The organism is Nocardiopsis sp. TRM 82005 (assembly GCF_056312425.1).
In genome coordinates this window covers 1-56,983 of record NZ_JBWDTQ010000024.1, presented here as the reverse complement: position 1 = coordinate 56,983, position 56,983 = coordinate 1, and the positions used below count along the sequence as shown (strand labels likewise).

Below are 56,983 nucleotides of genomic sequence, written 5' to 3'. Positions count from 1 at the left end.
GACACCCCGGGCACGGACGCGGCGGTGAGCGAGCCGAGTTCGGTCCGATGCCGCCCGAGCCCCCGACGCCACCCGGGGTCCCACCGTGGGCGGGAGGGCACTTCGGGCCAGGCCAGCCGTTCGGCGGATTCGGCCCGGGCGGGGGCCCCGGCCCCCGTGGCGGGCGCGGCGGCGGCCGGCGCGGCGGACACCGAGCCAAGCGGGGCGACGTGCGCACCGGCATCCTGCTGCTGCTCGCCGAGGAGCCGCGCAGCGGGTACGAGATCATCCGCGAGGGCCGTGACCGCAGCGGTGGCATGTGGCGGCCCAGCCCCGGTTCCGTCTATCCCATGCTCCAGCAGCTGGAGGACGAGGGTCTGGTCGCCCAGCAGGAGGGCGAGGGGCGGCGGCGTCCCTACAAGCTCACCGAGGAGGGCATCGCCCATCTGGAGGAGAAGGGCGCCGGCCTCACCCCGCCCTGGGAGGCGGGCGCCGACGCCTACGCCGACAGCCGGTCCCGGTACGAGGAGGTCGGCACACTGGCCTACCAGCTCACCGCCGCCGCGGCGCAGGTTGCCCAGGCGGGTAGCACCGAGCAGATCGAACGGGCCAAGCGGCTCCTCTCCGAGACCAGGCGGGGCCTGTACCTGATCCTCGCCGAGGAGGGCGAGGGCCCCGCGGCCGAGGACGGCACAGGGCTCTGACCCGGGCCGGCGGCGCCCGCGGACGTACCGTCCGCGGGCGCCGTGCGTTCTCCACCGGGTGTTCCCGCTCCACACCCCGTGCGCGGGAGCCAGCCGTCGCGGACGCCGGTGCGCGTCAGGAGGTGTGCAGCACCTCGGCGTGCCGCATCTCGTGCACAGTGGTGATCCGGCCGAAGAAGCCGGCGGCGGCCGGGTCCGAGGGCATCTCCTTCGCGGCCCGCTCGGCCGCCTCGCGCGAGTCCCACAGGATGACGTCGCCGACGCTGTCGTCATCGAAGCGCACCAGCTGGGCGCTGACGAACGCGGAGCCGTAGCGCTCCCTCAGCCGCCGGACGAGAGTGTCGCGGCTCGCGGCCAGGGCCTCGGGGTCATCAGTCTCGAAACGAACGTACTCCAGTGTCATGGCGGACCTTCCCATCCTCGCGACCGTTCATGTCACGGACTTGTCTACCCAAATCCGTGACAGGAAGGTATCACGGATTCAGGTATAAAAATCCGGTAGCTTGGGGGTATGACGCTGCGCGAGTTCGACGACATGCCGTGGATCGGCCACGAACACCCCGTCCTGGACCTGACCAACACCGTCGTCGTGGGCGCCGGTCCGGGACGGGACGACGTCGACTTCTTCGCCGACCCCGGGCTCACCGCGGCCTGGCGCACGCGCGTCGGTGCCCGCGCGCTGGCAGGGGAGCCGACCGAGGCCCTGCGATCCCTGCGGAGGCTGGTCCGCGCCGCGGTGGACGCCCGGGCGGAGGGGAAGCCGGTACCGGAGCGGGTCAGGGAGGACCTCAACGCCCTGGCCGCCCACGCTCCGGTGACCCTGCGCATGGACGCCGAGGGCCGGCTCGGCCAGGAGGAGGCGGGGCGGGACGCCAGGGCCGCGCTCGCACGGCGCGCACTCGAACTCCTTGCGAGGGAGGGCGGCGAGGGCCTACGCCGCTGCGACGCGCCCAGCTGCGGCATGTACTTCCTGCGCACCCGCCGTGACCAGGCCTGGTGCTCGGTCGGATGCGGAAACCGGGCACGCGCCACCCGGCGCCGCCCGGCCCCCTGAGCACGCGTGCCGGCGGCCGGACGCGGCGGGCTACTCGCCGGTGGTGCCGTCGGCGAGTTCGCGCAGCACGTCCAGGTGGCCGTTGTGGCGGGCGGTCTCCTCGATCATGTGCACCAGCACCCAGCGCAGCGTGGCGGGCTCCTCTCCCCGGCGCGGGCGTGTCGCCACGGCGTCCAGCTCGAGCTTGGCGGTGATCTCACGTGAGCGGGCGCACTGGGCGTCGTACTCGTCGAGCAGCCGGTCCAGGGGGACCTCCCCGCCCCGGCGCCACTCGGCGTCCGGGTCCCGCGAGGTGGCGTAGCCCTGCTCGGGCAGTCCCATCAGGATCATCTCGAACCAGGCGTGTTCCACCCAACGCAGATGGGACACCACGGCACCCACGCTCATCAGCGGAGACGTCGGCAGGGGGGTCGCGGCGGCGTGCTCCGGGGACAGCCCGGCACACTTGGCGTGGACCGTGGCCCGGTGCCACTCCAGCCACGTGGTGAGCATCATGCGCTCGTCGGCCGACATGGGCGGGTCCACACGTCCGGGCACGCGTGGGGATGCGTTCTCATCACTCATCCAGACATTCTTCCGGTCATCGGGTCTGGCATCCACCTGTTTGCGAATTCCCGTTGTCCGTCCGAAGGCGGCGAAACCGCCGTCCGCGGCACCCGCGTCGTGCGGTGCGGGCTATCCGCCGGTCACTCCGTCGGCGAGTTCGCGCAGGACGTCGAGGTGGCCGTTGTGGCGGGCGGTCTCCTCGATCATGTGCACCAGCACCCAGCGCAGGGTCGGATGGGGGCGGGTGCGCCGTGCGCCCGAGCCCAGTTCCAGTTTGGCGGTGATCTCACGTGAGCGGGCGCACTGGGCGTCGTACTCGTCGAGCAGCCGGTCCAGGGGGACCTCCCCGCCCCGGCGCCACTCGGCGTCCGGATCTTCCTCGCTGTAGGGAGCCAGGTCCGGTTGGTTGAGCATCACGGTCTCGAACCAGAACGCCTCCACCCAGCGCAGATGGCACACCACACCGCCCACCGTCATCAGCGGGGAGGTCGGCAGCGGTGCCGCCGCCGACAGGTCCGGGGACAGCGACAGCCCGTCGCACTTGGCGTGGACCGTGGCCCGGTGCCAGTCCAACCAGCTGGTGAGCATGGTGCGCTCGTCGGCGGCCATGGGCGGATCGACACGTTGGGGTACGGGGACGGCCAGAGGGCTGTTCTTGTCGCTCATGCCGGTATTCTCCGTTCCGGCTATACCCCGTATCCACTGGTTTTCCGCGAGCCGGGACGGGGTGGAGAGAGTGGGGGAGATGGCTGACCAGAACCGGTCGGACACGTCGGCGTGGGCGCCTCAGCTGGCCGCGGGGGCGTGTGTCCTCGGAGCTCTGCTCCTGCTGGGCGCCCTGCTGGGCCCCCTGTGGTGGCAGATCGCGCCCCGTGCGGAGGGCACCGCCCTGGGCGGAGGCGAGGTCTTCACCGGCACCACCGAGGCCGTGTTCGCGGGGGAGGGCTACTTCGCCCTCATGACCGCGCTGACCGGGCTGGTCACCGGCTACACCGCCTACATGGTCCAGTTCCCCCTGGCCCGACGCCGCTTCCGGGACTTGCGCATGGTCTGCCTGGTCGCGGGTTGCCTGGGCTCCCTGGGCGGGGCGCTGCTCACATGGCGCATCGGCGTGGCCCTGGACGGTCCGGCGCGCGCCGCCGTCGCCGCCGCCGAATCCGGGGCCACCGTCCAGATCGGCCTCCAGCTTGAGGCGACCGCCTTCCTGCTGATCTGGCCGCTGGTGTTCGTCCTCCAGTACGGGCTGCTCGACGCGATCAGCTTCGCGCGCCGCGACCAGCCCGGCGTGCCCGCCCGTGTGCCCAGGGCGGACGCGGCGGCCACGCCCGCTTCGTCGATCCCGGCCGACGACCGGGCGTGGCCGGAGGAACCTCCCCGCTGATCCCCGGCCACCGCCTCACAGCGTCTGGACGGTGTTCTCGTACATGCCGTCGAGCAGGTCCCGGTACTTGTTCTCGATCGCCCGGCGCCGCATCTTGAGGCTGGGCGTGATCTCGCCCTCCTCCACCGTCAGGTCGTTGGGCAGGATCGCGAACCTCTTGACGGTCTCGTGCCGGGGCAGGCCCCTGTTGAGCTCGTCGACGGCCTCCTGCACCATCTCTTCTACCTTCGGCTCGCGTGTCAGGCTCGTGTAGTCAAGGCCGCCCAGGCCGTTGTCCGCGGCCCACACGCCGATGGCCTCAGGGTCCAGGGTCACCAGCGCAACGCAGTAGGGGCGCTGGTCGCCGTGCACCACCAGGTTGCTCACATAGGGGCACAGCGCCTTGAACCGGCTCTCGATGCTCTGCGGAGCCACGTACTTGCCGCCGGAGGTCTTGATCAGCTCCTTCTTGCGGTCGGTGATGCGCAGGCGCCCGCCCTCCAGGACCCCGATGTCGCCGGTGGCGAACCAGCCGTCCTCGGTGAGCACGTCCTCGGTGGCGCCGGACAGGTTGTGGTAGCCGCGCATCACGCCACCGCCGCGGATGAGGACCTCGCCGTCCTCGGCGATCCTGACCTCGGTGCCCGGCATGGGCAACCCGACCGTGCCGAACCTGACGTCGCCGGGCCGGTTGACGAATGTTCCGGCGCTGGTCTCGGTGAGCCCGTAGCCTTCCAGGATGATGATCCCGGCACCGTAGAAGAACCGTCCGATGTCGGGGGACAGCGGCGCGCTGCCGGAGATGAAGAACTTCAACCGCTCGCCGAAGCGTGCCCGCAGCTTGGCGAACACGAGCCTGTCGGCGACCTTGTACTGAGCGGCCAGCAGACCGGTGGGCTCCTTGGCGTCCTCCTTCAGGCGCGCGACCCGGTCGCCCACGCCCACGGCCCACCGGAAGACCCGGTACTTGGCCGCTCCCCCCTCCTTGGCCTGCATGACCACCCGGTTGTAGACCTTCTCGAAGATGCGCGGGGCGGCGGCCATGAAGGTGGGACGCACGATGGCCAGGTTGTCCACGATCTTGTCGACACGGCCGTCCACGGCGGTCTTGAAACCGATCCGCAGCTGACTGACCTGCATGACCTTGCCGAAGACGTGCGCCAGCGGCAGCCACAGGTACTGCACGTCGTCGATGTTCATCAGATCCCAGCCCTGTGGGCGCAGCTCGGTGTCCAGGTCCTCCATGGCCTGGGCCTCATAGAGCCAGTTCGCGTGGTCCAGGCGCACGCCCTTGGGCTTTCCGGTGGTGCCCGAGGTGTAGATCAGCGTGGCCAGGTGGTCGGGGCGCACGCCCGACACCAGTTCCTCGAACAGGTCGGGTTTCTCGGCGTGCAGCGCGGCGCCCGCGTCCGCCAACTCGTCGAGGGCCATCACCCAGTCGTCGTCACCGCCCGCGGTGCCCTCGAATGCGATCACCCTGGACAGCCCGGGCGTCTGAGCGCGCTGGTCGACCAGTTTGGCGACCTGCTCGTCGTTCTCGGCGAAGGCCACCATGCTGCCGGAGTCGGAGACGATGTAGGCGCAGTCGGGCGGGGTGGAGGACGGGTAGATGGTCGTGGAGGCGCCGCCCGCGCACAACACGGCCAGGTCGGCGAGGATCCACTCGATCCGGGTGCCGGAGGCGATCGCGCACCGGGCCTGGGGGGTCACCCCCAAGGAGTGCAGGCCCAGTGCGAGGTCGCGCACGCGGTCACGGGTCTGGGACCAGGTGAGGGTCTCCCACTTTTCGGGAGCGCCGCTCGGGTCGGGGATGGGGTAACTGAACGCCTCGGCGTCGCCGGACTCGGCGACGCGGGAGAGGAACATTCCGGGAACCGACTGAAAGGGGGACGAAGTGTTGCCCATGTCACAAAACTACTCTTGGGTAGATGGACCGGCAACAACCTGTGTGCGGCTTCGCCGGGGCTTCCACCGCCCCGGCCCGATACCTCCCGTGTCCACCGCCCCGGTCAGGAGGAGCCGATCGACGCGGTGACCGCCTCGGTCAGCTTGATCAGGTCCTGCGGCTTCAGTTCCATCTGTAGCCCCCGCCGTCCGGCCGAGACGTAGACCGTGGGCAGAGCGGTCACCGAGGTGTCGATCACGGTGCGCAGCCGCTTGCGCTGGCCCAGCGGGCTGATCCCGCCGCGTACGTATCCGGTGGCCTTCTCCGCCTTGGCGGGGTCGGCCATGACGGCCTTCTTGCCGCCGACCGCCGCGGCCAGCGCCTTGAGGTCGAGCGTGGCGCTGACGGGGACGACCCCCACGGTGAGCTGGCCGTCCACCTCGGCGATCAGGGTCTTGAAGACGGCTCCCTGGGGGACGCCGAGCGCGTCGGCGGCGTCGGCGCCGTAGGAGCGTCCGTCCGAGGCGTCGTCGGCCTCGTAGGGGTGCAGTGTGTACGTGGTCTTGGTCCGTCCCGCGGCCACGGTCGCGGGTGTGGCTTTTCCACTCATCGAGTACCTGGTTCCTCTCCTGCGCGTGAACGCGCTGGTGCGTGCGTCACGAACACGCCCGGGTCTCGGAGCCCGGGCGTGCAGCACCGGTCCGCACAGCAGGCTAGGCGACCTGGGCCGCGAGTGTGTGAGGGGGCGTGCGGGGAGGACGGTGTTTCAGACGCCTGGTGTCGGCATCGGGACTTTTGCCCCAGGCCTTCAGTTGAACGATACGCCGTTGTCGAGGAAGGGGCCCGCGGGCAGGTTGGGCAGTGTGGGAGCGGCCACGATGCGGTTCTCCCGGCGCAGGAACCGAGCGGTCACGGCCAGGCGTGTCGCCGCGTCCTCCGCCTCCAGCAACCGCTGTTTCTCCGCCTGGTCCAGGACCGTGGAAGCGGCCACGGTGTAGGACAGCGCGATGGGGTCCTTGGGCAGCTCCGGTGAGGCGTCCGGAGACATCCCGATCGAGGCCAGCCGCTGGGAGTAGGTGGCGAACAGGTCCCGCACCCGCTCGGCGTGCTCCTCGACGTCCGGGCCCAGCGGCTCGGGCAGGAACGCCACCGAGGCGGTCGAGTACTCCTCCGGGGACGAGACGTCCACCTGGGCCAGATCGGTGACGGAGAACCGCGCGCCGCCCTCCACGACCAGGTCGTAGCGGCCGTCATCGTAGGTGCGCACGTCGCGGACCAGCGCAGTGCATCCGGTCGCGCTCACCCGGGGCAGCGAGGTTCCGGGGCCGCTGGTGGTGGGCACCCCGGTGTCCGCGTCGCCCGCGCTCTGGCCGGACTCGGCGGCCACCTCGTGGCCCAGTTCTATCCACACCACCCCGAACCGGCGCGGCCCCCGCTCGGCCCCGGACAGCTCGCCCTGGGCGAGGGTGGGTCCGAGCAGTTCCGAGACCAGCTTGCGGTACCGCCGCTCGAAGACGTGCAGGGGAACAGTCATGCCGGGGAACAGCACGGTGTTCAACGGGAAGATCGGCAGGGCCATGGGCATAGTCCCAGTATGCCTCCCATGCCGGGAACGCGGACGTCGACGGCGCGCTCCGGCATGGATTTACCGCGGAGGCGGGCGGTGACCCGCACAGGAGGCGGCCCGGAACCCGGCGCCTGCGTTCCCCCCTCTTGGAACGGGCGCCCGGATCCCGGGCCGCGGGAGCGGCCGCCCGGAGGCGGCTCGTGGCTGACGCTCAGGAGACGGAGGGGCCGGCGGTGTCGGGCGCGCCCTGGCCGCCGTTGCCCTCGCTGGGCATGTCGCGGGCGACGAAGGTCTCCACGTCGAACAGGTTGCCGTTGGCGCGGTCCACCACGTTGAGGAGAGTCGACATCTTGGCCACTTCCTCGGTCTGCTCCTGGATGAACCACTGAAGGAACTGCTCGCCGGTGTAGTCGTCCTCGTCGCGGGCGACCTTGGCCAGGCGGTGGAACTGGTCGGTCACCTCGCGCTCCTGGCGCAGGGCCAGGGCGACCAGGTCGCGGGCAGCGGAGAAATAGGTCTCGATCTCGTCCACGCCCGGAAGGGCGAAGGAGACGTCGTTGTCCAGGAGGAACCGCACGATCATCATCGCGTGGTCGCGCTCCTCCAGCGACTGCTCGTAGAAAACCCGCGCGAGCTGGGGCAGGTCCTGGTCGTCGAACCAGGAGGCGATGGCCACGTACTGGTGGGAGGCCGTGAACTCGTGCCGCACCTGGTCGACCAGGAGCCGGTTGAACTTGGAAAGGCCGATATCGCTGCTCTTGTTCGAAGACATGTCCTCACGATAACTCATACAAAAGCATTTCGCGAAACTCCGTGAGGTATCTCCTATTTGTTAGGCAAGCCTTTCTGAAGGTTATTTAGGTTAGGTGTCCCAAACTTAGGGGAAGCTAAATAGATATTCTTTGTTGTACTCTGCCCGCAATGTCCGAAGGGGTGCGTACCCGCCGGTGGCACGGGTGTGGTGTCCATCATCCGGACAGCACCACCCACCGAATGGGCGGTTCCCCCTAGACTGTGACCGTGATCAGTCGAATCGACCTCCGAGGCACCCAGGGCGACCCACGCCAGGCACTTCCGCGCGCGGAACTGGACGTGGCGGCCGCCGTCGAGCGAGTACACCCCATCTGCGAGGACGTACGCCATCGCGGGGTCGAGGCGCTGATCGAACTCACAGAACGCCTCGACGGTGTGCGCCTGGCCGACATCCGTGTTCCCAAGGACGCGATCGACACCGCCCTGGCCGGCCTCGATCCCGCCGTGCGCGCCGCTCTGGAGGAGTCCATCCGCCGCGCCCGCGCGGTACACCGCGACCAGCGCCGCACCGACCACACCACCCAGGTCGTGCCCGGCGGCACCGTCACCGAGAAGTGGATCCCCGTCGACCGCGTCGGTCTCTACGTACCGGGCGGCCGGGCCGTCTACCCCTCCAGCGTCGTCATGAACGTCGTCCCCGCCCAGGAGGCGGGTGTGCGCTCCCTGGCGGTGACCTCGCCGCCCCAGAGCGAGTTCGGCGGACTGCCGCACCCGACCATCCTCGCCGCCTGCGCCCTGCTCGGCGTCGACGAGGTCTACGCGGTGGGCGGCGCCCAGGCCGTGGCCATGTTCGCCCACGGCGCGGGCCCCTGCGAGCGCGCCGACATGGTCACCGGACCCGGCAACATCTGGGTGGCCGCGGCCAAGCGCCTGCTCAAGGGCGTCATCGGTATCGACGCGGAGGCCGGTCCCACCGAGATCGCGATCCTCGCCGACGCCACCGCCAACGCCGACTACGTCGCCGCCGACCTGGTCAGCCAGGCCGAGCACGACGTCGTCGCCGCCTCCGTCCTGGTCACCCCGGACGAGGCCCTGGCCGAAGCGGTCACCCAGCGCCTCGCCGTCCGTGTGGAGGCCACCAAGCACAGCGATCGCGTCCGCGAGGCCCTGTCCGGCCCACAGTCCGGCATCGCCCTGGTCGACGACCTCGACCACGGCCTCGCCGTCGTCGACGCCTACGCCGCCGAGCACCTGGAGATCATGACCGCCGACGCCGCCGCGTGGGCCGCGCGCGTACGCAACGCGGGCGCGGTCTTCGTCGGCGACTTCTCGCCGGTCTCGCTCGGCGACTACGCCGCCGGGTCCAACCACGTACTGCCCACCGGCGGCTGCGCCTGCCATACCGGCGGCCTGAGCGTGCAGACCTTCCTGCGCGGGGTGCACATCGTCGACTACGGCCGCGACGCGCTGGCCGACGTCGCCCACCACGTCATCACCCTGGCCAACGCCGAGGACCTGCCCGCGCACGGTGAGGCCGTCGCCGCGCGCACGGACCCGGCCTGATCCGACGGCCGCCCGCCCGGCGGGATCCCGGGCGCACCAGCGCCCCCGGCCGCACCGGCCGGGGGATCCGTGTACGGCCGCCCGCCCACAACCGACCATGAGCGTGGAACCGTGAGCTTCACCCTGAACGATCTGCCCCTCCGAGACGACCTGCGCGGCCGCTCGCCCTACGGCGCGCCGCAATTGGACGTCCCGGTGGTGCTCAACACCAACGAGAACCCGCACCCGCCCTCGCAGCGCCTGGCCAAAGCCCTGGCCGAGGCGGTCGCCGACACCGCCCTGGGCCTGAACCGCTACCCCGACCGGGACGCGGTCCGCCTGCGGGAGGGGCTGGCCGCCTACCTCGACCACGGCCTGACCGCCGACCAGGTGTGGGCCGCCAACGGCTCCAACGAGGTCCTCCAGCAGGTCCTCCAGGCCTTCGGCGGCCCCGGGCGGGTCGCGATGGGCTTCGAACCGTCCTACTCGATGCACCCGATCATCGCCCGGGGCACCGGTACCACGTGGGTGCCCGTGCCCCGCGACGCCGACTTCCGTGTCGACGTGGAAGCCGCCCTCGACGCGATCGCCGAGCACCGCCCCAGCGTCGTCTTCCTCACCTCGCCCAACAACCCCACCGGTACCGCCCTGGACATCGCCGACACCGAGCGTCTCGCCCGGGCGGCCGCCCCCGGGGTCGTGGTGGTGGACGAGGCCTACGCCGAGTTCCGCCGCGAGGGCAAGCCCAGCGCCCTGAGCCTGCTGCCCGACCACCCCACGCTGATCGTCTCGCGCACCATGTCCAAGGCCTTCGCCCTGGCCGGGGCGCGCGTGGGCTACCTGGCCGCCCACCCGGCCGTGGTCGACGCCCTCCAGCTGGTCCGGCTGCCCTACCACCTGTCCGCCGTCACCCAGACGGTCGCACTCACCGCGCTCGACCACGCCGACGAACTCCTCGCCGCCGTCGCCGACCTGCGCGCCGAACGCGACTCCCTGGTTGGCTGGCTGCGCGAACAGGGCTTCTCCGTCGCCGACTCCGACGCCAACTTCATCATGTTCGGCGAGTTCGAGGACCGCACCAAGGTGTGGCAGGACATGCTCGACCAGCAGGTCCTCATCCGCGAGACCGGACCGCCCGGATGGCTGCGCGTCACCGTGGGCACCTCCGGTGAGATGGACGCCTTCCGCCGCGCCCTGCTCCACGCCACCGGACACTGAGCCGTCGGCCGCCACCGGCGGCGGCCGTGGACCCGCCCGCCGCGCACCGCAACAACCGCACCACCGAGAAAGTGACGCCACCATGAGCCGCACCGGACGCGTCGAGCGCACCACCAAGGAAACCAAGGTCCTGGTCGAGGTCGACCTGGACGGCACCGGCGTCGCTGACGTCTCCACCGGCGTCGGCTTCTTCGACCACATGCTCGACCAGCTCTCCAAGCACGGCCTGTTCGACCTGACCGTGCGCACCGAGGGCGATCTGTACATCGACTCCCACCACACCATGGAGGACACCGCCCTTGCCCTGGGCGCCGCCTTCCGGGAGGCCCTGGGCGACAAGCGCGGTATCCGCCGCTTCGCCGACGCCAAGGTGCCTCTGGACGAGGCCCTGGCCGAGGTGACCGTCGACGTCTCCGGACGCCCCTACCTGGTGCACAGCGAGCCCGAGGGCATGGCACCGGTGATCGGCCGCGACTACGACACCACCATGACCCGCCACATCCTGGAGTCGTTCGTGGCCCAGGCCCGCGTGGCCCTGCACGTCCACGTGCCCTACGGCCGCAACGCCCACCACATCGTCGAGTGCCAGTTCAAGGCGCTGGCCCGCGCCCTGCGGACCGCCACCGAGAACGACCCGCGCGTCAGCGACATCCCGTCGACCAAGGGTGCCCTGTAGATGGACACCGACCTGTGGGGCATACTCCTCATCGTGCTGGGAGGCTTCCTCGCCGGAGGCGCCTACACGGTGTGGAGGGCCAACCGGGTCATCGCCGCGGCCCTCGCCGTGTGCGCGGCGCTCGCGGTGGCCTCCGGTGTGCTCCGACTGGGCTACTTCTAAGAGGAAGGGCAGCTTCATGCCGTCACGTGTGGTCATCCTCGACTACGGCTCCGGCAACCTGCGCTCGGCACAGCGCGCCATGGAGCGCACCGGCGCCGACGTCACCGTCACCTCCGACCCGCACGCCGCCCTGGAAGCCGACGGCCTCCTCGTGCCGGGCGTGGGTGCCTTCAGCGCCTGCATGTCCAGCCTCAGGGACGCGGGCGGCGACCGGATCATCGGCAGGCGCGTGGCCGGGGGACGCCCGGTCCTGGGCATCTGTGTGGGCATGCAGGTGCTCTTCGACAGGGGCGTGGAGAGCGCGGACCCGAGCGCCGGCGCCGAGGCCGAGGTGACCGAGGGCTGCGGCGAGTGGCCCGGCACCGTGGACCGCCTGCGCGCGCCCATCGTGCCGCACATGGGCTGGAACACCGTCCGCCCGCCCGAGGACACCCGGCTCTTCGCCGGAATCGGGCCACAGGAGCGCTTCTACTTCGTGCACTCGTACGCCGTGCGCGAGTGGGAGTTCGTCGCCGTCAACGACCACATCCCCGAGCCGGGGGTGACCTGGACCGAGCACGGCGAGCCGTTCGTGGCCGCCGTCGAGAACGGGCCGCTGTGGGCCACCCAGTTCCACCCGGAGAAGTCCGGTGACGCGGGCGCCCGCATCCTGGCCAACTGGGTCGACACCCTCTAGGGAGCGCCGCACGAACCCGTGGGCGCCCCGAGGTCTGCGACCGACGCTTTCCCACCGAGTACGAGAAGGATCCATGACCGGCGAGACCACCACCCCCGAACTCGAACTGCTGCCCGCCGTGGACGTGGCGGGCGGCCAGGCCGTCCAACTCGTCCAAGGAAAGGCGGGCTCGGGCGGGCAGTACGGCGACCCCTTCGAGGCGGCCACGGCCTGGCAGGACGCCGGCGCCGAGTGGATCCACCTGGTGGACCTGGACGCCGCGTTCGGCCGCGGACACAACCGAGACCTGCTGCGCGACATCGTCGGCCGCCTCGACGTGAAGGTGGAGATGTCCGGCGGCATCCGCGACGACGAGTCGCTGGCCGCCGCCCTGTCCACCGGATGCAGGCGGGTCAACATCGGCACCGCCGCCCTGGAGAACCCGGAGTGGTGCGCCAAGATCATCGCCGAGCACGGCGACCGGGTCGCGATCGGTCTGGACGTGCGCGGCACGACCCTGGCCGCACGCGGCTGGACCCGCGACGGCGGCGACCTCCTCCAGACCCTGGACCGCCTGGAGTCGGAGGGCTGCGCCCGCTACGTCGTCACCGACGTCAACAAGGACGGCACCCTCAAGGGCCCCAACCTGGACCTGCTGCGCACCGTGTGTGAGCGCACCGACAAGCCGGTGGTGGCCAGCGGCGGCGTGTCCAGCCTGGAAGACCTGCGGGCGATCGCCACACTGGTACCGCTGGGCGTGGAGGGCGCCATCATGGGCACCGCGCTGTACGAGGGCGCCTTCACCCTGCGTGATGCCCTGACCGCGGTGCGCGAGGTGAAGGGGGCGAACCAGTGAGCGTGGCGGTACGCGTCATCCCCTGCCTGGACGTGGACGCCGGACGAGTGGTCAAGGGCGTCAACTTCGAGAACCTGCGTGACGCGGGCGACCCGGTGGAACTGGCGGACACCTACGACACCGGCGGTGCCGACGAGCTCACCTTCCTGGACGTCACCGCCTCCAGCGGGGACCGGGAGACCACCTACGACGTGGTGCGCCGCACCGCCGACCAGGTGTTCATCCCGCTGACCGTGGGCGGCGGCGTGCGCACCACCGAGGACGTGGACAGGCTGCTTCGCGCGGGCGCGGACAAGGTGGGCGTCAACACCGCCGCGATCGCCCGCCCCGAACTCATCGGGGAGATCGCCGAGCGCTTCGGCCGCCAGGTACTGGTGCTCTCCGCCGACGTACGCAGGGTGCGTGAGGAGGGCCAGCCGACCCCGAGCGGATTCGAGGTCACCACCCACGGCGGGCGCCGGGGCACCGGCATCGACGCCCTGGAGTGGTGCGAGCGCGCCGCCGAGCTGGGCGCGGGAGAGATCCTGCTCAACTCGATGGACGCGGACGGCACCAAGGCGGGTTTCGACCTGGAGCTGATCCGGGCGGTGCGCGCCCGGGTGGAGCTGCCGCTGATCGCCTCCGGCGGCGCGGGAGCCGTGGAACACTTCCTCCCGGCGGTGGAGGCGGGCGCGGACGCGGTACTGGCCGCGACGGTCTTCCACTTCGGCGAGTTCACCATCGCCGACGTCAAGAAGAGCCTGCGCGAGGCGGGTCACCCCGTCCGCTAGTGCCCCTGCCGAGACCGCCCCGAGGGCCGATCCTGGCCGAAACCGGCCCGATCACACCCCGGAGCTGGACGGAATAGCCCCGTCGTGCCCGGCGCTGAAACAATCTGGTGGAACCTGACGGTGCCGCTGGATAGGTTGGCACAACACGCGCACTCCACAGGCCTTCGGCATGCCCGGGGGCCGCTGCGCGTTTGTCTGGCCGCGCCGGGCCTGTCCCGGCCAGGGAAAAGAACGGGGGGCGCATGGCGCAGGGCACGAGTACCAGGGACCTGGACGCGGAGGAGGGTTCGGCCCCGCCCGGAGCCACGGAAGGCGACGGGGACACCGAACCCCGGGAACGGGCCGAGAGGGCCGCGCACGCCCGCGCGCACACCGGCGTCTTCACCCGGGGACTGCGCGTCCTGGGCGTCGCCATCCGCGCCGAACCGTGGATCTTCCTCGTCGCCGTACTCGGCGCCATGATCCACGCCGCCGTCAACGTCGGCTCCGCCTCCGTGCTCGGCTACCTCACCGACAACACCATCCTCCCGGCCTTCGAGCAGGGCGGCACCACCGCGGCCGCCCTCACCATCGCCGGGGCGCTGCTCATGGCGGTCGGACTCGGCAAGGCCACCGGCATCGCCATGCGCCGTCTGCTCGCCGCGCTCATGCAGTTCCGCATGCAGGCCCGCTACCGCCGCGCCGTCGCCCGCAAATACCTCGGGCTCCCCCTTTCCTGGCACCACCGCCACCCCACCGGACAGCTGCTGTCCAACGCCAACGCCGACGTCGAGGCCGCCTGGCAGCCGCTCGCACCACTGCCCATGGCGGTCGGCAGCGTCTTCATGCTGGCCATCGCCGCCGCCGCCATGATCATCACCGACCCGGTGCTCTCCCTGGTCGCCTTCGTCGTCTTCCCCGTCCTGGCCGCCGCCAACGTCGTCTTCCAACGCCGCGTCTCACCCATGGCCTCACGCGCACAGGCCCTACGCGCCGAGGTCAGCGGTGTCGCCCACGAGTCCTTCGACGGGGCCCTGGTCGTCAAGACCCTCGGCCGCGAGGACACCGAGACAGAGCGCTTCACCCGCTCCGCCCACCGCCTGCGCGACGCACTCATCCAGGTCGGCCGGATGCGCTCGATGTTCGACCCCGTCATGGAGGCGCTGCCCAACTTCGGCGTACTCGCCGTCCTGCTCCTGGGCATGTGGCGGCTCTCCACCGGCGCCATCGACCCCGGTGACCTCGTTCAGATCGCCTTCCTGTTCACCCTCCTGTCCCTGCCCATCCGCTCCTTCGGGTGGATCCTGGGCGACCTGCCCCGCAGCGTCGTGGGCTGGGACCGCGTCCAGTCCGTCCTGCGCTCGGGCGGTGCCATGGAGTACGGGGACCGCTCCCTGGAGGAGGCCCCGACCGGCATCGGCCTGCGCGCCCGCGGCGTCACCTTCTCCTACGCCGACTCCTACGACGCCGACGGCGGCGGACACGACCTGATGGACGAGGACTCGACCACCGCCCGCGCCACCGTCCTCAACGGCGTGGACCTGGACATCGCCCCCGGGCGCACCGTCGCCCTGGTCGGCCCCACCGGGGCGGGCAAGTCCACGCTCACCACCGTGCTCATGCGCCTGGTCGACGCCGAGTCGGGCACCGTCACCTTCGACGGCGTCGATGTACGCGAACTGGACCGCGACCAGATCCCCCGGCACGCCGCCCTGGTACCCCAGGGCACCTTCGTGTTCGAGGACACCGTCCGCGACAACCTCACCCTGAGCGCCTCCATCGGCGACGACCAGGTCTGGGCCGCCCTGCGCCTGGCCCGAGCGGACGGCTTCATCAGCGAACTGGACGGCGGACTCGACGCTCGGCTCGGCGAGAAGGGCACCACCCTGTCCGGCGGCCAACGCCAGCGCCTGGCCCTGGCCCGCGCCATCGTGCGCCGCCCGCGACTGCTCATCATGGACGACGCCACCTCCGCCGTCGACCCGCAGATCGAGGCACAGATCCTCGCGGGCCTGCGCGAACGCGACGGCGCCGCCACCGTGGTCGTGGTCGCCTACCGGCGCGCCACCATCGAACTCGCCGACGAGGTCGTCTACATGGAGCACGGACGCATCCTGGCCCGCGGTACCCACGAGGAGCTGCTCACCACCTCGCCCGGCTACACCAGGCTCGTCACCGCCTACGAGCGCGCCTCCGCCGAAGCCGAGACGGAGCCGCTCCCCGAGGAGGCCGGGCCGCCCGACCCCGCCCGACGCAGCGACGACGCCACCGAGGAGACCAGCCGATGAGCGCACCCACCCGCACCGGGCAGCGGCCCGACCCCGGCGCGCGGCAGTGGCGGGAGGACGGCACCGCGGACCCGGTCCTGTCCCTGCACCGCTCCTCAGACAGCGCGATGGACACGGTCAAGCGGGGCCTCAGACTCTCCCCGGAGTTCGCCCGGGGGCTGTGGCTCACCCTGGTCTTCGCGGCCGTGGCCACCGCGGGCAAGGTCGTCGTGCCCGTCGCCGTCCAGCAGATCATCGACAACGGCCTGTCCGGGGCCGGGGGCCCCGACCTGGGCTTCGTCACCCGCATGGTGGCCGCCTGCGCCGCCCTGCTCGTGGTCACCATGGTCTGCTCCTACCTGATGAACGTGCGCCTGTACGGAGCCACCGAATCCGGCCTGGCCACGTTGCGCCGCAAGGCGTTCCGGCACGTGCACGACCTGTCCGTCCTCACCCAGAACAGCGAGCGCAAGGGCGCCTTGGTCTCCCGCGTCACCAGCGACGTCGACCAGATCAGTACCTTCATGCAGTGGGGCGGTATCCTCCTGCTGGTCAGCAGCGGCCAGCTCCTGGTCGCCACCGCCCTGATGGCGGTCTACTCCTGGCAGCTCACCATCGTGGTGTGGATCTGCTTCCTACCGCTGATGTTCGGCGTGCGCTGGCTCCAGAAGCTGCTGTCCAAGGCCTACCTCAAGGTCCGTGAGAACACCGGCGACATGCTCGGCGTCATCGGCGAGACCGTCATGGGAGCCGCCGTCATCCGCGCCCACGGCATCGAGGGGCGCACCGCCGAGCGCATCGACACCACGGTCCTGGCCACCCGCCGCTCCCAGATCCGCGCCCAGCGACTGTCCGTGGCGGTCTCACCCTTCGCCGAGATCGTCGCGGCCGTCGGCAACACCGCCGTGGTCCTCATCGGCGTCTGGCTCGGCCTGGGCGGCGACCTGACCGCCGGACAGCTCATCGCCTTCCTGTTCCTGATGACCCTGTTCATCCAGCCGATGATGATGGCCACCGAGATCTTCAACGAGGCGCAGAACGCCATCGCGGGCTGGCGCCGCGTCCTGGGCGTGCTCGACACCGCCCCCGACATCGCCGACCCCGGCGAGGCGGGACGGAAGCTGCCGCGCGGACCGGTCCGGGTCTCCTTCGACGAGGTCACCTACTCCTACCCCGAGGGCCCCGTCGTCCTGGACGACGTCAGCGTCGAGATCACCCCGGGGACCAGGGTGGCCGTGGTGGGGGAGACCGGCTCGGGCAAGACCACCTTCGTCAAGCTGCTCACCCGCCTGATGGACCCCGCCGAGGGCACCGTCCGGCTCGACGGCGCCGACCTGCGCGAGGTGGCCTTCTCCTCCCTGCGCAGCCGGGTGGTCATGGTCCCGCAGGAGGGCTTCCTCTTCGACAGCTCCCTGGGCGACAACATCCGCTTCGCCCGCCCCGAGAGCACCGACGCCGAACTGGAGGCCGCCATCACCGACCTGGGGCTCTCGGAGTGGCTCGACAGCCTCGCGCACGGGCTGGACACCCCGGTGGGCCAGCGCGGTGAGTCGCTGTCGGCGGGGGAGAGGCAGCTGGTCGCCCTGGTGCGCGCCTACGTCGCGGACCCGGACCTGCTCGTACTGGACGAGGCCACCTCAGCCGTGGACCCGCACACCGAGGTACGCATCCAGCGCGCCCTGGACCGGCTCACACGGGGGCGCACCTCCGTGACCATCGCGCACCGCCTGTCCACCGCCGAGGCCGCCGACCGGGTACTCGTCTTCGACGCCGGACGCATCGCGCAGAGCGGGACCCACAGCGAGCTGGTCGGCCAGCCGGGCGTGTACGCCGACCTTCACGCCTCCTGGGTGAGCTCCTCGGCCTGAACGTGTCTCTTCGGGGCTCCGCTCTGTCCGCCCGCCGCCCTCCACCACCCTCAACGGACACCTGCGGCTCCGGCCTTGCCCGGCCGTCGCCCTCACCGGCCCGAGGCCGCCCACCAGTGCGCCGCCAGCAGTTCGGCCACCAGGGGCTCCACCAGCAGGCTCACGTCCGGGTCGGAGTCGCCCGGATAGCGCACGGTCAGACCCGCCCCCGGCACGCGCTCACGGCCGGGGGTGGGCCCCACCGCCACGAACGCGCCCCGCAGGTGCCGCAGGTGCTCGGCGAAGCGCTCGTCATAGGCCGAGCCCGCGAACAGCAGCGCCCGGTAGTCCGTCACCGCCGCCAGATAGCGGTCGGTGTGCGACCACTCCCCGGTCTCACAGGCGTACGCCACTCGCACCGGCCCCTTGCGCAGCGCCCGTACCCCCTGTAGAGCCGACGCCATACGCTCGGCGGGGGCCACCAGGTGCACACCGTGCGGAGACTCCAGGACCCGGGCCGCCTGGGGCACCCACTCCGGCGCGCCCTCCAACAGCGAAGCCGTCGCGTTGGCCGCGCGGCGCAACAGCCCCGGGAGGTTCTTGCTGCTCCCCGACACGGGCGCGCCCAGGCGGTGTCCGAGCAGCAGGAGCAGGGCCAGAGCGTGCTGGTAGGCGCGACAGCCCAGACCGCTGGCCTCCTCACCCGCGTGCAGCGGCACCAGCAGATCGGCCTGGCGCCCCACCACGGCATCGACCGACGGGGCCAGCACGATCACCGGCGACCGCGCCACGTAGTAGTCCAGGGCCGTGTACAGCTCCCGCTGCCCGCCGCCCAGGCTCACCGCCACCACCAGCGTCTCCGGGCCCGCGGGCGGCTCCTCGGCGGAGGAGGAGAAATCCGCGTTCGCCGCGATCCCGGCCCGGCGCAGGCGCGCGGCCGCCACCTCGCACGCGTGCCGTGCCGCGCCCAGTCCCAGGAACCGCACCGAGGCGGGTTCGTCCTCCAACAGCGCGGGCAGCGCGGCGTAGGGGTCCCACCGGGGGAAGCGGTGGGCGAGCGAGGCCAGCACGTCGGGCTTGCCCGCCAGGTCGGCGGACAGGGACTCGGCGGTCACAGAACCCCCAGGGTACGAGGAAGAGGTGGTGACGGTACGGACGCACGAACTCTAGGACATGTACCGCGGTCCTTTCCTCCTGGCGCCCTCCAGGCACCACCCGGTGCGCGGCGCTCCACGGGCGGCCATAACCTGGGACCCATGAGCGTCACCAGCCTCGCCCCGGACATCGCCGCCCGTCTGAAGCGGAACCCGGACGGTCTCGTCCCCGCCGTCGTGCAGCAGCACGACACCGGGGAGGTACTCATGCTCGCCTGGATGAACGACGAGGCACTGCACCGCACCCTCACCACCGGCGCCGCCACCTACTGGTCGCGCAGCCGCGGCGAGTACTGGGTCAAGGGCGCCACCTCCGGCAACACCCAGCGCGTGGTCTCGGTCGCACTCGACTGCGACGGGGACACCCTTCTGGTCCGCGTCGACCAGAGGGGCGCGGCCTGCCACACCGGAGACCGCACGTGCTTCGACGCGGGGAGACTCCTGTGAGTTCCTCCACCCTCCCGGCCCGTGCGCGCCGGGAGTACGGCCTCGCCATGCTCGTCCTGGCCGCGGGGGCCGGACTCCTGCTCGCCGCGGCCGGACGCCACTGGGTGACCGGCCAGCTCAGCGCACCGGGACCGGTCGCCCCCGCCCCCGTCGACCTCACCGGCACCGACCTCACCGGAGCCCTGAGCGGCATCGGCTGGGCCGGGCTGGCCGGGATCGCGGGCCTGTACGCCACCCGGAACTGGGCCCGCCGCGCGGTCGGCCTCCTCATCGCCGTCGGCGGTGTGGCCGCACTCGGAGCGGTCTGGGACTCCACCCGCCCCGACACCCTCCTGGCCGCTGTGTCCGAGAACACCGCCGACGCGGCCGGTGCCGCGCAGGTGGCGGCCGACCCCCAGCTGTCCGCCCTCGGTCCCGCCATGGCCGTGGCGGGCGCCGTGCTACTGGTCGCCACAGGCCTGTTCGCCGCGGTACGGGCCCCTGTCTGGCCAGGTATGGGCACCCGGTACGATCGAGGCGCCGCACCGCGCGCGACCCGGGCCGAGACACCCTCCGACCTGTGGAAATCGCTGGACGCCGGTGACGATCCCACACTCGACGACTCCAGAGGCACCGCGTCCGCCAGTGCCGAGGAGGCGTCCGGGGACGGCACCTCACACGCACCGCTGGCAGCACGGCCAGCCGAACCGAAGGAGAACCCCTGATGGCCGACGAACACCACGAGGACCACGGCAATACCGTTTCCGCCTGGTTCCTCACCATCTCCTGGATCGTGGTGTGGAGCGTGGCCGCCGTCGCCATCGTCGCCATGAGCGGCGGTGTGATTCTGTGGACGGCCATCGCCCTGGGCGCCAGCGTCGTGCTCGCCGCGGTCGCCGGTGCCATGAAGAAGGCCGGCCTGGGCCGCAAGGAGGCCCGCCCCGTCCCGCCCACACGCGAGGAGTGGGAGGCCAGCCAGAAGGCGGCCACCGCGACGGCGAAGGCGTAGACGCTCCGGGGTTTGGCGGACCCGTAGCTTATGGCGAGTGAGCGGTAGGAAATGGACGAAGGTCCCATAAGACGGGTAGATTCACCCCACCGGTCCTGACGGTCGCGTTGGTTGTGTTCGGCGGGAGTCCCCCCGACCTGGCATTATTCGTTCCTTCCCGCGGCGTGTGCGATCCGGTGATCCAACCCTGTCCCATGTTGGACCGGCGTGCCGCCGGTGCGCCTCACAAACCCCTTGTTCGCTTTCTGAAAGTTGTACCGAGTATGAGTTATGGTCCCCCGCCCCCAGGCAACCCCGGCCCGCCGCCCCCCGGCGGCGGTTACGGCCCGCCCGGTGGCGGCTACGGCCCGCCCAGCGGCGGTTACGGTCCTCCCGGTGGCGGCTACGGCGGCGTGCCCAGCGGCCCTCCGCCGGACAACGGCCTGGTCTGGGCCATCGTCGCCATCTTCTGCTGCTGGCCCTTCGCCATCCCCGGCATCGTCAGCGCCACCAAGGTCAACGACCTGTGGAACCGCGGTGACCAGGCCGGCGCCATGGAGGCCCAGGCCCAGGCCAAGAAGTGGACCAAGATCGCCTTCATCTGCGGCGGTATCCTGTGGGTGCTCGTCATCGGCTTCTACGTCCTGCTTTTCCTCATCGGACTCGGCGCCGCGGCCAGCGCCCCTCCCTCCACCACCACGGGCTAGAGACAACCGGTAGGGCCCGGCCCCACCGTGCTTCGTCTGCCCCCGAACGCCTGGCGTTCGGGGGCAGAACCCTGTTCGTCCCCCGACCCCGTAGGCTGGTCCCGTGCACCCAAGCGAACCCCCTGAGAGCGTTCGGCCCGAGGCACCCGCCGCCCCCTCGCGGACCAAACGCCTCGAACAGCGGCTCCAGGCACTACCCCCGGTCGTGTGGCCCGCGGGGCTGGGCGCCCTCGGGCTTCTCGGAGCCACCCTCCTCCACTTCGTGGACCCCAACGAGCCCGGCAACTACCCCACATGTCCCTGGCTGCTGCTCACCGGCACCTTCTGCCCCGGATGCGGCAGCATGCGCGCGATCGCTCTGCTCACCCACGGCGACGTCCTCGGCTCCATCAGCATGAACCCCCTGGCGTGGCTGCTGCTGCCCTACGTCGCGGTGACCTACACGCTCTGGCTGGTCCGGACGGTCCGGCCGCCCACGAAACCGCCCAAGCTCACACCGGGCTGGTTCCTGTGGGGACTCCTCATCGTCATCACCGGGCACTGGGTCCTGCGCAACCTGCCCTGGTTCTCCTTCCTGGCACCCGGCGTCCCGCTGTTCCCGGGCTGGTAGCCGGAACCAGAAAGGGCTCCGCCAAGTCTGACCAGTCGAGCGCGGATCTAGCGTGAGACGAAGAGGCACCACGTCCCGGAAGGTGTGACCACATGAGCTACGGACCCCCGCCCGCCGGCGGTTACGGCCCCCCCGGCGGCTACGGCGGCCCGCCCGGATACGGCGGTCCGCCGTCCGGGGAGCCGCCCAAGACCTACCTCGTGCACAACATCCTCGGCATCCTCAGCTGCATGCCGGTCATCGGCGTCATCGGCCTGGTCTTCTCCCTCCAGGTCACCAGCAAGTGGCACATGGGGGACTACCTGAGCGCCGAGTCCTCGGCCCAGGTCGCCAAGACCATGGGCATCATCAGCCTGGTGCTCTTCATCATCGGCGCCGCCTTCCTCGTGCTCTACTTGGGGTTCTTCCTCCTGATGTTCGTCTTCGGGATGACCGCCACCGCCGTGGAGACCACCACCCATTGACCCTGGCCCCGCCCCGCGAACCGGGACGAAGCGCTCCCTTTCCCTCCGCGTCCTCCGTTCCCCACGGAGTGTCACGCGGGGGCGGCGGCTCCGCGGTCCCGACGGGTGGATACGATGACCAGCGACACGGTGCGGCGGCGGTGTCCGGTCCCGCCGCACGATCGCGGGCCCGCCCCAGGGGCCACCCCGCGACCGGCCCACTTTCACGAGGGAGCAGTAACTGGTGAGCGTGCTCGACGAGATCCTCGACGGAGTACGCGCTGACCTGGCGCAGCGGCAGGAGGACCTCCCCCTGGACCGCCTCAAGGCCCAGGCCGGAGCGGTGCCCACTCCGCAGGACGCCGAAGCCGCCCTGCGGCGCCCCGGCGTGCACGTCATCGCTGAGGTCAAGCGGTCCAGCCCTTCCAAGGGCCCCCTCGCGGCCATCGCCGACCCCGCGGCCCTGGCCCGCGACTACGAGGCCGGCGGCGCCACCCTGATCAGCGTCCTCACCGAGCAGCGCCGCTTCAGCGGCAGCCTCGCCGACCTACAGGACGTCCACCAGGCGGTCGAGACCCCGCTGCTGCGCAAGGACTTCGTGGTCAGCTCCTACCAGCTGTGGGAAGCCCGCGTCTTCGGCGCCTCCGCCGTTCTCCTGATCGTCGCTGCCCTACCCCAGGAGGCCCTGGTGTCCCTGGTCGAGCGGGCCCGCTCGCTGGACCTGATGCCCCTGGTGGAGGTCCACGACGAGGAGGAGATCTCCCGCGCCCTGGACGCCGGGGCCACCGTCATCGGCGTCAACGCGCGCGACCTCAAGACCCTGGAGGTGGACCGGGACACCTTCTCCCGGCTCGCCCCGCTCATCCCCTCCGACGTCGTCAAGATCGCCGAGTCCGGAGTACGCGGCCCGCACGACCTGCTGGCCTACGCCGGCGCCGGCGCCGGCGCCGTCCTGGTCGGCGAGAGCCTCGTCCGCGGCGGGAACCCGCGCGAGGCCGTCGCCGACCTGGTGACCGCCGGAGCCCACCCCGCTCTGCGGGACCGTAACTAGGGGCAGCCCGATGGGAACGAAGACACAGCACCTCAGACGCCGATGGCGATGGCTCTAGGGAGCCCGCGAACGTGAGCCGCGGGCTCCCGAGGCCGCGTTGACCCACAGCACGAACGCGCCGCCGGAGCCAGGCGGCGCACAGCCGGTCGGCGCGCGGACCCCGCGGCGCAAGGTCCGGGGGAGTCCCGCGGTCGGCCCTTCCAGGAGAACTCCCATGAGCCACGACCAACCACTGCCCGACCCGCACGGGCACTACGGCCGCTTCGGCGGCCGCTTCGCACCCGAGGCACTCATCGCCGCTCTCGACGAGGTCGCCTCCGAGTGGGAGAAGGCCAAGCAGGACCCCCAGTACCAGGCCGAGCTCGCCGAACTGCTCAAGGACTACACCGGGCGCCCCAGCGCCCTGAGCGAGGCCCGCAACTTCTCCGAGCACTGCGGCGGCGCCCGCGTCCTGCTCAAACGCGAGGACCTCAACCACACCGGCTCACACAAGATCAACAACGTGCTCGGCCAGGCCCTGCTCACCAAACGCATGGGCAAGACCCGCGTCATCGCTGAGACCGGCGCCGGACAGCACGGCGTGGCCACCGCCACCGCCTGCGCCCTGCTCGGCCTGGACTGCGTGATCTACATGGGCGAGGAGGACACCCGCCGCCAGGCGCTCAACGTCGCCCGTATGCGCATGCTCGGCGCCGAGGTCGTCCCCGTCACCATCGGCAGCCGCACCCTCAAGGACGCCATCAACGAGGCGTTCCGCGACTGGGTCGCCAACGTCGACCGCACCCACTACCTTTTCGGTACCGTCGCAGGCCCGCACCCCTTCCCCAAACTGGTGCGCGACCTGCACTTCGTCGTCGGCGCCGAGGCCCGCGAACAGGTCCTGGAGCGCATCGGCAGGCTGCCCGACGCGGTGGCCGCGTGCGTGGGCGGCGGCTCCAACGCCATGGCGGTCTTCGCGGCCTTCATCCCCGACGAGGAGGTGGCCCTGTACGGCTTCGAAGCCGGAGGAGAGGGCGCCCGGACCTCCCGTACCGCAGCCTCCATCACCGCGGGCAGCCCCGGCGTCTTCCACGGGGCGCGCACCTTCGTGCTCCAGGACGAGTACGGGCAGACCCTGCCCAGCCACTCCATCTCCGCCGGACTCGACTACCCGGCGGTGGGGCCCGAACACGCCCACCTCGCCGACACCGGCCGCGCCACCTACGAGCCGGTCACCGACGCCGAGGCCATGGAGGCCTTCCGGCTGCTGTGCCGCACCGAGGGCATCATCCCGGCGATCGAGAGCGCGCACGCCCTGGCGGGCGCCCGCAAACTCGGCGAGCGCCTCGGCCCGGACTCCGTCATCCTGGTGAACCTCTCCGGGCGCGGAGACAAGGACGTTGACACCGCGGCCGCCTACTTCGGCCTCGTGGACTCGGAGGGACAGGCGTGATGACCGCTACCGCACTGCAAACCAGGATCGCCGACGCCCGCCGGGCCGGGCGGGCCGCGCTGATCGGCTACCTGCCCGCCGGGTTCCCCGACGTGGAGTCCTCGATCAAGGTCATCGAGGCCATGGTGGAGGGGGGATGCGACGTCATCGAGGTCGGCCTGCCCTACTCCGACCCCATGATGGACGGCCCCACCATCCAGCGCGCCGCGGACCGGGCCCTGGCGGCCGGAACCACCACCGACGACGTGTTCCGCGTGGTCGAGGCCACCGCCGCCACCGGTGCCGCAGCCGTGGTCATGTCCTACTGGAACCCGATCGAGCGCTACGGCGTGGAACGCTTCACCGCCGGCCTGGCCAAGGCGGGCGGGGCCGGGGCGATCACCCCCGACCTCATCCCCGAGGAGGCCGACGAGTGGGTCGCCGCCTCCACCGCATCCGGACTGGACCGGGTCTTCCTGGTCGCGCCCTCCTCCACCGACCAGCGGTTGGCCCTGACCACCGGGGCATGCAGCGGCTTCGTGTACGCGGCCTCGCTGATGGGCGTGACCGGCACACGTACCCAGGTCGCCGACACCGCGGCCGATCTGGTGCGGCGCACCCGGGAGGTGACCCGCGACTCCGATCTGCCGATCTGTGTGGGCCTGGGCATCTCCACGGCCGCCCAGGCCGCCGAGGTCGCCGCCTACGCCGACGGGGTGATCGTCGGGGCCGGGTTCTGCCAGCGGGTCCTGGACGCGCCGGACCTGGAGACCGGGATCATCGCGGTCCGCTCCTTCGCCGAGGAACTGGCGGCGGGGGTGCGCTCGGGCCGCGGCTGAGCCCAGAGGGGCGCCACTGCACCCCGGCACCGGCGGGAGGCCGTTCCCCAACGGGGAGCGGCCTCCCGCCGTGTCGCCTCCACCGCCTTCCCCTGTTCGTGGCCACGGCGGGCAAAGGCACGGTTAGAAGGGTGAGAATCGGGTGAGAGGTCGTCTCCAGGGCCGCCGGCAAGCCAAGCCTCCGCGCCGGGACGTCCGGTGGTGTGATGGAGGTGCCCGCCGTCCGGGGGCACCGACCGCTTCGCCTCGGATCCAGGGCCCAGCGTCACCTACTCACTACAACCAGTAGGATCTGACGCGACACGTAGAGCTATCGAGTGAACACCGAAAGCGACACTCTGCCCCTAGGCCCCGAAGGCACACGCAATGGACACACCCGACCAGATCTCCGCCCCCGCCCCTGGTCCCGCACACGGATCGCGTTGGGCCACCGTCCAACCCTGGCTCACCCTCGCCTGCCGGGTCGGACTGGCCGCCGTCCTCGTCTACGCCGCCGTCTCCAAACTCCCCCCGGCCCTGTCCGTCCAGGCGGTCGAGGCCTACGACCTCTTCCCCGTGGAGATCGCCCGGCTCATCGGCTACACCCTCCCCCTGTTCGAACTCGCCCTGGCCGTCCTGCTCCTGGTCGGACTCGCCACCCGCTACGTCGGGGCCGTCAGCGCACTGCTCATGGTCGTCTTCATCGCCGGGGTCGTCTCGGCCATGGCCCGGGGACTGAACATCGACTGCGGCTGCTTCGGCGGAGGCGGTCAGGTCGAACCGGGGGAGACCACGTACGGACTCTCCATCGCCCGCGACATCGCCTTCGCGGCCATGGGCGCCCTCATCGCGGTGTGGCCCCGTTCACCCTTCGCCATCGACCGCGCCATCGGCCTGTTCCGGTGACCCCGGCACAACCCACCCACCGGCCGACCGTATCCAGCACCAGAAACAGGGGAAAGCATGGGGAGTGAAGCGCGCAAGCGCTCCCGCGAGAGGATCAGGGAACAGAGGGAGAAGGAGAAGCGGGCGGCCAAACGCAACAAGACCCTCCTCGTCGTCGGCGGCGCCGCCGCGGTGGTCCTGCTCATCGTCGGCATCGGCTACCTCGTGTTCAACGCCGACCGCAGGAGCGCCGAGTACGAGGGCGCCCTGGCACCGCGGGTCCTACAGGAGGACGGCAGCGTCGTCATGGCCCAGGAGGGGGCCCAGGCACCCGTCGTCGAGGTCTACGCCGACTACCAGTGCCCCGCCTGCCGCCAGTTCGAGCTGCTCAACGGCGACGTCCTCAAGGAGAACGCCGCCGAGGGCCGGGCCATCGTCCACTACCGGCCGGTGAGCATCTTCGCCGAACGGCCCGCGCCGATCAGCAGCAACTCGCTGCGCGGTGGGGCCGCCGCCCGCGCCGCCGCCGACCACGGCCGCTTCGTCCAGTACAACGACATCCTCTTCGAGAACCAGCCGACCGAGGGCGAGGAGGGCTTCACCCCAGACGACCTCAAGGAGTGGTTCGGCGACACCGACCCCTCCGACGAGCAGCAGGAGCAGTTCAACCAGCGCGTGGACGAGGAGGACGCCGTGGTCACCGAGTTCACCGGGGAGTTCTTCCCCGCTCTGACCGAGGACGCCGTGGAGCAGATCGGCGAGGAGAACATGGGCACCATGGTCCTGTCCGACCTTCTCGCCTGGGGTGCCGACCACGGCCACGACCCCTCGTTCCTGGAGGGCACCTACACGGGCCAGATCATCGAGGCCACCGGGAACGCCTACACTCGCTACAGCGGAGACAACGCGTTCCGGGCGACTCCCTCCGTCTACGTCAACGGCGAGTTGCTCGACAACAACACCTCCATGACCGCCCAGGGCCTCAACGAGGCGATCGCCTCAGCGGAACCCGGCGAGGTCGACACCCAGCCCATGGGCGACGGGGGTGGCGCGGAGTAGCACCCTGAAGACACCCCCGCACGCGGGGCGAACCCGAGAGCAGACCAGTGACATTGTCGTCGACAGCTTCCGAGGGCGCGGTCGAGTTCGGCCGTGCCCTCGCGGCCATCCCCAGCCCCCAGGTCAACTCCATCCCGATCGGGCCGCTGCAAATCCACTTCTACGCCCTGTGCATCCTCGCCGGGGTCATCGTCGCGGTGCTGTGGAGCGAGCGCAGGTGGGCCGCCATGGGAGGTGAGAAGGGCACCATCATGGACATGGCCGTGTGGGCCGTGGTCCTGGGCCTGGTCGGCGGCCGTCTCTACCACGTCATCAGCGACGCCCAGCTGTACTTCGGCGAGGGCCGCGAACCCATCCGCGCCCTGTACGTGTGGGAGGGCGGCCTCGGCATCTGGGGCGCCGTCCCCATGGGCGCCCTGGGCGTGTGGCTGGTGGCGCGCAAGCGCGGCCTGTCCATGTCCAAGCTCTCCTTCGCCATCGCCCCCACCCTCCCCCTGGCCCAGGCCCTCGGCCGTTGGGGCAACTACTTCAACCAGGAACTGTTCGGGCGGCCCACCGACCTGCCCTGGGCCGTGGAGATCACGCCCTACCCCGAGGGGCACCTGCGCCCCGGCATGGAACTCGGCGTCAGCACCTACCACCCCACCTTCCTCTACGAGTCGCTGTGGTGCCTGCTCCTGACGGTGCTGCTGGTCTGGGCCGGCCGCCGCTACGAGAACGCCCTCCAGGGCGGGCGCCTGTTCGCCCTCTACGTCATGGGCTACTGCGTCGGCCGGTTCTGGATCGAGTACCTGCGCGTGGACCCGGCCAACGACTTCTTCGGCATGCGCCTGAACAACTGGACCTCCATCCTGGTCCTCCTCGCCGCGCTGGCCTACTTCCTGTGGGCGGGCCGCCGCATGGACTCCTTCTCCAGCTCCGTCGTCCCCCACGGCCACGACGCCGGGACCCAGGTGTTCGGCCCCACATCCGACAGCGGAACCACCGACGACAGCACGGTTTACAGCGCTCTGGACAGCGAGGAATCGCGGGTTGGGACGTCCAGCACCAGTTCGGAGGGGGCGGGGACGGAATACCACCCGAGCCCTGAGCGATCTAATAGCGAGGGCTCGACCGAGCGGGAAGCCGAAGAGGGCACCGATCCCGGGGAGAAGCCCGAGTAGCCACAGGAAAGCCCCGTGAACCGGCCGTGTCCGGACACGGATCTGGGCGCCCCCTGTCACCTTCCGAGCAGACCACGGGTTGACGATTGAGAAAGACCGTGAGCAGAGCTGAGTCCGGGTACGGCCGCGCGGGCCGTCGCGGCGGTACACGCCGCGACGAGCGCACCTACACCGAGGACCACGCCGACGACTACGGCCGGGACGAGCACCAGGACGGGTACGACCCCGAGGAGGACTTCTCCGCGGAGTACGGACACACCCGCCCCGCCGACCCCGGCGACCGTGACGACGCCTACGTCGGCGACCGTGACGACGCCTTCGACGAGGAGCAGACCGGGGCCGAGGGCACCGGCCGCTCCTCGCGCCGCAGGAGCAGGGGCCGCGGAAACCGTGCCGCCGGCGCTTCCCGCCGCAGGGCCTCCGGCAACGGGCGCGCCGGGATGGACAAGGTCTCGGCCTTCTCGGCCTCCGCCATCAAGAGGGTGTCGGTCCTGGGCGACCGGCCCAACCAGATCGTGTACACCCTCGCCGAGCAGAGCAAGCGCAAGCGCGGTACCGCCGTGCTGGGCGTGCTGCTCGGAGCGTTCAGCCTCGCCCTGGTGTCCCTGCTGGGCCTACTGTCCTACCAGCTCTTCGCCGCTCCCGGCGGCAGCACCGCGGATGGTGAGGACTCGGTCGTGGCACCGCCGGACGGGCACAGCACCCTCACTCCGGAGATGTACCTGTCCGAGCCCAACCGCGAGGACACGTTCGGCCCCATCAACGAGCGGCCCGAGGGCGCCGAGCCGATGACCGAGGACGCCGTGTTCGGCGCGGTCAACGAGATCGGGCTGGACGACATGGAGCTGGAGCTGCGCCAGGGCTCGATCACCGACTCCTGCACCTCCCTGGTGTGGGGCGAGGAACTGGGGCAGAGCCTCATCGACGCCAACTGCACCCAGGCGGCCTCGGGCGTGTACACCGACGCCAACGAGCAGCACGTCGCGCAGTACACCCTGTTCGACCTGGCCAACGCCGAGGAGGCCGCCGAGGTCGAGCGGGCGCTGGACCCGACCAACGCCGAGAGCGGCGCCGGGTTCCTGCTGACCCAGACCGGCGACGAGGTCCCCGGCCTACAGGACGGCTACAGCCAGGCCAACTCCCAGGTCATGGGCCACTACCTGGCCGTGTTCTGGGTGGCCGACACCGACGGCTCCCAGCCCGGCGACAACACGGACATGGCGACCCTGAGCGTGGCCTCCATGAACGCGGCGCGCTACGTCTACGAAGAGGTCGTCTCGGTGGAACAGGCGGCGGAGCAGAGCGCGGAGTAGCCTGTCCCGCCTTGTCGGACGCCCCGATAGGATCTCGGACAGACCGGCCCGCCCACAGGGCCGTACCAGGCACGGCGAGAGGCCGGTCTGCCGAAAACGACCGGTCCGGTCCACGCAGGTGGGCCGGACCGCATCCTAGGAAAGGTCCACTGGGTGTCCCCTTCTGAACCGTCGGCGTCCGGACCCGCGGGACGTCGGAGGAAGAGCAGTGAGTCCGACGACGCGTCCGCGGAACGCTCCTCCCGGACGAGCGGGCGCCGCCGGACCGGCGGCCGCCGGAAGAAGGAGCCCAAGCGCTCCCTGATCGCGGTCCTGGCCGGAGCGCTCATCGTGGCGCTGATCGCCCTCGGCGCGGTGCTGTACGTACAGCTCGGCGAGGACGAGGACACCGGGCAGGCCGCCCGACAGACCCGTCCGGTCATGTACCGGGTGATCGACGGCGGCGGCATGAACGAGACCCTGGCCACCCGCGAGGCCGACGGCCGCCCCCTCAACGAGGGCGAGCTCTTCGAGAGCCGCAACGCCGAGATCTCCAGCCAGAGCATCGAATTCACGCTGCGCGACTCGGAGCTGACCGATGACTGCGCCGCCGCCGTGTGGGGCGAGTCGGCCCGGGCCGCGCTGGCCGAGGCCGACTGCACCCAGGCCGGGCGCGCCACCTACGTCTCCGACGGCTACTTCGGTGTCTCGGCCGTGTTCAACCTGGCTGACACCGAGGGCAGCCGTGCCGTCGCCGCCGCCCTGGCCGAACCCGAGGACGAGGAGGGACAGGAGACCGCGGGTCCCGAGACCGGCTTCGTGCTCGCTCCCTCGGGCGCTGCTCCCTTCGACCGCCTGGGACAGGGCTACAGCGCCAGCGACGCCATCGTCAGCGGCCACTACCTGGTCCTGGTGTGGGTCCAGCCCACCGACTCGGAGTCGGTGGAGGAGCGGGTCAGCCTCTCCAGCCCGCTCGTGGCACTGGCGAACTTCCGCGATCCGCTCTACCGGCGGATGGTGCAGCTCGACGACTCCGACGCCGGATCCGGGGACACCACGGGGGAGGGCGGCACCGGCACTGGGGAGACGGACACCGGCGGTACCGGCACGGGCGGTACCGGCACCGGGGAGACCGGCACGGGCGGCGCCGCCGGCACCGGCTGACACGCGTTCGCCCTCAGAGGGCCCTGAGGACTCCTCCTCCGGGCCCTCTTTCCGTGTTCCCCCGACGCCCGACGGCGATGCTCTTGCCCGGTCACCGCGCTAGACCGGTGCCTGCGCTCTGGCGATGAGATCGGCGGCCACATCCCGCAGCTCACCGAAACGGTGCTCGGGCAGGTCCAACAAGGTGTTCCCGCACACCCACCGCGGAGCCGCGGCCACCGCATGACGCGCGGTGCGCTTGTTGATGGGGCTCTCCCGCCGCGCCGCGACCTCCACCAGCCCGGTCCGCAGAGTCGTCGTGAGCTTGCCGTGCGCCCGCTCCTGTACGTGGACCAACAGCCTCTCCACCGCCGAGTCCGGCTCCGGGCGCCGGGTCAGCCGCACCGCCGTCAGGTCGTTCGCACCGAACCCGCGCAGGAACCGCACACGGAAACGCGGCTCCACCAGGGCACGCAACCCCCGCTGGCCCGCCTCATCGCGCACACACCCCGCCGACGAGGGCACCAGTACGTACACCGTGTCCCCGGTGGCCGCCAGCGCGGTGCGCGCCGCCAGCCGCTCCCACCCGCCAGTGAGATTGACCACCGAGCACCCGCTGTCGCTGGTGGGCGCGTCCATCCACGTGGACAGGCGCACCCGGCCCGACTCCGCCACCTGCCGCGGCCACTCGCCCACCAACGTGGGCTCCCGCCCCTCACCGGCCTCCTCGACCACCCGGTCGAGCACGGCGCGGGCCCGGTCCGCGTCCAGACCGCCCCGGGCCTCCTTGGCGTTGCTCCCCTGGCTGTACACGCGCGCGGCCTCCCCCGAAGACCCGGGCAGGGTGCGCGACAGAGGCCGCAACACATACAGATCCGAGGCGGCACCGATCGACTCGGCCCCGTGGTAGCGGTTGAAGTCCGGCCACACCGCCTCCATCAGCACGTCCATCCGAGTCAGCCGCGCCTGGGTGGCCGCGGCCAGCCTCGGGGTGGTCTCGCTGGCGCCGTAGGCCACCAGCACACGGCCCCGACGCGGGTCGGCCATCCCCTCCACACCACGTCGCACGAACAACTCCACCCCGTCCGGGGTGTAGGGCGGATCGGTGAACACCACGTCCGCGCAGCCGCGCACAGCGGACGGCAGGCCCAGGCGCAGATCAGCGGCGTGGGTACGCACCGGCACCCCCAGGGAGGCGGCCAGGGCGTCGATGTGGGCCATCACACGCTCGTCGATGTCCACCACCTCCGCCCGGGTCCCCGGACAGACCAGGGCCAGCGCGATCGAGGTCAGGTCGTGGTCGCCCACGCACAGCAGGGTGCGGTCACGCAGGTCGAAACGGGTGGACAACAGCAGAGCGCGGCGCAGCGCCGTCTCGGCGGTCGCGGACACGTGGTCCAGGTCCAGGTCGGAGGCGGGTCCCTCGGTCATGGCGCGCACCAGTTCGGCCATGGCCCGGGTGTGCTGGGGGAGCAGGTGGGCCACCGGGTCGGCCAGTTCCTCGGCGGCGGCCGCACCGGCGTAGTCCATGGGACGGGCCAAACGCACACGGCCCTGTCCGCCGCCGGTCTCGGCGACCACCTCACCGGCCTCCAGCAGGCTCCCGACCAGAGCGGACACGAGCGTGTGCGCCACGCCACTGTCCCGCACCAGATCGCCCGCGCCCCACCAACGGCCGTCCGAGAGCAGCGCCAGCACACGGCGCAGCCGGGGCGCGTCCACACCATGGTCGCGCAGCAGCCGGAACGCGGGCTCGGGAAGGGGAGGGGCGCTCTCGCCCGGAGGAATCGGGTGCATGTGCTGATCGTCCCACGCGCGGCGGGGTGCCTGTCGGCGGACAACACGCAGGTCGGAAGGTTCACCACCGATGAGGGGCAGATCACTCCACAATGGACTCCCGTCCCCCTTGGGAGCACGGTTAACACCGGGGTAATGTGAGGAAGCGGTGCACCACACCCGCATGCCCGGAGTGAGGACTCCGACCCCCGCGGTCGGCGCTCCGCCACCTCGGGAGGTTTAGCGGGACTCCCTTGTGGAAAAACCGGCTAGGCCAGCCCTCCTCGGGACCCGCCCAGAGGGGCCGTGCCCGCACCCGCGAAGGCGGCACGAACGGCGACCAACGGCGCACCGCAGCGCCACATGGTCTAGACCTGCGATTACCGTCGCGGCTGGACCGGCATGTATAAGGGAACCTGCCCGTTACGGGCGACCCCCGCCACCGGCGGCCACGAGGACGTGGCCGCACAACGGAGGCGGACACGGCACAGCCCACACGACGGGAACCGCCGCACACGCGGCACCACAACTTCATCCGCACGCAGCAGGGCCAATGTCGTCCCGGATGCGCTTTTCACGAAGCCAACGAAAGACGACAGGAGGGTAGATGCCTGCTGGCCAGGTGCGGCGTTCGTCCGTCCGAACGAACGCGGAAACCACTTCCCAGGGCCTGTACGACCCCGCCTTCGAGCACGACGCCTGCGGTGTGGGCTTCGTCGCCGACCTCACTGGACGTCGTAGCCACTCCATTGTCGAGAAGGCGCTGACCGTACTCCGCAACCTCGACCACCGCGGTGCCTCCGGCGCCGACCCCGACGACGGAGACGGCGCGGGTATCCTCACCCAGGTCCCGCACGAGCTCTACACCGAGGTCTGCGACTTCCCGCTTCCCGAGGCGGGCGCCTACGCCACCGGTATCGGCTTCCTGCCCGCCGACGCCACCGAGCGCGCCACCGCCATCGAGCGCATCAACACCATCGTCGCCGACGAGGGCCTGACCCTGCTGGGCTGGCGCGACCTGCCCTTCGAGCCCCGGTACAGCGGCCCCGCCGCCCGCCAGGTCATGCCCCACTTCGGGCAGCTCTTCATCACCGGCCGCCAGGGCACGGCCACCGAAGGCCTGACCGGTATCGACCTGGAGCGCCACGCCTACTGCGTGCGCAAGCGCGCCGAACACGAGACCGACGTCTACTTCCCGAGCCTGTCCCCGCGCACCATCGCCTACAAGGGCATGCTCACCACCCCGCAGCTGGAGCCGTTCTTCCCCGACCTGTCCGACCGGCGCTTCACCTCCGGCCTGGCCCTGGTCCACTCCCGCTTCTCCACCAACACGTTCCCGTCCTGGCCGCTCGCCCACCCGTACCGCTACGTCGCGCACAACGGCGAGATCAACACCGTCAAGGGCAACCGGAACATGATGCGGGCACGCGAGGCCAAGCTCGCCACCGACCTCATCCCCGGCCGTCTAGACCGGATCTTCCCCATCGTCGACCCCGACGACTCCGACACCGCCTCCTTCGACGACGCCCTCGAACTGCTCCACCTGGGCGGGCGCTCGCTGCCACACGCGGTGCTCATGATGATCCCCGAGCCCTGGGAGAACCACACCGAGATGGACCCGGCCGTCCGGGCCTTCTACGAGTACCACTCCACCCTCATGGAGCCCTGGGACGGCCCCGCCTCGGTGTCCTTCACCGACGGCACCGTCGTCGGCTCCGTCCTGGACCGCAACGGCCTGCGCCCCGGCCGCTACTGGGTCACCGACGACGGCCTCGTGGTCCTGGCCAGCGAAGCCGGCGTCCTGGACATCGACCCCGCCTCCGTCGTGCGCAAGGGCCGCCTACAGCCCGGCCGCATCTTCGTCGTCGACACCGCCCAAGGGCGCATCATCGAAGACGAGGAGATCAAGGCCGAACTCGCCGCCGAACACCCCTACCAGGAGTGGATCGACTCCGGCGTCCTGCGCCTGGCCGACCTGCCCCGGGCCCAGCCCGCCCCGGTCGCCGAACTCAACCTCGCACAGCAGGTGTTCGGCTACACCGAGGAAGAACTGCGCATCATCCTCACCCCGATGGCCCGCACCGGCGCCGAACCCATCGGGTCCATGGGCACCGACACCCCGGTGGCCGCGCTCTCCGAGCGCTCCCGCCAGCTCTTCGACTACTTCTCGCAGAACTTCGCCCAGGTCACCAACCCGCCCCTGGACGCCATCCGCGAGGAGATGGTCACCAGCCTGGCCACACTCCTGGGCGCCGAAGGAAACCTCCTCGACTCCCACCCGTCGTCCTCCACCACCCTCGACGGACGCCTCCGGCGCAGTTCTCACCCGAACAACACCCAGCGCCTCGTCCTGCCCACCCCGGTCGTCGACCAGGCCGAACTGGCCGCCATCGTCGCCGCGGGCAACGACAACCCGGCGCTGAAGAGCTTCACCGTCGACGGCACCTACCCCGTCGGCGGCGGCGGCGACGCCCTGTCCGCACGCCTGGAGCAGATCAACACCGAGGTCTCGGCCGCCATCGCCGACGGCGCCCACATCCTCGTGCTCAGCGACCGCCGGGCCGACGCCACACGCGCACCCATCCCCTCGCTGCTGCTCACCGGGTCGGTCCACCACCACCTGGTCCGCGAGAAGACCCGCACCGAGGTCGGCCTCCTCGTCGAGGCCGCCGACGTGCGCGAGTGCCACCACCTCGCCCTGCTCATCGGCTACGGCGCCTCCGCCGTCAACCCGTACCTGGCCCTGGCCACCGTCCGCGACATGGTCGAACGCGGCACCCTGGGCGGCATCGACGCCGACCAGGCCGTCCGCAACACCGCCAAGGCCTTCAGCAAGGGCGTACTGAAGGTCATGTCCAAGATCGGCGTGTCCACGATCAGCTCCTACACCGGAGCACAGATCTTCGAAGCCCTCGGCCTGGGCCAGGAAGTCATCGACCGGTGCTTCACCGGCACCATCTCGCGCCTGGGCGGCGTCGGCTTCGACGTCCTCGCCGAAGAGGTCGCCATCCGTCACCGCCGCGCCCACACCGCCAACCCCAACGCCCACCGGCGCCTGGAGGTCGGCGGCGAGTACCAGTGGCGCCGCGAGGGCGAACCGCACCTGTTCAGCCCCGAGACCATCTTCAAGCTCCAGCACTCCGCCCGCACCCGCAAGTACGACATCTTCAAGGAGTACACCTCCAAGATCGACGAGCAGGCCGAGAAGCTCATGACCCTGCGCGGACTCTTCCGCCTCAAGGAGGGCGTGCGCGAACCAGTGCCCGTCGAAGAGGTCGAGCCCGTCTCGGAGATCGTCAAGCGCTTCTCCACCGGCGCCATGTCCTACGGCTCCATCTCCGCCGAGGCCCACCAGACCCTCGCCATCGCGATGAACCGCCTCGGCGGCAAGTCCAACACCGGCGAGGGCGGCGAGGACCCCGACCGCTTCACCCCCGACGCCAACGGGGACCTGCGGCGCAGCGCCATCAAGCAGGTCGCCTCCGGCCGCTTCGGCGTCACCTCGCACTACCTCAGCAACGCCGACGACATCCAGATCAAGATGGCCCAGGGCGCCAAGCCCGGCGAGGGCGGCCAGCTTCCCGGACACAAGGTCTACCCCTGGGTCGCCCAGACCCGCCACTCCACCCCGGGCGTCGGTCTCATCTCCCCGCCGCCGCACCACGACATCTACTCCATCGAGGACCTCGCCCAGCTCATCCACGACCTCAAGAACGCCAACCCGTCCGCGCGGGTTCACGTCAAACTGGTCTCGGAAGCGGGCGTGGGCACCGTCGCCGCCGGCGTGTCCAAGGCACACGCCGACGTCGTCCTCGTCTCCGGGCACGACGGAGGCACCGGCGCCTCGCCGCTGACCTCCCTCAAGCACGCGGGCACCCCCTGGGAACTCGGCCTCGCCGAAACCCAGCAGACCCTGCTGCTCAACGGCCTGCGCGACCGCATCGTCGTCCAGACCGACGGCCAGATGAAGACCGGCCGCGACGTCGTCATCGCCGCCCTGCTCGGCGCCGAGGAGTACGGCTTCGCCACCGCACCCCTCGTCGTCTCCGGCTGCGTCATGATGCGCGTGTGCCACCTCGACACCTGCCCCGTCGGCGTCGCCACCCAGAACCCCGCCCTGCGCGAGAGGTACTCCGGCCAGGCCGACCACGTGGTGAACTTCTTCGAGTTCATCGCCCAGGAAGTCCGCGAATACCTCGCCCAGCTCGGCTTCCGCAGCCTGGACGAGGCCATCGGCGCCGTCAACCTGCTCGACACCGCCGACGCCGTCACCCACTGGAAGGCGCAGGGACTGGACCTGTCACCAGTCCTGCACGAGGTCGAACCCCGAACGGACGACCACCGCCTCCAGCAGCGCAAGCAGGACCACGGCCTGGAGAAGGCCTTGGACAACACCCTCATCCAGCTCAGCGAGGGTGCCCTGGACTTCGGCCAGCCCGTCAGCCTCGAACTGCCCGTACGCAACGTCAACCGCACGGTCGGCACCATGCTCGGGCACGAGGTCACCAAGCGCTACGGCGCCGACGGCCTGCCCGACAACACCATCGACGTGTCCTTCACCGGATCCGCGGGCCAGTCCTTCGGCGCGTTCGTACCCAGGGGCATCACCCTGCGCCTGTCCGGCGACGCCAACGACTACGTCGGCAAGGGCCTCTCCGGCGGACGCATCACCGTGCGCCCCGACGCCGGCTTCCAGCAGGCCGCCGAGAACCACATCATCGCCGGCAACGTCATCGGCTACGGCGCCACCTCCGGCGAGATCCTCCTGCGCGGGGTCGTCGGCGAACGCTTCTGCGTCCGCAACTCCGGCGCCCTGGCCGTCGTCGAGGGCATCGGCGACCACGGCTGCGAGTACATGACCGGCGGCAACGCCGTCATCCTCGGCCGCATCGGCCGCAACTTCGCAGCCGGAATGTCCGGAGGCACCGCCTACGTCCTGGACCTGGACCAGGAGCGCGTCAACACCGGGATGGTCGACATCGAGACCCTCACCGACGAGGACCGCACGTTCCTCACCGACGTCCTCACCCGCCACCACGCCGAAACCGGATCGACCGTCGCCGAACGCCTCCTGGCCGAAGGCGACACAGGACTCGACCGGATCGCCAAGGTCATGCCGCGCGACTACAAGCGCGTACTGCTCGCCCAGGCCGAGGCCGAGCGCGAGGGCCGCGACATCGACGAGGCCGTCATGGCCTCCGCGCAGTCCTGAGCGTCAGCGAACACGAAAGGAGGAAGAACACATGGCTGACCCCAAGGGTTTCCTGAAGATCACCGAGCGCGAGCTGCCCAAGCACCGGCCGGTCGACGTACGCATCCAGGACTGGCGCGAGGTCTATGAGGACTTCGACCGGGGAACCGTCACCAAACAGGCCTCACGCTGCATGGACTGCGGCATCCCCTTCTGCCACAACGGCTGCCCGCTCGGCAACCTCATCCCCGAGTGGAACAGCCTCGTCCACAACCACGACTGGGCCGAGGCCATCGAGCGCCTGCACGCCACCAACAACTTCCCGGAGTTCACCGGGCGGCTCTGCCCCGCCCCGTGCGAGTCCGCGTGCGTGCTCGGCATCAACCAGCCCGCCGTCACCATCAAGAACGTCGAGGTCTCGATCATCGACCGCGCGTGGGAGGAGGGCTGGGTCAAGCCCCTGCCCCCCGCCACCCGCACCGGCAAGAAGGCCGCCGTCGTCGGCTCCGGCCCCGCCGGACTCGCCGCCGCCCAGCAGCTCACCCGAGCCGGACACGACGTCACCGTCTACGAGCGCGCCGACCGCATCGGCGGCCTGCTGCGCTACGGCATCCCCGAGTTCAAGATGGAGAAGCGGCACATCGACCGCCGCATCGCCCAGATGAGCGCCGAGGGCACCACCTTCCGCACCGGCGTCGACATCGGCGCCGACATCACCGTCGACCAGCTGCGCGCCGACCACGACGCCGTCGTGCTCACCGGCGGAGCCACCGCCTGGCGCGACCTGCCCGCCAAGGGCCGCGAACTCGGCGGCATCCACCAGGCCATGGAATACCTGCCTCTGTCCAACCGGGTGCAGGAGGGCGACTACGAGCGCCCGGCCATCAGCGCCCGGGACAAGCACGTCGTGGTCATCGGCGGCGGCGACACCGGCGCCGACTGCGTGGGCACCGCCCACCGCCAGGGCGCCGCATCGGTCACCCAGCTGGAGATCATGCCCAAGCCGCCCACGACGCGGCCCGACAACCAGCCCTGGCCGACCATGCCGATGCTGTACAAGGTCACCAGCGCCCACGAGGAGGGCGGCAAGCGGATCTACTCCGTCAACACCGTCGAATTCCTCGGCGACGACCACGGCGACGTCCGCGCCCTGAAGCTGGTCGAGGTCAAGCGCACCGACAAGGGCTTCGAACCCGTCGAGGGCACCGAACGCGAGATCCCCGCCGAACTGGTCACCCTGGCCATGGGGTTCGTCGGCCCCCAGAAGGAGGGCATGATCGAACAGCTCGGCGTGGAACTGGACGGACGCGGCAACGTCGTACGCGACGCCGACTACCACACCACCGTCGACGGCGTCTTCTGCGCCGGTGACATGGGCCGCGGCCAGTCGCTGATCGTGTGGGCCATCGCCGAGGGCCGCTCCGCCGCCGCCGGAGTGGACCGCTACCTCACGGACGACAGCACACTGCCGGTCGCCATCCCGCCGACCGAACGCCCGCTCGTCTAGGAGAGCCGACCGAACGGACGAGAACGCGCCGGGCACGGGGACGGACCCCGCGCCCGGCGCGTCGCCGTGTCCGCTCCGCGGCACCGCGGACCCCGCGCCCGGTCAGACACGCGCCCGGCTGGACGCCACCCGCGTCCCGCGTCGCCACGCGAGGACGCCCACACCGATGATCCACAGCGTCGCGAGCATGGTGAACGGCACGAACAGCTCGAAGGACACGCCCGGGACCCCGGCGAACAGCAGGCCGCCGCCGACGAACCAGCCGGCGCACCCCACGATGCCGAGCCAGGTCAGGACCTTCGGGAAGTCGGTCGTGAACAGGTGCGCGACCGCGTGCACCAGCAGTGCCAGCCCCAGGAGCGCCTGGGAGAGGATCGAGACCGCCCCGGCGACCAGCTCCAGCACCCGGGCCTGCCCGATGAGGACCTCGGGAGAGGCGGTCCCGCCCGCCCACTCCCCGGCCACCTGGCCGATACTGAGCCCGTCGACCGCGTAGTCGACGGCGAAGACCGCGACCGCGACGACCAGGAGCGGCTGGGCGAGGCCGGCGACCGCCCGGGCGCGCTCACCGCTCACCGAGCGCGCCAGCGCCGCGAACGCGACCGCCCAGGCCAGCATGCCCAGGATTCCGCCCAGCCGCATCCACAGCCACGGGCGGTCGTTGACGTGATCGAGCACCGCCGCGGGATCGCCGCGCGGCACCTCGCCCAGCAGGGCGAACACGAGCAAGACGGCGGCCGCCCCCGCGACGGCGCAGCACGCCGCGGTCCTGAGCAGTAGCACTGTCGGCGTGCCCGGAGCCCCGGGCACCGTTGAAGCGTGTGTCATCGTTTCCGGCCTTCCACGAGGCGGCTGGCGAGATTCCCCGCCAGTCTCACCCGGACCGCAGCTCACCGGTATCGGGAAGGCACCCCAGACACACCTGACCCTCTCCCTAAGGGAACCGGCCACTGGCCGGCAAAAAGCCCCGACCGGGGCGGGCGCGAACCCCGCCCACCGCGGCACGGAGCGTCTCCGGGCGGTGCGGTCGGCGCGCACAGCCGCCCAGCACCGTCCACAGGCCCCACAACCCCTGGTTCGGCGGGCAGACGACTGGGATACTGGGAGAAACCGGGGCCCGCCAACGTAAGGGGACCGGACGATGATCTACCGACTGATCGCCGACACCGCCATGGTCGTGCATCTGGCCTTCCTCATCTACGTCGCCCTCGGCGGCTTCCTCGCCTGGCGCTGGCCCCGCTTCGTCTGGCCCCACGCCGTCTGCGCCCTCTACGGACTCGGCATCACCGTCATCGGCTGGCCCTGCCCCCTCACCCGCGTGGAGAACTGGTCCCGCGAACACGCCGGGCAGGCCGGGCTCCCCGAGGCCGGCTTCGTCGACCACTACCTCACCGGCATCGTCTACCCGGCCGAACACCTGCTCACAGTGCAACTCGCCGTCGCCGCCACCGTCCTCGTCTCCTGGACCGGGCTCCTCGTCCTCACCCGAAGACGCAGACACCACACCGCCACGAACCGCACGTAAATATCACGAATGGATCACTCGCCACCCATTCCCCCCACACGAACACCCACGTACCGTCGAAGACATGACCGTTGTGACCTGGGACTCCTTCCGCGCCGCGGAACACTTCACCATGCGCAGCGCCCGACTGATCGACCGACACCGCTTCGCCCACCTGTTCCGGAACGGACCCACCGAACCCGTCCGCTCAGCACTCGCCGCCTACCGCAACATCGACGGCGGCTACGGCAACGGACTCGACCCCGACCTGCGCGGACACGCCAGCCAGCCCGCCGTCACCGCGGTCGCCCTGCGCTACCTCGACGACCTCGGCCCCATCCCCGCCAGCCTCGGCCACGGCATCTGCCGCTACCTGGCCACCACCACCAACCCCGACGGGGGCCTGCCCCCCGTCCAGCCCAACATCCGCTACACCCAGTCAGCACCCTGGTGGCAACACCACGAAGACTTCTCCAGCGACCTCGGACTCACCGCACTCATCGCCGGATACCTCCACAAACACAACATCACCCACTCCTGGCGCGACAACGCCACCGCCTACTGCTGGAAACACATCGCCGCCCTGCGCTGGACCAACCCGCACGAAGCCATCGGCGTATGCACCTTCCTCCAGCACGTCCCCGACCGCCACCGCGCGGTCCACACCACCAACCGACTCCACCCCATGATCCGCGCGGTCATCGACACCGACCCCAAGCCCAGCGCCCACCAACACACCCACACGGCACTCGACCTGGCCCCAGCACCCGACCACATCACCCGACCGCTCTTCACCGACACCGAAATCGAACACAACCTCGACTTCACCGAACGGACCCAACGCCCCGACGGCGGCTGGGACACCATCGGACAGCACTGGGACACCGTCGCCACCCTCGAACACGAGGGCATGCGCACCATCCACTGCCTGCGCACCCTCCGCGCCTACGGCCGCGTCGGACCCTTCCTGCCACCACCGCGCCGCGACCACTGACCAGACCCGCCCGGCCCAGCCGCCCCGCCCGGCCCGGTCACCCGACCCCACGGCGCGTCACCGACCGCGCCCCCACCCCCGCGCACACAACCCAGGCACCTCCGTGCCCAACACCTCACCCACACACACCGTGTGCACCACCAACACCGCCACACCCCGCAAAGCACGCCGCGCCACCGCGCACGCCCCCACCTCCCACAACACACCCCCCGAAGCTGTCACCTCGACAGACAAAGCCCCCCACGCACCGACACGCGCACACCCCCACCACGAAGCAACACCCACAACCCCCCACGCAGCGGTCCGAACCATCACCCAGGGTGCCCAGAATTCGCCTTCTCGCAGCCCCGCATGCGTCCAATCGCAACCTGGTTTAGACCACTGCATCCCTCAGACGCTCTAGAGTGTTATGCGTGACACGTCGAGCAAAAATCGTCGCGACCCTCGGCCCCGCCACCTCGAGCCCGGAAACCCTCCGCAAGCTCGTCGACGCGGGACTGGACGTCGCCCGACTCAACCTCAGCCACGGAACCCACGACGACCACAGCGCCAGCCTCGCCAACCTCCGGCAGGCCGCTGAGACCGCGCACCAAGCGGTCGGAGTCCTCGCCGACCTCCAAGGACCCAAGATCCGCATCGGCACCTTCGCCGACGGACCCGTCGACCTCACCACCGGCGACGAATTCACCATCACCACCGACGACGTCCCCGGAGACAGCACACGCGTCTCCACCACCTACAAGGGACTCCCCGGAGACGTCCGCCCCGGAGACCGCGTCCTCATCGACGACGGCCGCATCGCGCTGGAATGCACCAAGACCACCAGCACCGACGTCCACACCCGCGTCATCTTCGGCGGCCCCATCTCCAACCACAAGGGACTCAACCTCCCCGGTGTCGCCGTCAGCGTCCCCGCGCTCACCGACAAGGACGAGCACGACCTACGCTGGGCCCTCCACCAGGACGTCGACATGATCGCCCTCTCCTTCGTCCGCAGCCCCGCGGACGCCGAAGAGTGCCACCGCATCATGGACGAGGAGGGCATCACCGTCCCCCTCATCGCCAAAATCGAGAAACCCCAGGCCGTCGAGCGCCTCCAGGACATCATCGAGGTCTTCGACGGAGTCATGGTCGCCCGCGGCGACCTCGGCGTCGAACTCCCCCTCGAAAACGTCCCCATGGTGCAAAAGCGCGCCGTCGAACGCTGCCGCGACAAGGCCAAACCGGTCATCGTCGCCACCCAGATGCTCGAATCCATGATCGGAGCACCCCGGCCCACCCGCGCCGAGACCTCCGACGTCGCCAACGCGGTCCTCGACGGCGCGGACGCCGTCATGCTCTCCGGTGAGACCAGCGTCGGCAAGTACCCCATCGAAACCGTCGAGACCATGGCCCGCATCGTCGGCGCCGCCGAGCAGGAATCCCTGCGCGCCTCGCACATCCTCAACCGGGTACCCGAAACCACCGGCGGGGCCATCGCCCGCGCCTCCGCGGAAATCGGCGCCACCGTCGGCGCCAAGGCACTGGTCGCCTTCACCATGTCCGGCGAGACCGCCCGACGCCTGGCGCGCTACCGCTCTCCCATCCCGCTGATGGCGTTCACCACCGAACAGACCACCCGCGGAAGGCTCTCCCTCACCTGGGGAGTCGAGAGCCACATCGTGCCCTGGGTCGACAACACCGACGACATGGTCCGCCAGGTGGAAAGCGAACTCCTCCAACTCGGCGACTACCACAAGGGCGACAAGATCGTCATCGTGGCGGGCAGCCCGCCCGGAACCGTCGGTTCCACCAACTTCCTGCGCGTCCACCGCCTCGGCGACGCCGTGGCGCTCGAAGCGCAGTAGGACCCAGGCGCCCTCCCCACAGGGCGCCCACAGACGTGCCGCATCAGGTCCGGCCCGGCAGGAGAAGGCGTATGAGCCGCGCCGCCCCACCGGGCAGGACCAGATGCGGCCGACGTTTTTCCGGCAGGCCCTCAAGCCCCTCCACGAGCCCCGGCTAGGGCTCCTGGCCGGTCGCCGTGCCGCCCTCGGGAAGAACCCGCTCCAACGGCATGTCCCACGGCAACAGGTTCCACGGACTCCGGGGATCCTCCGTCAGCAGCCCCAGCGCCGTCCACACCCGGTCCGTGTCGGCGTGATCACCCTCCACACCCTTCCCGGGCCACAACAGGTACCCCGCGTGGAAGGCCATGGACAACTGCTGCCACGACGAGTACCGGCGCTGCAGGTCCGAGGCCACCCGCCGCAGCAGGTTCTGCGTCTCCACCGGGCTCAGCCAGTCCAGCGAAGCGCCACCGCACACCAGCCGGATCACGTGCACCGACTTCCACCACTGGTAGGCGCCGATGAGCACGGTCTCGTCCGCCTCCGCCACCCCCGTGACCGCACGCAGTCGGGCCACCTGGTCACCGGTCAGACGCACATGCGCCCCAGTAGCCCCCCCACCCTGCTCCAGGGGAAGACGCGACCTGGCGATCCCGCCGCGCAGGTCCACCACCAGGTCCAGCGTCGAACCGCTGTGCAACTCGTCGAGCAGGGCCTCAACGGCCTCACGCAGCGACTCGCGACCGGTCACCCCCCACTGGTGTTCCAGCATGCGCCGGTAGCGGCGACGCAACGAGGGCCGGGCGACCACGTCCCACGGCTCGGCCAGCGCCACCCGGAACGGCGCCGCCACGGCCGCGGCCCAGCGCTCGGTACTCAGAGGAGCGTCGGGATCCTTGGTGCGCACCGTCGGGGACTCCCGGGCACCGATCACCAACTCGGCGAAGGAACCGGCGACCAGCGCGACGACGGGCAGGAACGCCCACCCCGGCTGGCCGACGGCCACGAGCAGGACGATGAGCAGCGCGAAGGGGGACAGCAGCCACGGCTGGCGGCGTTGGGAGCCCCAGGCCACCACGACCCAGGCGCCGATAACCAGTGCGCCGACGATCCCGGCCACCGCGGTCAGCACCCGCTGCTCCTCTCCTGAGAATTCGTATCCGAACTTCAAGGATCAGGGAGGCGCGCCCGCATGAGCGACCGAACTGACGGGTTGTATTCAGGTTGTGGCCGTGATGTGACCGCTTCAGCCCAGTTGTCCAGTCATAAAGTGACAAACGGCCCATTTGGGGCGGTACTGGCCGGGTAGTTACGGAGGTTCTGGCCCGTCTGCCCGAGCCCCTCAGTACTTGGGCCCCACGAAGGTGTCCATGCGCGCCACAGCGGCCTTCTTGGCGACCGACACGATGATGGCGTCCTGGTGCGGGGGTTTGGCTTCTATGCGGTTCTTCCAGGGGATGTCGAGACGGTCGAGAGCGTGGGTGTACAGGTCACTGATGTCCCGCGAGGTGTTGCAGAAGAAGTAGCGCGGGTACTCGTAGTACTTCCACGCGCCGGCGACTCGCTTGCGCACGCGGTTGGAGACGCGACACCCGTCGGAGTGGATCAGTCATCGGATGAATCCCTTGGGATGTTCGTCGACGATCCTCTGCTGCCAGGATTCCAGCGCGATCCTTCGAGAGTGCTTCATCCCCCTGCCATGTTGGGGAAAGATGCACCGCCAGTGCTTCGACGTGGCCTTGACTTCGGTAGACCCTTGGCGCTGGACGCGGAAGACGCCGACGGGGAAGACCTTGGGTATGGCAGCGGCGCACTCCTCCATGACGCCGGGCCATGTGTCGCAGCAGATGATGGAGAGGTAGTCGACGCCGTTCCGTACGCCGCCGATGTACCCGTCTCCGAGATAGAGGCCGAGGAGGTAGGCATAGGAGCCCGGATCGGGGGCACCTGTCCCGCAAAACGGGCAGTAGACGGTACGGTCAGCCTCCGCACGAGCAGTTCGCCGGTGGCCGTGGCGCCAGTGGCTGATCGCCTGCACGGAGACACCGCACTGCGCCGCGATGGCCTTGTCGGTCAGTCCCAGGGCTTTGAGTCGGAAGGTTTCGTCGACTACTTCGCGTGAGTACATAGCGTGAATACTCGCTCACGCTAGTGACAGTCCGTCGATGGCTCCACTGCGGAGGGATGAGATGCCCGAAATGACAAGAGCCGCCCTCTTTGGCGGCTCTGTGTCTCTGTGCCCTGAGTGGGATTCGAACCCACACTTTACGCCTTTTGAGGGCGCCGTCTCTGCCGTTGGACTATCAGGGCTGGGGAAGTTTGTCAAGTCCTTCTCTGGTTTTTTCTTCCTCCGGGATGAACACTACTCCACCAACGGTGATGTCACAATTGACGCGCAGTGCCGGTCCCGGCGGTCTGCATCCTATCGGATCTCGGTAACCTCGTGTACGTGACGAGGACGCAGAGCCGTGTGGTGATCGCGGAAGACGAGGCCCTGATCCGCCTGGACCTCAAGGAGATGTTGGAAGAGGACGGTTACGCCGTCGTGGGCGAGGCCGGTGACGGGGAGACCGTCATCCGTCTTGCCCGAGAGCTCAAGCCGGACCTGGTGATCACCGACATCAAGATGCCGGTGCTCGACGGCCTCTCGGCCGCCGAGCGCATCGCGGAGGAGAGGATCGCCCCCGTGGTGATCCTGACTGCCTTCTCCCAGCGCGAACTGGTCGAGCGGGCACGTGAGGCCGGGGCTATGGCCTACCTGGTCAAGCCGTTCAACAAGACCGACCTGGTGCCCGCCATCGAGATGGCCACCTCCCGCTACGCGGAGTTGGCCGCGCTGGAGTCCGAGGTCAGCAGCCTCCAGGACCGCCTGGAGACACGAAAGCTGGTCGAGCAGGCCAAGGGGCTGCTTCAGAGCCGCCACGGGATGAGTGAGCCTGAGGCGTTCCGGTGGATCCAGAAGAACTCGATGGACCGGCGCCTGACCATGCGCAAGGTCGCAGAGACCGTTGTCGAGACCCTCGGGGGTAGTAAGTAGCGCTTACGGTTCCACCCCGTGCAACCTGAACAGGGGGCCGCACCCGGACCGGGTGCGGCCCCCTGTCGCTGTCCGGGGGCTTGGCCTCCCCGTGCCGTCCGGGGGGTTCATGTGTCCTTTCGAGCACGAAGAGTGCGTGCGTATGTGCAGATCAGGCTTGTACGGGAGTGAAAACAAGACAGATGTCCAAGGTCAATCCGCTGCAGGTACCAGTTTGATCTCGTTTGCGCACAATGGGGTGACGGTTGGATCACGTGGCTTTAGGCATGCTGAACGACCTGCCTAAATCGGGCTAAACTCACCGCACCGAACAGCAAAGGACAGCGGTGGCGAATGCGCGCATTCGGCACCGCCACCCTCAGATGCGCAAGGAGCGCGCGTGCGCACACGTCTCGTGACCGTGCTGCTCGCCCTGATCACCGCCATCCTGGTGATCCCCGGGCCAGCGGCGACGGCAGACGAACAGGGCGGTGAAGCGCTGCACGGTCAGATCCTCAACCCGGATGATCGGGATCAAGGTGTCGAAGGCATCGGGATCGCGGTCTTCGACGGTGAGGACGAGATCGGGGCGGCCGAAACCGACTCTGATGGAATGTGGGAAGTGGAGCTGCCCGAACCGGGCACCTACCGCGTCGTGGTGGACCAGGAGTCCGTCCCCAGTGAGTTCGTCGTACGAGAGGGCATCGTCGTCGACGGCGAAACCGAGGTGGAGGTCGAAGCCGACGATCAGCGCCCCCTCATCATCGCGCTGGAACGTCCGGGTGAGTCCGACGACGGCTCCGCCTCCCCCTCGGAGGAGAGCGAGGACTCAGACGCCGCGGCCGGGGACGACGAGGCCATCGAACCCACGACGGACGGGGGCACCTCCTTCGGTGAGCGGTTCGTCCAGCTCACCGCGGCGGGCCTCCTGTTCGGCCTGGTCATCGCGGTTTCGGCGATCGGGCTCTCCCTGATCTTCGGGACCACGAAGATGATCAACTTCGCCCACGGCGACATGGTGACCTTCGGTGCGATGGCCGCTCTGGTCTTCAGCACCGGTGCCGCGGGCCTGGGCAACTCCCTGCTGGCGATCTTCGCCGGCCTGGGCGGCGCGGTCCTTCTCGGCGGCTTCATGGAGCACAGGCTGTCCAGGCCGGTGCTGATCACCGCGCAGTGGACGTTGATCTTCGGCGGTATCGCGCTGGCCACCGTCCTGGGGGTGATGGGCGACTCGGTGGGTTGGAGCGTGCCGCTGTGGCTGGCCGCCGCGGTGGCGGTCCTGATGGGCGCGGTGCTGGGTGCGTCGATGGAGCGCTACATCTGGCGCCCGCTGCGGCACCGCAACGTCGCGCTGATCCAGATGTTCATCGTCTCGATCGGTCTGGCGCTGGTGCTGCGCCATGTGGTCCTGGTGCTCTTCGGGGCGGGGCGCAACCGCTACTCCGGCTTCCAGATCCAGGACCTGGTGGAGATCGGCCCGGTCTCGATGGCCCCCCGTGACCTGACGATCATGGCCGTGGCGGTCGTGGTCCTGGTGGGCGTGGCCTGCCTGTTGCAGTTCACCCGTATCGGCAAGGCGATGCGCGCGGTCTCGGACAACCGGGATCTGGCTGAGTCCTCCGGTATCGACGTGGACCGGGTCACGCTGTACGTGTGGGGCCTGGGCGGCGGTCTGTCCGCGCTGGGCGGTGTGCTCTACGGGCTCAACCAGGTCGTCGAGTACGAGATGGGCTTCCGGCTGCTGCTGATGATGTTCGCCGCGGTGATCCTCGGCGGTCTCGGCACTGCTTACGGCGCGATGGTCGGCGGTCTGGCCGTCGGCCTGGTGGCGATGCTGTCCACCCTGTGGTTCCCGTCCCAGCTCATGCAAGCATGGGCACTGGCCCTGATGATCCTCATGCTGCTGATCAGGCCTCAGGGCCTGCTCGGTCGGCGCGAGCGGGTCGGCTAGGAGAGACACGATGGATATTCTTTCGATCCTTGCCGAGTCCACCCGATCGGCGCTCGGCCCGATCGCGGCGATTTATGCGCTCGCCGCCATCGGACTCAACTTCCACTTCGGTTATACGGGGTTGCTCAACTTCGGCCAGGTCGGCTTCATGCTGGTGGGTGCCTACGGTGTGGGTATCAGCGTCGCGGTGTTCGACCTGCCGCTTCTGGTCGGTTTCGGTGTCGGCCTGCTGTGCGCGTTCGTGTTGGCGCTGTTGTTGGGCGTACCGACGCTGCGCTTGCGGGCGGACTATCTGGCGATCACGACGATCGCGGCGGCGGAGGTGCTGCGCCTGGTGTACCGGGCGGGCTTCGCCGAGCCGCTGACGGGCGGTGTGTACGGCCTCCAGAACCTGGCGTCGGATTTCCGTGTGCTCAACCCGTTCGACGGGGGTGCGCGTTACGGTTTCGGCCCGTTGTCCTACAACGGCAACCATCTGTGGGTGCTGGTGGTGACGTGGACTCTGGTGGCCCTGATGGTCGGTGTGACCTGGATGTTGATGCACAGTCCGTGGGGGCGTGTGATCAAGGGCATCCGGGAGGACGAGGACGCGGTCCGCAGCCTGGGCAAGAACGTGTTCGGGTACAAGATGCAGGTGCTGGTGCTGGGCGGTCTGGTCGGTGCGCTGGCGGGTTGCATGCTGGCGGTGTACCAGGCCTCGATCCAGCCGGACCAGTTCAAGCCCCAGGTGACGTTCTTCCTGTGGGTGATTCTGCTCCTGGGCGGTGCCGGGCGTGTGTTCGGCCCGGTTCTGGGTGCGATGGCGTTCTGGTTCCTGATGACCTTCACCGACGGTGTGCTCAAGGGCTTCGGCTCCATGGGCTGGCTGCCGTTCCTGTCGGGTCCGGACTACGGTGCGATCCAGTTGGCCTTCGTGGGCCTGTTGCTGGTGCTGCTGATCGTCTTTCGGCCTCAGGGCATCATCGGCGACCGCAAGGAGATGCTGATCAATGTCAAGTGATGAGACGAGTGCCGGCGTGGACCGTATGGCCGGTGCGGAGCCGGTGCCCGGGTCGGCCAAGCCGGACCCGGTCCTGGTGGCGGACGGTGTGCGGCGTTCCTTCGGTGGCCTGACGGCTGTGGACGTGGAGCACCTGGAGGTGCAGCGCGGCACGATCACGGCGTTGATCGGTCCGAACGGTGCTGGTAAGTCCACGCTGTTCAACCTGTTGACCGGTTTCGACCGGGTGGACGGGGGCCGGTGGACGTTCCAGGGCAGGCCGGTCAACGGCAAGAGCGGTCACCGGGTGGCGCGGTCGGGGATGGTGCGGACCTTCCAGCTGACCAAGGCGCTGACTCGTATGACGGTGCTCGACAACATGTTGCTGGGTGCTCCCGGTCAGTTCGGTGAGCGGATGGCCGGTGCGTTCCTGCGTCCGGTGTGGCATGGGCAGGAGCGGGCGAACACGCGGCGCGCCATGGAGTTGTTGGAGCGCTTCAAGCTGATCGACAAGCGCGATGACATGGCGGGTTCGCTGTCCGGTGGGCAGCGCAAGCTGTTGGAGATGGCGCGTTCGCTGATGACCGATCCGACCATGATCATGCTCGATGAGCCGATGGCGGGTGTGAACCCGGCGCTGGTGCAGTCGTTGCTGGGCCATATCACGTCGTTGCGCGATGAGGGCAAGACGGTGCTCTTCGTGGAGCACGACATGGACGTGATCATGGGGATCAGCGACTGGATCGTGGTGTTGGCTCAGGGCCGGGTGATCGCGGAGGGGAGTCCTGCCGATATTCGGTCCAACCAGCAGGTGATCGACGCCTACCTGGGTGCCCAGGAGGATGAGACGGCTGTGGCCCGGGAGGGTGACGATGACTGACAACGCGAATCTGCGGCCGGAGCCGGGGGAGGTTCCGGCGGAGGCCGAGGAGGTCGCGGTCACCCAGGAGCACCGCGAGGAGGTTCTGGAGCACGTCGGTGCCGAGGAGCCGGAGGTGGGTGGTCCGCTGGACTATCTGCTGTTGGCCAAGGACGTGGTGGCTGGTTACGTGCCGGGGGTGAACATCCTCAACGGGTGCACCCTGACGCTGACCGAGGGCGAGGTCGTGGCGATCATCGGCCCGAACGGTGCGGGCAAGTCCACGCTGATCAAGACGGTCTTCGGGCTTCTCCCGGTCCGCGGGGGTGATCTGACGCTGCGGGGGAGCAGTATCTCGGGTCTGCCGGCGCACGGTCTGGTGGAGCGGGGCGTGGGTTACGTCCCGCAGACGCGGAACGTGTTCCCGTCGTTGACCATCGAGGAGAACCTCCAGATGGGGGCGTTCCTGCGGCCGCGTACCTTCACCGAGCGGTTCGGGGTGGTGGCGGGGTTGTTCCCGTTGCTGGCTGATCGGCGCAAGGCCAAGGCGGGGTCGCTGTCGGGCGGTGAGCGCCAGATGGTGGCCATGGGGCGTGCGCTGATGATGGATCCGGCGGTGCTGTTGTTGGACGAGCCGACGGCGGGTCTGTCGCCGATCTACCAGGAGGAGGTCTTCCAGCGGGTCAAGGAGGTCAACGAGACGGGTGTCTCGGTGGTCATGGTGGAGCAGAACGCCCGCCGCTGCCTACAGATCTGTGACCGCGGCTATGTGCTGGACCAGGGGCGTAACGCGTACACGGGCTCGGGCGCGGACCTGTTGGAGGATCCGAACGTGATCGAGTTGTACCTGGGGACGCTCGCCAAGGGGTGATCCGCGCGAGGGTGTGGGGCGGGGCCCGTGGTGGGTTCCGCCCCCTCTTTTGTCTGCCCTTTTTGGTGCTGTGGGGGGCGGGTGTTCTGTTGGTGGGTTTGTGCACAGGTGCCGGTGGGGAGATGGCGTCACGGGGCCGGACAAATTACCCTGGTGGAACGAGCACGTCCGTGCTTGGCCGAGGCCCCGCCCACACCGTGGAAACGGGCGGCGGGGAGAATACGGCTGCGGCACGGCGACACCGGTGGCGGTCGGACAGGAATGTCGGGCCAGTGCCGGGTGTTGGGATCCGTTGAAGGGGACGGGACCCGCCGCGGCGGGCCGGTCCCAGACGCGACCGAGGGGTCGTCAGGCTAGCCGCAACCCCTTTCAGAGGAGCTTTACAACATGACGGTTCAGAGCGAGACCACCGAGGGGATCATCCTCACCGACGAGGCGTCTGCCAAGGTCAGGGCGCTCCTTGAGCAGGAGGGGCGGGACGACCTGCGCCTTCGCGTGGCCGTTCAGCCCGGTGGTTGCTCGGGGCTGCGTTACCAGCTCTACTTCGACGAGCGCGACCTGGACGGCGACGTCGTCGCCGATTTCGGCGGTGTGGAGGTCGTTACCGACCGGATGAGTTCCCCCTACCTGATCGGGGCCCAGATCGACTTCGTCGACACGATCGAGAAGCAGGGGTTCACGATCGACAACCCCAACGCCACCGGTTCCTGCGCCTGCGGTGACTCCTTCAACTAGGGGCGTCGGGCGGACCGGGGCCGGAGAGCTCCCCGCCTCGGCTGGGTCCGGGGCAGCGGTGTCGGGGGAGGGCGGTTCTTCCGCCCTCCCCTTCGCCGTGTCCGGGCCCGGGGGTGTTCTCCGGGGCTGGGCGGCGAGTGATGCTTCGGCGGTACTGGATACTCTGGGGCAGTCCGAGCCGGGCTTGCCTCGGCCATATCCGCATCCCGTCCGGTCCCAGACCGACACCTCCCATCAAGGAGCCTTCGTCCCGTGCGTATAGCGGTTGCCGGATCCATCGCCACCGATCACCTGATGTCCTTCGAGGGGCGGTTCGCCGAGCAGATCATCCCCGAGCAGATCCAGCAGTTGTCGCTGTCCTTCCTGATCGATGAGCTGGATGTCAGGCGCGGCGGTGTCGCGGCCAACATCTGCTTCGGTATGGGCCGGTTCGGCCTGGACCCGGTTCTGGTGGGTGCGGCCGGGGCCGATTTCGAGGATTACCGTGCCTGGCTGGATCGCCACGGTGTCGACACCTCGGCCGTGTACATCTCCGAGTTGCGCCATACCGCCCGGTTCATCTGCACCACGGACCGGGACCAGAACCAGATCGCGTCCTTCTACGCGGGTGCCATGGCCGAGGCCCGCAACATCGAGTTGCAGCCGATCGCTGAGCGTGTGGGCGGGCTGGACCTGGTGCTGATCGGTGCGGACGATCCGGAGGCCATGGTGCGCCACAGCGAGGAGTGCCGTACGCGCGGCATCGCCTTCGCCGCCGACCCCTCCCAGCAGCTGGCCCGGATGGAGGGTCCGCGGGTGCGTGCCCTGATCGAGGGCGCCTCGTTCCTGTTCACCAACGAGTACGAGAAGGCCCTGGCCGAGCAGAAGACCGGCTGGTCCGACGCCGAGGTCCTGTCCCGGGTCGGCACCCGTATCACCACGCTGGGGGCCAAGGGCGCCCGTATCGACCGCGAGGGTGAGCCGAGCGTGCACGTGCCCGCCGTGACGGTCGGTGATCTGGTGGACCCCACGGGTATGGGGGACGCTTTCCGTGCGGGTTTCCTGGCGGCCCATTCGTGGGGGCTGTCCCGGGAGCGCGCCGCCCAGGTGGGCAACACCACCGCGGCGCACTGTCTGGAGGCTGACGGTCCGCAGGAGTACACGCTGACCGCTGCCTCCCTGCTGGAGCGTCTGGAGAAGTCCTACGGGGCCGGGGCCGCCGCCGAGGTCGAGCCCTTCCTGTAGGCGGCGCCCGGTCGGCGGCTGGTGCCGTCGGGGTGCCTCCTTCGGGCTTGGGAGTGCTCGCGGGTTCGCGTTCGCTGGTTGGGGTGGTGTCCGCGAGCCCGTAGAGTAGTGATTCGCGACCCGCACGACCCGGTCCGTGGACCGGGCCGCGCCCCGAACGGCCGCCGCTCCCAGGGGCTGGCGGCCAGCACGGGGAGCCCCGTGCCCTCCGGTGCGCTGAAACGCGTGCCGGTGACCTAGCCCAAGCCGTTCGCGCTGGGTCGCCGCGACGGTGGGGAACCCGTCCCGATCACGTGCTCTGGCGCGTTGTCGTGGGCTCGGGCGCCTTGAGCGCCTCCCAGATTTAGGCCAGCCTTACCTGGGATTCCCTGATTAAGCCTGAAAGGACATTGCATGCGCTACACCGGACCGAAGGTGCGGTTGTCCCGGCGCGCCGGCACTCCGCTGACCCGTAAGGCGGTCAGCTACTTCGAGAAGCGCCCCTACCCGCCCGGTGAGCACGGCCGCCGTGTTCGTCGCAACAGCAGCGACTTCGCCGTCCGCCAGGCGGAGAAGCAGAAGGTGCGCTGGTACTACGACCTGACCGAGAAGCAGCTGCTGCGGGTCTACGAGGGTGCCAAGAAGCGTTCGGGCCGTACCGGTGAGGAGATGCTCGCCGAGCTGGAGCTGCGTCTGGCCACGGTCGTGCTGCGCTCCGGTCTGGCCTCGTCGGTCTACGCCGCCCGCCAGTTCGTCAACCACGGCCACATCACCGTGGACGGCAAGAAGGTCGACATCCCGTCGTACCAGGTCAAGCCGGGTCAGATCGTCAGTGTTCGGGAGAAGTCCCGCAACATGGTGCCCTTCGTCGAGGCCGCCGAGGGCATCCACGCCGACGACAAGATCGCTGGCTTCCTCGCGGTGAGCCACAAGGACCTGCGCGTGGCGGTCATCGACCGTCCCAAGCGTGAGCAGATCCCGGTGCCCTTCGACGAGCAGCTCGTCGTCGAGTTCTACGCCCGCTAAGCACCCCCTGTCGGGCAGCTCCCGCGAGTGTCCCCCCGTGGACGCCGGGGGAGCGGGGAAGGCCGTGCGGACACCTCCGCACGGCCTTCCCCTTGTCGGGTCCCGCTCACCCGGACCGTCCGGTGCCCTGGTCGGCGCGCGGTGGTGCATTCCGTCACGCGCACAATTCGGTGTGGCATAAATTGTTATCCCACCGGAACCAAAACCGTCCCGGTCTCCCGGGGCCGGGTTTCGGGCCCTTTCCGGCCCCCGGATCGGGTCCTTGGCCCCCGCGTTCCACGTGTCAGTACATGCGGCGGATGTGAAAAGCGCTACCACGTTCCAGGGGTTGCTCGGTGACGAACTCGTGCATCTTCATCCGGCACCAGGCCGGGATGTCGGCGTGCGCCGCGGGATCGTCCGCGGTGACCGCGATGACCGAGCCGATGGGCACTTCGTGCAGTCGGGCGGCCAGCATGATGATGGGGATGGGGCATTTGCGGCCCACCGCCTCCACGGTGGCCGACGGCGTCTGCGGCGGGTACTCGGGCACGTGGTACACCCCTGTGTGTCGTCGTCCTGTGGCGACCATCCTGGCCTGATCGGGTCCGTAAGGCGAACCCGGTTAAGGGTGCCGTAAACCCAGCGATACGCTCGCCTTGGTCTTTCCTCGTGAAGCGTCCGCGCCGCCCTCCGGGGCGGTGGGGACACGATCGACGACAAGAGGGCCCGGGGGGACGCCGGGCCGCGCTCCGTAGCCAGCCGGGAGGGTTTATCCTCCGCGGGCGAACGGGCCCGGCTCCACGTACCACCGCGCGCTTCGCGCGGGGGCGTCTGGCAACACGCTGACCAGGCAAGCCCCTGAACGGGGCGCTGGGCGGTTCGCGATAATGTTTCCCCCTGAAAAGCTTTGGATACTTAGGCCGCCCGTGGAGGATCCACGGGCTACACCGCTGGGAAGGCAATCCGTGAGTCCGACCCGCCAAGAGAATCGGCGTTTCAACCTGCGCCGATGGGCACCACGCGGCGCCGCGCTGGCCGTGCTGGGGCTGGCCGCGACCGGCTGCGCGTCGAACGATCTCACTCGTTTGGGCATGCCGGAGCCGATCACCAACCAGGCCGAGCGTGTCATCTCGCTCTGGCAGGGCTCCTGGGTGGCGGCTTTCGCGGTCGGCATTCTCGTGTGGGGGCTGATCGCGTGGTCGATCATCTTCCACCGCAAGCGCTCTGAGCAGCTGCCGCCCCAGGTGCGGTACAACATGCCCATCGAAGCGCTCTACACCGTTCTGCCGATCGTCATCATCTCGGTGCTGTTCTTCTTCACGGCCCGGGACCAGACGATCCTGCTCGACACCGATGAGCCCGCGGACGTCAACATCGAGGTCGTGGCCTTCCAATGGGCCTGGCAGTTCAACTACCTCGACGAGACCAAGGAGGACGGCGGGGAGGTGCTCTTCTCCCAGACGGGTGTCCCCAATCCCGATGGGACCGCGGATCCCTCGACCCAGACGACCCTGGTCCTGCCCGAGGGCGCGACCGTCCACTTCGACCTCCACTCGCCGGACGTCATCCACTCGTTCTGGGTTCCGGCGTTCGGCTTCAAGATGGACGTCATCCCCGGCCGTGACAACGCCTTCCAGGTGGACCTCAACGAGGGCACCGAGGGCGAGTACATCGGCCGTTGCGCCGAGCTGTGCGGTGTCGACCACGCCCGCATGCTCTTCAACGTCGAGGTCCTGCCCCAGGACGAGTACGACACGTGGGCCGCCGAGCAGGAGCAGGCCGCCTCGGAAGCCGAGACCGAAGCCGCCGAGACCGAGGACCAGCCGGAGCTCGGCGAGGGTACGGGCGCTGAGGGCGCGGGTACCGAGGGCGCCGGAACCGATGAAGAGGGCTCGGGCTTCGGTGACTCTGACACCGAGGAGAATGACCAGTAATGACCACCGATAGGACACCGTCGCGCCCGGGGTCGATGATCGTCAGTTGGATGACGTCGACCGATCACAAGATCATCGGGTACATGTACCTGATCACCTCCTTCGCCTTCTTCCTCCTCGGCGGCGTTATGGCGGTGCTCATGCGTGCGGAGCTGTTCGTCCCGGGCATGCAGGTCATGTCCAACGAGCAGTTCAACCAGTTGTTCACCATGCACGGCACGATCATGCTGCTGATGTTCGCGACCCCGCTGTTCATCGGGTTCTCGAACGTGATCATGCCGTTGCAGATCGGCGCGCCCGACGTGGCGTTCCCGAGGATGAACCTGTTCAGCTACTACCTGTTCCTGTTCGGCAGCCTCATCGCCATCAGCGGGTTCATCACACCGGGCGGCGCGGCCAGCTTCGGCTGGTTCGCCTACACGCCGCTGTCGGACGCGGTCCGCTCACCCGGTCTGGGCGGTGACCTGTGGATCCTGGGTCTGACCGTCTCCGGTCTGGGCACGATCCTGGGTGCGGTCAACTTCATCACCACCGGCCTGTGCATGCGCGCGCCCGGTATGACGATGTTCCGCATGCCGATCTTCACCTGGAACACGTTGCTCACCAGTGTCCTGGTGCTCATCGCGTTCCCGGTGCTGACCGCCGCCCTGGTCGCC

The 56,983-nt window shown here is 69.9% G+C and carries 55 protein-coding genes and 1 tRNA gene (1 of these 56 cut by a window edge); 41 read left to right on the top strand and 15 right to left on the bottom strand.

The features are described 5' to 3' along the window. Positions 1-683: the 3' portion of a PadR family transcriptional regulator gene (locus AC0T5L_RS19495; RefSeq protein ID WP_476166882.1), read on the top strand. The gene continues 109 nt to the left of window position 1, outside the view; 683 of the gene's 792 nt are visible here — the last part of the coding sequence; its start codon lies off the left edge, out of view; the stop codon is at positions 681-683. 115 nt (positions 684-798) lie between these two features. Here AC0T5L_RS19495 and AC0T5L_RS19490 read toward each other — a convergent pair whose 3' ends face one another. Beyond that, on the bottom strand, positions 799-1,086 hold the full coding sequence (locus AC0T5L_RS19490; RefSeq protein WP_476166881.1) for a hypothetical protein: 288 nt from the start codon (positions 1,084-1,086) through the stop codon (positions 799-801). Positions 1,087-1,194: 108 nt separating this feature from the next. On the opposite strand from AC0T5L_RS19490, the gene AC0T5L_RS19485 reads away from it, so the two are divergent. Next, the gene (locus AC0T5L_RS19485) at positions 1,195-1,737 is read left to right on the top strand and encodes an ABATE domain-containing protein (protein WP_476166880.1); all 543 of its coding nucleotides are present in this window, start codon (positions 1,195-1,197) and stop codon (positions 1,735-1,737) included. A gap of 30 nt (positions 1,738-1,767) precedes the next feature. Here AC0T5L_RS19485 and AC0T5L_RS19480 read toward each other — a convergent pair whose 3' ends face one another. Next, the gene (locus AC0T5L_RS19480; protein ID WP_476166879.1) at positions 1,768-2,301 is read right to left on the bottom strand and encodes a DinB family protein; all 534 of its coding nucleotides are present in this window, start codon (positions 2,299-2,301) and stop codon (positions 1,768-1,770) included. A 111-nt stretch (positions 2,302-2,412) separates the two neighbouring features. After that, a complete protein-coding gene (locus tag AC0T5L_RS19475; protein ID WP_476166878.1) occupies positions 2,413-2,949 on the bottom strand; it encodes a DinB family protein in 537 nt (178 codons plus the stop codon). A 79-nt stretch (positions 2,950-3,028) separates the two neighbouring features. Here AC0T5L_RS19475 and AC0T5L_RS19470 point away from each other — a divergent pair, with 79 nt between their 5' ends. After that, the gene (locus AC0T5L_RS19470) at positions 3,029-3,664 is read left to right on the top strand and encodes a hypothetical protein (RefSeq protein WP_476166877.1); all 636 of its coding nucleotides are present in this window, start codon (positions 3,029-3,031) and stop codon (positions 3,662-3,664) included. Between the two features lie 15 nt (positions 3,665-3,679). On the opposite strand, the gene AC0T5L_RS19465 is transcribed toward AC0T5L_RS19470, so the two are convergent. From AC0T5L_RS19465 to AC0T5L_RS19450, 4 genes are all read right to left on the bottom strand, one after another. Continuing rightward, positions 3,680-5,548, bottom strand: coding sequence for an AMP-dependent synthetase/ligase (locus AC0T5L_RS19465; RefSeq protein ID WP_476166876.1), 1,869 nt, complete (start codon positions 5,546-5,548; stop codon positions 3,680-3,682). 104 nt (positions 5,549-5,652) lie between these two features. Next, positions 5,653-6,138 carry a Cys-tRNA(Pro) deacylase gene (ybaK, locus tag AC0T5L_RS19460; protein ID WP_476166875.1) on the bottom strand — a complete coding sequence of 162 codons (486 nt, stop codon included), beginning with the start codon at positions 6,136-6,138 and terminating at the stop codon, positions 5,653-5,655. A gap of 198 nt (positions 6,139-6,336) precedes the next feature. Next, positions 6,337-7,113, bottom strand: coding sequence for an LON peptidase substrate-binding domain-containing protein (locus tag AC0T5L_RS19455; protein ID WP_476166874.1), 777 nt, complete (start codon positions 7,111-7,113; stop codon positions 6,337-6,339). Positions 7,114-7,306: 193 nt separating this feature from the next. Continuing rightward, positions 7,307-7,867 (bottom strand): ferritin, encoded by a 561-nt coding sequence (locus AC0T5L_RS19450; protein WP_476166873.1) that lies wholly within the window; start codon positions 7,865-7,867, stop codon positions 7,307-7,309. Between the two features lie 248 nt (positions 7,868-8,115). Here AC0T5L_RS19450 and hisD point away from each other — a divergent pair, with 248 nt between their 5' ends. From hisD to AC0T5L_RS19405, 9 genes are all read left to right on the top strand, one after another. Beyond that, complete coding sequence (gene hisD, locus AC0T5L_RS19445; RefSeq protein ID WP_476166872.1) at positions 8,116-9,411, top strand: histidinol dehydrogenase; 1,296 nt, start codon at positions 8,116-8,118, stop codon at positions 9,409-9,411. 111 nt (positions 9,412-9,522) lie between these two features. Further along, a complete protein-coding gene (locus AC0T5L_RS19440; RefSeq protein WP_476166871.1) occupies positions 9,523-10,608 on the top strand; it encodes a histidinol-phosphate transaminase in 1,086 nt (361 codons plus the stop codon). Between the two features lie 82 nt (positions 10,609-10,690). Beyond that, the gene (hisB, locus tag AC0T5L_RS19435; RefSeq protein WP_476166870.1) at positions 10,691-11,284 is read left to right on the top strand and encodes an imidazoleglycerol-phosphate dehydratase HisB; all 594 of its coding nucleotides are present in this window, start codon (positions 10,691-10,693) and stop codon (positions 11,282-11,284) included. Continuing rightward, positions 11,285-11,446 (top strand): hypothetical protein, encoded by a 162-nt coding sequence (locus tag AC0T5L_RS19430; protein WP_476166869.1) that lies wholly within the window; start codon positions 11,285-11,287, stop codon positions 11,444-11,446. It begins immediately after the preceding gene. 16 nt (positions 11,447-11,462) lie between these two features. Further along, entirely contained in the window at positions 11,463-12,122 is a 660-nt protein-coding gene (gene hisH / locus AC0T5L_RS19425) for an imidazole glycerol phosphate synthase subunit HisH (protein WP_476166868.1), read from the top strand. A 73-nt stretch (positions 12,123-12,195) separates the two neighbouring features. Then, the gene (gene priA, locus AC0T5L_RS19420; RefSeq protein WP_476166867.1) at positions 12,196-12,957 is read left to right on the top strand and encodes a bifunctional 1-(5-phosphoribosyl)-5-((5-phosphoribosylamino)methylideneamino)imidazole-4-carboxamide isomerase/phosphoribosylanthranilate isomerase PriA; all 762 of its coding nucleotides are present in this window, start codon (positions 12,196-12,198) and stop codon (positions 12,955-12,957) included. Next, positions 12,954-13,727 carry an imidazole glycerol phosphate synthase subunit HisF gene (hisF, locus tag AC0T5L_RS19415; protein ID WP_476166866.1) on the top strand — a complete coding sequence of 258 codons (774 nt, stop codon included), beginning with the start codon at positions 12,954-12,956 and terminating at the stop codon, positions 13,725-13,727. Before priA ends, hisF begins: the two co-directional genes overlap by 4 nt. Before the next feature lie 242 nt (positions 13,728-13,969). Further along, complete coding sequence (locus AC0T5L_RS19410; RefSeq protein WP_476166865.1) at positions 13,970-15,994, top strand: ABC transporter ATP-binding protein; 2,025 nt, start codon at positions 13,970-13,972, stop codon at positions 15,992-15,994. Then, positions 15,991-17,841, top strand: a complete 1,851-nt coding sequence (locus AC0T5L_RS19405; protein ID WP_476166864.1) for an ABC transporter ATP-binding protein — start codon at positions 15,991-15,993, stop codon at positions 17,839-17,841. Before AC0T5L_RS19410 ends, AC0T5L_RS19405 begins: the two co-directional genes overlap by 4 nt. 92 nt (positions 17,842-17,933) lie before the next feature. On the opposite strand, the gene AC0T5L_RS19400 is transcribed toward AC0T5L_RS19405, so the two are convergent. Continuing rightward, complete coding sequence (locus tag AC0T5L_RS19400; protein ID WP_476166863.1) at positions 17,934-18,935, bottom strand: phosphoheptose isomerase family protein; 1,002 nt, start codon at positions 18,933-18,935, stop codon at positions 17,934-17,936. A 141-nt stretch (positions 18,936-19,076) separates the two neighbouring features. Here AC0T5L_RS19400 and hisI point away from each other — a divergent pair, with 141 nt between their 5' ends. From hisI to AC0T5L_RS19330, 14 genes are all read left to right on the top strand, one after another. Next, positions 19,077-19,421 carry a phosphoribosyl-AMP cyclohydrolase gene (gene hisI, locus AC0T5L_RS19395; RefSeq protein ID WP_476166862.1) on the top strand — a complete coding sequence of 115 codons (345 nt, stop codon included), beginning with the start codon at positions 19,077-19,079 and terminating at the stop codon, positions 19,419-19,421. Next, the gene (locus tag AC0T5L_RS19390; RefSeq protein WP_476166861.1) at positions 19,418-20,125 is read left to right on the top strand and encodes a Trp biosynthesis-associated membrane protein; all 708 of its coding nucleotides are present in this window, start codon (positions 19,418-19,420) and stop codon (positions 20,123-20,125) included. Before hisI ends, AC0T5L_RS19390 begins: the two co-directional genes overlap by 4 nt. Beyond that, on the top strand, positions 20,125-20,409 hold the full coding sequence (locus AC0T5L_RS19385; RefSeq protein ID WP_476166860.1) for an HGxxPAAW family protein: 285 nt from the start codon (positions 20,125-20,127) through the stop codon (positions 20,407-20,409). Before AC0T5L_RS19390 ends, AC0T5L_RS19385 begins: the two co-directional genes overlap by 1 nt. A 263-nt stretch (positions 20,410-20,672) precedes the next feature. Then, on the top strand, positions 20,673-21,095 hold the full coding sequence (locus tag AC0T5L_RS19380) for a CD225/dispanin family protein (protein WP_476166859.1): 423 nt from the start codon (positions 20,673-20,675) through the stop codon (positions 21,093-21,095). Positions 21,096-21,198: 103 nt separating this feature from the next. After that, positions 21,199-21,705, top strand: a complete 507-nt coding sequence (locus AC0T5L_RS19375; protein WP_476166858.1) for a DUF2752 domain-containing protein — start codon at positions 21,199-21,201, stop codon at positions 21,703-21,705. A gap of 92 nt (positions 21,706-21,797) precedes the next feature. Further along, complete coding sequence (locus AC0T5L_RS19370; protein ID WP_476166857.1) at positions 21,798-22,169, top strand: CD225/dispanin family protein; 372 nt, start codon at positions 21,798-21,800, stop codon at positions 22,167-22,169. Between the two features lie 223 nt (positions 22,170-22,392). After that, a complete protein-coding gene (gene trpC / locus AC0T5L_RS19365; protein ID WP_476166856.1) occupies positions 22,393-23,199 on the top strand; it encodes an indole-3-glycerol phosphate synthase TrpC in 807 nt (268 codons plus the stop codon). Between the two features lie 214 nt (positions 23,200-23,413). Then, the gene (gene trpB, locus AC0T5L_RS19360; protein WP_476166855.1) at positions 23,414-24,631 is read left to right on the top strand and encodes a tryptophan synthase subunit beta; all 1,218 of its coding nucleotides are present in this window, start codon (positions 23,414-23,416) and stop codon (positions 24,629-24,631) included. Next, entirely contained in the window at positions 24,631-25,449 is an 819-nt protein-coding gene (trpA, locus tag AC0T5L_RS19355; RefSeq protein ID WP_476166854.1) for a tryptophan synthase subunit alpha, read from the top strand. The genes trpB and trpA overlap by 1 nt, the downstream gene beginning before the upstream one ends. 366 nt (positions 25,450-25,815) lie before the next feature. Further along, a complete protein-coding gene (locus tag AC0T5L_RS19350) occupies positions 25,816-26,334 on the top strand; it encodes a MauE/DoxX family redox-associated membrane protein (RefSeq protein WP_476166853.1) in 519 nt (172 codons plus the stop codon). A gap of 57 nt (positions 26,335-26,391) precedes the next feature. Then, on the top strand, positions 26,392-27,372 hold the full coding sequence (locus AC0T5L_RS19345; RefSeq protein ID WP_476166852.1) for a DsbA family protein: 981 nt from the start codon (positions 26,392-26,394) through the stop codon (positions 27,370-27,372). Between the two features lie 53 nt (positions 27,373-27,425). Then, on the top strand, positions 27,426-28,535 hold the full coding sequence (gene lgt / locus AC0T5L_RS19340; RefSeq protein WP_476166851.1) for a prolipoprotein diacylglyceryl transferase: 1,110 nt from the start codon (positions 27,426-27,428) through the stop codon (positions 28,533-28,535). Between the two features lie 98 nt (positions 28,536-28,633). Continuing rightward, positions 28,634-29,848: a hypothetical protein gene (locus AC0T5L_RS19335; protein ID WP_476166850.1), complete on the top strand. Its 1,215-nt coding sequence runs from the start codon at positions 28,634-28,636 to the stop codon at positions 29,846-29,848. A 153-nt stretch (positions 29,849-30,001) separates the two neighbouring features. After that, entirely contained in the window at positions 30,002-30,991 is a 990-nt protein-coding gene (locus AC0T5L_RS19330) for a hypothetical protein (RefSeq protein ID WP_476166849.1), read from the top strand. Between the two features lie 99 nt (positions 30,992-31,090). Here the strand turns inward: AC0T5L_RS19330 and AC0T5L_RS19325 are convergent, their stop codons facing one another. Continuing rightward, positions 31,091-32,767: a bis-aminopropyl spermidine synthase family protein gene (locus AC0T5L_RS19325; protein ID WP_476166848.1), complete on the bottom strand. Its 1,677-nt coding sequence runs from the start codon at positions 32,765-32,767 to the stop codon at positions 31,091-31,093. Positions 32,768-33,353: 586 nt separating this feature from the next. Between AC0T5L_RS19325 and gltB the strand changes: the two genes are divergently transcribed. Both gltB and AC0T5L_RS19315 read left to right on the top strand, forming a co-directional pair. Further along, positions 33,354-37,958, top strand: coding sequence for a glutamate synthase large subunit (gene gltB / locus AC0T5L_RS19320; RefSeq protein WP_476166847.1), 4,605 nt, complete (start codon positions 33,354-33,356; stop codon positions 37,956-37,958). Positions 37,959-37,989: 31 nt separating this feature from the next. Further along, complete coding sequence (locus tag AC0T5L_RS19315; protein WP_476166846.1) at positions 37,990-39,444, top strand: glutamate synthase subunit beta; 1,455 nt, start codon at positions 37,990-37,992, stop codon at positions 39,442-39,444. Between the two features lie 102 nt (positions 39,445-39,546). On the opposite strand, the gene AC0T5L_RS19310 is transcribed toward AC0T5L_RS19315, so the two are convergent. Further along, positions 39,547-40,272: a DUF4386 domain-containing protein gene (locus AC0T5L_RS19310; RefSeq protein ID WP_476166845.1), complete on the bottom strand. Its 726-nt coding sequence runs from the start codon at positions 40,270-40,272 to the stop codon at positions 39,547-39,549. 313 nt (positions 40,273-40,585) lie between these two features. Here AC0T5L_RS19310 and AC0T5L_RS19305 point away from each other — a divergent pair, with 313 nt between their 5' ends. The 3 genes from AC0T5L_RS19305 (at position 40,586) to pyk (ending at position 43,789) form a co-directional block, all read left to right on the top strand. Next, entirely contained in the window at positions 40,586-40,969 is a 384-nt protein-coding gene (locus AC0T5L_RS19305; protein WP_476166844.1) for a DUF2784 domain-containing protein, read from the top strand. Positions 40,970-41,042: 73 nt separating this feature from the next. Next, a complete protein-coding gene (locus AC0T5L_RS19300; RefSeq protein ID WP_476166954.1) occupies positions 41,043-41,942 on the top strand; it encodes a prenyltransferase in 900 nt (299 codons plus the stop codon). Positions 41,943-42,355: 413 nt separating this feature from the next. Further along, entirely contained in the window at positions 42,356-43,789 is a 1,434-nt protein-coding gene (gene pyk / locus AC0T5L_RS19295; RefSeq protein WP_476166843.1) for a pyruvate kinase, read from the top strand. A gap of 154 nt (positions 43,790-43,943) precedes the next feature. Here the strand turns inward: pyk and AC0T5L_RS19290 are convergent, their stop codons facing one another. The 4 genes from AC0T5L_RS19290 to AC0T5L_RS19275 form a co-directional block, all read right to left on the bottom strand. Continuing rightward, positions 43,944-44,903, bottom strand: coding sequence for a DUF1266 domain-containing protein (locus tag AC0T5L_RS19290; RefSeq protein WP_476166842.1), 960 nt, complete (start codon positions 44,901-44,903; stop codon positions 43,944-43,946). A 210-nt stretch (positions 44,904-45,113) separates the two neighbouring features. After that, positions 45,114-45,344 (bottom strand): hypothetical protein, encoded by a 231-nt coding sequence (locus AC0T5L_RS19285; protein ID WP_476166841.1) that lies wholly within the window; start codon positions 45,342-45,344, stop codon positions 45,114-45,116. Between the two features lie 36 nt (positions 45,345-45,380). Beyond that, positions 45,381-45,899: a hypothetical protein gene (locus tag AC0T5L_RS19280; RefSeq protein WP_476166840.1), complete on the bottom strand. Its 519-nt coding sequence runs from the start codon at positions 45,897-45,899 to the stop codon at positions 45,381-45,383. Between the two features lie 109 nt (positions 45,900-46,008). Beyond that, positions 46,009-46,081 (bottom strand) — tRNA-Leu (locus AC0T5L_RS19275). Between the two features lie 160 nt (positions 46,082-46,241). Between AC0T5L_RS19275 and AC0T5L_RS19270 the strand changes: the two genes are divergently transcribed. The 8 genes from AC0T5L_RS19270 (at position 46,242) to rpsD (ending at position 54,411) form a co-directional block, all read left to right on the top strand. Next, complete coding sequence (locus AC0T5L_RS19270) at positions 46,242-46,808, top strand: ANTAR domain-containing response regulator (protein WP_476166953.1); 567 nt, start codon at positions 46,242-46,244, stop codon at positions 46,806-46,808. Between the two features lie 379 nt (positions 46,809-47,187). After that, positions 47,188-48,738: a branched-chain amino acid ABC transporter permease gene (locus AC0T5L_RS19265; RefSeq protein ID WP_476166839.1), complete on the top strand. Its 1,551-nt coding sequence runs from the start codon at positions 47,188-47,190 to the stop codon at positions 48,736-48,738. Positions 48,739-48,748: 10 nt separating this feature from the next. After that, positions 48,749-49,738 carry a branched-chain amino acid ABC transporter permease gene (locus AC0T5L_RS19260; protein WP_476166838.1) on the top strand — a complete coding sequence of 330 codons (990 nt, stop codon included), beginning with the start codon at positions 48,749-48,751 and terminating at the stop codon, positions 49,736-49,738. Continuing rightward, positions 49,728-50,597 carry an ABC transporter ATP-binding protein gene (locus AC0T5L_RS19255; RefSeq protein ID WP_476166837.1) on the top strand — a complete coding sequence of 290 codons (870 nt, stop codon included), beginning with the start codon at positions 49,728-49,730 and terminating at the stop codon, positions 50,595-50,597. The genes AC0T5L_RS19260 and AC0T5L_RS19255 overlap by 11 nt, the downstream gene beginning before the upstream one ends. Next, positions 50,590-51,447, top strand: a complete 858-nt coding sequence (locus AC0T5L_RS19250; protein ID WP_476166836.1) for an ABC transporter ATP-binding protein — start codon at positions 50,590-50,592, stop codon at positions 51,445-51,447. The genes AC0T5L_RS19255 and AC0T5L_RS19250 overlap by 8 nt, the downstream gene beginning before the upstream one ends. Positions 51,448-51,834: 387 nt before the next feature. Continuing rightward, entirely contained in the window at positions 51,835-52,182 is a 348-nt protein-coding gene (locus AC0T5L_RS19245) for a HesB/IscA family protein (RefSeq protein WP_150245741.1), read from the top strand. A gap of 252 nt (positions 52,183-52,434) precedes the next feature. Then, complete coding sequence (locus AC0T5L_RS19240) at positions 52,435-53,406, top strand: carbohydrate kinase family protein (RefSeq protein ID WP_476166835.1); 972 nt, start codon at positions 52,435-52,437, stop codon at positions 53,404-53,406. 393 nt (positions 53,407-53,799) lie between these two features. Then, complete coding sequence (gene rpsD, locus AC0T5L_RS19235) at positions 53,800-54,411, top strand: 30S ribosomal protein S4 (protein WP_476166834.1); 612 nt, start codon at positions 53,800-53,802, stop codon at positions 54,409-54,411. Positions 54,412-54,694: 283 nt separating this feature from the next. Here the strand turns inward: rpsD and AC0T5L_RS19230 are convergent, their stop codons facing one another. Continuing rightward, the gene (locus AC0T5L_RS19230; RefSeq protein ID WP_476166833.1) at positions 54,695-54,943 is read right to left on the bottom strand and encodes a sulfurtransferase TusA family protein; all 249 of its coding nucleotides are present in this window, start codon (positions 54,941-54,943) and stop codon (positions 54,695-54,697) included. A 415-nt stretch (positions 54,944-55,358) separates the two neighbouring features. Between AC0T5L_RS19230 and ctaC the strand changes: the two genes are divergently transcribed. Next, a complete protein-coding gene (gene ctaC, locus AC0T5L_RS19225) occupies positions 55,359-56,327 on the top strand; it encodes an aa3-type cytochrome oxidase subunit II (RefSeq protein ID WP_476166832.1) in 969 nt (322 codons plus the stop codon). Next, positions 56,327-56,983: cbb3-type cytochrome c oxidase subunit I (locus AC0T5L_RS19220; RefSeq protein ID WP_476166831.1), on the top strand; the 657-nt coding region annotated here is incomplete at its 3' end. The genes ctaC and AC0T5L_RS19220, both read left to right, overlap by 1 nt.

Excerpts from the sequence above, each read along its gene's own strand:
- AC0T5L_RS19490 (WP_476166881.1), bottom strand. The coding sequence starts at position 1,086 with ATGACACTGGAGTACGTTCGTTTCGAGACTGATGACCCCGAGGCCCTG.
- AC0T5L_RS19485 (WP_476166880.1), top strand. The coding sequence starts at position 1,195 with ATGACGCTGCGCGAGTTCGACGACATGCCGTGGATCGGCCACGAACAC.
- AC0T5L_RS19480 (WP_476166879.1), bottom strand. The coding sequence starts at position 2,301 with ATGAGTGATGAGAACGCATCCCCACGCGTGCCCGGACGTGTGGACCCG.
- AC0T5L_RS19475 (WP_476166878.1), bottom strand. The coding sequence starts at position 2,949 with ATGAGCGACAAGAACAGCCCTCTGGCCGTCCCCGTACCCCAACGTGTC.
- AC0T5L_RS19470 (WP_476166877.1), top strand. The coding sequence starts at position 3,029 with ATGGCTGACCAGAACCGGTCGGACACGTCGGCGTGGGCGCCTCAGCTG.
- AC0T5L_RS19465 (WP_476166876.1), bottom strand. The coding sequence starts at position 5,548 with ATGGGCAACACTTCGTCCCCCTTTCAGTCGGTTCCCGGAATGTTCCTC.
- ybaK (WP_476166875.1), bottom strand. The coding sequence starts at position 6,138 with ATGAGTGGAAAAGCCACACCCGCGACCGTGGCCGCGGGACGGACCAAG.
- AC0T5L_RS19455 (WP_476166874.1), bottom strand. The coding sequence starts at position 7,113 with ATGCCCATGGCCCTGCCGATCTTCCCGTTGAACACCGTGCTGTTCCCC.
- AC0T5L_RS19450 (WP_476166873.1), bottom strand. The coding sequence starts at position 7,867 with ATGTCTTCGAACAAGAGCAGCGATATCGGCCTTTCCAAGTTCAACCGG.
- hisB (WP_476166870.1), top strand. The coding sequence starts at position 10,691 with ATGAGCCGCACCGGACGCGTCGAGCGCACCACCAAGGAAACCAAGGTC.
- AC0T5L_RS19430 (WP_476166869.1), top strand. The coding sequence starts at position 11,285 with ATGGACACCGACCTGTGGGGCATACTCCTCATCGTGCTGGGAGGCTTC.
- hisH (WP_476166868.1), top strand. The coding sequence starts at position 11,463 with ATGCCGTCACGTGTGGTCATCCTCGACTACGGCTCCGGCAACCTGCGC.
- priA (WP_476166867.1), top strand. The coding sequence starts at position 12,196 with ATGACCGGCGAGACCACCACCCCCGAACTCGAACTGCTGCCCGCCGTG.
- AC0T5L_RS19410 (WP_476166865.1), top strand. The coding sequence starts at position 13,970 with ATGGCGCAGGGCACGAGTACCAGGGACCTGGACGCGGAGGAGGGTTCG.
- AC0T5L_RS19405 (WP_476166864.1), top strand. The coding sequence starts at position 15,991 with ATGAGCGCACCCACCCGCACCGGGCAGCGGCCCGACCCCGGCGCGCGG.
- hisI (WP_476166862.1), top strand. The coding sequence starts at position 19,077 with ATGAGCGTCACCAGCCTCGCCCCGGACATCGCCGCCCGTCTGAAGCGG.
- AC0T5L_RS19385 (WP_476166860.1), top strand. The coding sequence starts at position 20,125 with ATGGCCGACGAACACCACGAGGACCACGGCAATACCGTTTCCGCCTGG.
- AC0T5L_RS19380 (WP_476166859.1), top strand. The coding sequence starts at position 20,673 with ATGAGTTATGGTCCCCCGCCCCCAGGCAACCCCGGCCCGCCGCCCCCC.
- AC0T5L_RS19370 (WP_476166857.1), top strand. The coding sequence starts at position 21,798 with ATGAGCTACGGACCCCCGCCCGCCGGCGGTTACGGCCCCCCCGGCGGC.
- trpB (WP_476166855.1), top strand. The coding sequence starts at position 23,414 with ATGAGCCACGACCAACCACTGCCCGACCCGCACGGGCACTACGGCCGC.
- trpA (WP_476166854.1), top strand. The coding sequence starts at position 24,631 with ATGACCGCTACCGCACTGCAAACCAGGATCGCCGACGCCCGCCGGGCC.
- AC0T5L_RS19350 (WP_476166853.1), top strand. The coding sequence starts at position 25,816 with ATGGACACACCCGACCAGATCTCCGCCCCCGCCCCTGGTCCCGCACAC.
- AC0T5L_RS19345 (WP_476166852.1), top strand. The coding sequence starts at position 26,392 with ATGGGGAGTGAAGCGCGCAAGCGCTCCCGCGAGAGGATCAGGGAACAG.
- AC0T5L_RS19325 (WP_476166848.1), bottom strand. The coding sequence starts at position 32,767 with ATGCACCCGATTCCTCCGGGCGAGAGCGCCCCTCCCCTTCCCGAGCCC.
- gltB (WP_476166847.1), top strand. The coding sequence starts at position 33,354 with ATGCCTGCTGGCCAGGTGCGGCGTTCGTCCGTCCGAACGAACGCGGAA.
- AC0T5L_RS19315 (WP_476166846.1), top strand. The coding sequence starts at position 37,990 with ATGGCTGACCCCAAGGGTTTCCTGAAGATCACCGAGCGCGAGCTGCCC.
- AC0T5L_RS19310 (WP_476166845.1), bottom strand. The coding sequence starts at position 40,272 with ATGACACACGCTTCAACGGTGCCCGGGGCTCCGGGCACGCCGACAGTG.
- AC0T5L_RS19305 (WP_476166844.1), top strand. The coding sequence starts at position 40,586 with ATGATCTACCGACTGATCGCCGACACCGCCATGGTCGTGCATCTGGCC.
- AC0T5L_RS19280 (WP_476166840.1), bottom strand. The coding sequence starts at position 45,899 with ATGTACTCACGCGAAGTAGTCGACGAAACCTTCCGACTCAAAGCCCTG.
- AC0T5L_RS19260 (WP_476166838.1), top strand. The coding sequence starts at position 48,749 with ATGGATATTCTTTCGATCCTTGCCGAGTCCACCCGATCGGCGCTCGGC.
- AC0T5L_RS19255 (WP_476166837.1), top strand. The coding sequence starts at position 49,728 with ATGTCAAGTGATGAGACGAGTGCCGGCGTGGACCGTATGGCCGGTGCG.
- AC0T5L_RS19250 (WP_476166836.1), top strand. The coding sequence starts at position 50,590 with ATGACTGACAACGCGAATCTGCGGCCGGAGCCGGGGGAGGTTCCGGCG.
- AC0T5L_RS19245 (WP_150245741.1), top strand. The coding sequence starts at position 51,835 with ATGACGGTTCAGAGCGAGACCACCGAGGGGATCATCCTCACCGACGAG.
- rpsD (WP_476166834.1), top strand. The coding sequence starts at position 53,800 with ATGCGCTACACCGGACCGAAGGTGCGGTTGTCCCGGCGCGCCGGCACT.